The organism is Photobacterium lutimaris, assembly GCF_003025555.1.
GTDB classification, from domain to species: Bacteria; Pseudomonadota; Gammaproteobacteria; order Enterobacterales; family Vibrionaceae; genus Photobacterium; species Photobacterium lutimaris.
Window position 1 is genome coordinate 576,471 of record NZ_PYMH01000001.1, and the last position, 57,671, is coordinate 634,141.

Sequence of the window (57,671 nt, forward strand, 5' to 3'; positions counted from 1 at the left end):
GCCAAGCTTTCATTCTGATCACCTTTCCATATTGATAACTCAGTGTCCCTGTGGTTTTTCCTGTGAATTTTCCGTCGATCTGTTCAAGGTTGATGGCAATGGCATCGTCGGCACCGAGTAGTCGGGCGATTGGTTTTACAAGGTGTTCACCCGTGGCGGAAATGACCAAAATAGTATCGCCTCGACGCTTATGCCACTGAATTCTATCAATCGCATCTTGATATAGAGCCGGTTTGACATGCAGCTCAATGAACTCATTCACGAATGCAGTAATGGTTGAACTATCCATCCCGATCATGGGTTTTAGCGTTGCCTGCATGTAGGCGTTCATATCCATCTGGCCTTTGGCATAGGCTTCCATCATTGCTTTTTCTTCTTGAAGAAGAGTGGAAGGAGCGACACCTTTTTCGACAAGATAAGCGCTCCAAAGGCTGGCGGAATCAGCTGCAATCAAGGTTTCGTCAAGATCGAAAATAGCAAGATAAGGCGTGACGTTAGTTGCAAGGATACTTTTTACAGGGTTAGTGGTTGTCAAACTTCTTTCCTATTTGTCGTTATTTATTCAAATCATTATCGACTGGCATTCGCTCAGTTTCAGTAGAGATTATGCAAGGGTGATGACAGAGTGTTTGCAGCTCTGTGTACTTTTGAAGTCAGGTTCAGCATGTATCCCGTATGATACCGCTGCGCAAAGTCAGCGGAACCATATGGGAGAGTCGTTATCGGTTATTGCTTTGATCTCGGTGTACATTTATCAATGGATTGCCACGGGGAATAGGCTGTATGCTCCGGTATTTCAAGCTGCGTCCACCATTTAGCCTGCCACATTAGCCCTTGGTAAAAGGTTGTCTCACCTTGAGTGTAGACTTGGTGTGGTTGCCATTGGCCTTCAGGGCAAAGTGTTAACGGCTCAGGTTTTTCCATCCAGTCTAATAGCTGGTTATGGGTAACGAAACGTACCTCAGGCTTGGACAAAGCGTAACGAATGAATCGCTTGAGTACATTTTGTCGACTGGTGACGGTAGTCTCAGGCGTGCCAAAGTGCTCTTCTCCCTCTAACATCCCATAGAAGGCTGAATGAAGACCGAGGGTTAATGGTGCCCTATTGCCTTCAAGTCTCAAGTCTAAGTTGTATTTGTAGATCGCTACGACATCGTTTTCATTTAAGCCAGCAGCTCCCCAGTTAGGCGTAAAATATAAGTTCCAATCGAAATTGTCGCCTTTTCCTGACGATGGATCAAAGTATCCGACTCGGCTGGCAACCTTATCCCGTAATGAATAGCTGATACCGTATTGTTCCAACGCGGAATCAGGTGGCACAATCAGGCTATGAAGAGGGACTTCCCACAAGCCTGGGTATTGATTGATCGCCGGTTTCCATCCACCGAGAGCTGCGAGGGAGTGAGATGGACTGTTATGATCTAGCGTATGGGGCCAAGTGTTATTAGTGCCAGTTTGGTCAGGTGTAATACCTGCGGGAAAACTGACATCGTAACGGATCCCGTTTTTTAACAGTGCATTGAGGGTATTGTCGTTGTAAGTCATATACGGAGAGCGGAAACCCGCTATATGTTCAACCCCGATGCCGCCATCTTCTATAGAGCTCGTGAGTAAGTCATTACACTTGCTAACTTCTTCCTGCCACTGTTCTGCCGTCATCCAAGATTGCAATGGGTCGTAGTTAACTTTGTCATCAGGATGAGTCAATGTGTGGTTACCGATTTCATGACCATTCTTGACCAATTCACGCCAGAGGACTTTGATCTCGGTATTTTCTACGGCGGGGCCACAATGCATGAAGAAGCTTGCTGTCATCCGTTGTTCGGCATAGCGATCCAATCCGGTCGGGTTCTGGTAACTCTCAAGCAATTGTATTACCCAGGATAAGCCGTCTATCTCCGTATTGTCATCAAAGCCCAAGCTGATAAACATCGGTGTTAGCTGTGTCGCAATAGGCGATTGTGAAGAAGGAGGCACAGAAACAGAGGGTTGCTCGGCATGCACGGTCGGTATGGCAAGGGATGTACACAGCCCGACAAGTGTCGGTATGGCTAATGATTGTAGGTTTGGTCGAAACACAAGAAAGTCCTTTTAGTTATGAAAGTAAATCGGGGTCAGAGTGCTTTAAAACGTTAGTTGCTAATAGGAAAATAACTAATCCCGACTCTCACTGTTTCGAGCGATTTTCAATGTTTATGTAATTGATAAGACTGATATTTCGTTCGGTTATTAATGTCTGTCGCAAAATTCAATTCGATGAGGATGTTTCAAAGCCATAGGATGTATTGATGATAACGGCGAGGCCGCAATGATGGATGAAAACGATAAGATTCAGATAATGCCAGAACAAGACTGAGATTGGCTATTGCATTGATGGAAAATTGAACGATCTTAAGGGGGGGATCCTAGTTTCAATCTTGGTTGGTCATTTTGCCAATAGTTAAATGTAAATAGATCTTTCATTGTTTATCAACAGATCAATTACTTAATTAAAGCCATTAATATTTTCAGGGTTTTTGACTATCCGCTTGACGTAATTTTACAGAAATCGAACATTGTTTTTCAGTCGGGAAGGTAACCTAGCGCCATAAAAGAATGGAGTATAACCATGAAATTACAATTTAGAGCGGAATCAAAGCAATCTGAACTGGCTGTAAAGCCTTGGAAAAAAACAATAGTTACCAGTATGGTCGCTGTTGCAATCATGACGTTTGGCTTAGCAACGCCTAGTGTGGCAGAAGCGAAGGGGCACAAGCATGGACATCATCACCATAAGCACCACAAACATAAGCATAAGCACCACAAACACCATGTCGTGGTTGTGAAGAAAAAGCCCAAAAGACATAAGAAAGTTGTGGTCGTACATAAGTACCCTAAGCATCGCCATTACCACCGTAGCCGCCTACCTGAGATTGCTACATTTGCCGTTATTGCGGGTGCGACCTACGCAATAATTGATAATCATTACTATAAACGTCGTGGTGATGGTTATGAGTATGTGGCTAAGCCAAGATAAATAAGGCATGAGCCCTGTGAAGCAGGGCACCTTCATTTCTGTGTAAATTTCAAACACTGTTCATAATTTATTAGAGTGGCTTAACAACATTCTGCCTTTAATCTGTTATAGTCCATTTATAAACTGAATTTATACCTAAAGTGATGAGTTAGGATCGTTATTAAGTGAATCTTTTTGCTCAAAAATCGAACGGTGTTTTATTTGTATCCTGAAAAATATTGCTTTTAATTTATTGGTGAAGGGATGAAAAAACTAGCAGTAATGGTTGTTGCCTCTATGTTCCTTTATGGGTGTGCTAGCCCAAGTATTGATGAGCCATCTTCGGTGATCCCCGTTGACTTGAAGAAGAGTGATCTGATTCAGGTGCTGAGTGAGAAGGCAACGACAGACGTACTGGATATTCAGTACCTGCTTTCAGACGCGGATATGACCAATAAAGACATGGTTGAATTTAGGGAGCAGCTCATTTTAGCGTTAGGGCAGGAGCAAATAAATAATAGCTTTATCCCGCAATCTGAAATTGAAAACCTGTCTGCTCTCGCGAAAGTAAAACCTGACGGTTGCTACGTCAAAGAAGAGTATGAGTACTATAGCCCTCAATTACAGGAAGATGTCATCTTTGTTGTAGAAAATATGAGAGTGTGTGCGAAAGATAATGATTACGTAGCACTGGATAGTAGTATTGGGGATTTTCAAATAGATGTGAAGTATGACGATACGGTGATGACTACAACCCGCTATGCGTCTAATTTTCATAATGATGTGAAAATTGATGAAAAATCCTACTCATCTCTTTCTGTGGGTAAGCTAACGCTGACGGAAAAGATGCTGTCGTTTGAAACCGAGTCAGGCCTTGTTTATGACGTTGATAAAAAAGGTATTGTGACGCGAAGTGATATCGGCTTGATTGGGGTTATACATCAACCGGTCAATGGTAAAATGTATTAAGTAGAAAGCCCACTCAACCGTGGGCTTTATTTATTGGGTTGACTTGAATTACATGGTGCTATGAAGTTGCCACTTTACTAGGCGCATCTAGTTTGCGTGTTTTCATCCAAGCGACGATAGCACCAAGTACAGCAAGCGGGATGATTGGGTCGATCAGTGTGCCGCCTTTACCGAAGAACAGGTTCAGCGTCATAATGATGCTCGCACCGATTGCCCAAGCGATAGTTGAGGTCAAGCTCCAGATTTTCAGTTGGTCGGATAGCTCAGTAATACCCAGCGTACGACTAATGATGTGGAAGTATGAATCGTTGAGGTGTGAGAAGCCGACAGGGCCAACGGCACACGCGAGTGCTACAAAGACAGGGTCAAGGCCAAGAGCTTCAACCAGAGGTAGTGTCATTGTTGCTGCAACCATCATTGATGCCGTCGCCGAACCTTGGATGAGACGTAGCATAGAAGCGATGGCCAGTGGAACAAGTAGCGGTGGAATACCACTGCTTGCAATCACTTCAGCGACCTGTGGGCCAGCGCCCGATGCTTTTAGAACCGCACCCATTGCGCCACCACAACCTGTTACGACAAGGATTAGACCCGTTGTTGATAGGGCATCATCCATGGATCCAATCATCTCTTTACGGTCGATTTGCGTTGTTAGGCCGTAAAGTGCCATCAGCACACCGATACCCACTGCAACAACAGGGTTACCTACGAGCTCAAGGAATGTGTGGAAGAAGCTGCTGCCTTCGCCAATCAAGGTGTTAGTAAGAATTAGTGCGATTGGCACTAGGATTGGGCCAAATGACAAGAAGTTGCTAGGTAGATCTTCGTCTTTGGTCTCTTTAACGTTTTCTAGGTTTGCCCAGTCAGCTTCGCTGGTGATCCAGTTCTCGCCGTTTGGTACACGGTAGTATTCTTTACCCACTTTACGGATGTAGATCAGTGACAACATCATCATAGGGATTGATACGGCTAAGCCCCAAAGCATGTATACGCCTAGATCGACACCAAGGATACCCGATACCGCCACTGGTCCTGGTGTTGGTGGCACGAGTGCGTGGGTGATAAGTAGCCCCAATGCCAGTGTTACACCCAAGCCAACTGAAGATTTACCGGTGTTGCGCGAGATAGCACGAACCAGCGAATGTAGCAGTACATAAGCAGAGTCACAGAAAACCGGTATCGCCACGAGTACGCCGGTAAAGCCAAGCGCGAGATCTTCACGTCCTTTACCACAGATCTTGACGAAAGTTTTTGCCATTCGTACAGCTGCGCCCGATTTCTCGAAGCATGCACCCATGATCACACCGAAAGCGATAATGAGGCCGATCCCGCCCAAAACGCCACCGAAACCTGATTTAATCGCGTTAACCAGTTCTGTGGGTGCCATGCCGGCAAATAGGCCCATAATTAAACATGCAAGTACCATCGCCAGTGCGACAGGGATACGGGTCTTGATTATCATGACCATCATTGCGGTAATACCAACAATAATGCCTAGAATTGCTCCATCCATTTCTTCATTCCTTTTAATTGCCTGCTGGGCAGGTTCTATTTCACGTCGTTTTTAAGATTTTTAAATAGGGCACCTTGGATTACAGGTGCCGCAAGTTGTGTTAGTAAAATTTATATGAATTCATTAGGTTTATAGGTAAGGCTTCACCCAATCCAGTCCGTCGACTGTGTTTGTTCTCGGGTTGTATTCACATCCGATCCAATCGCTATAGCCAGACTCATCCAGTACATTGAACAGGTGCGGGTAGTTCAATTCACCTTCGCTTGGCTCATGGCGTTCAGGGACAGATGCTATTTGGATATGACCGGTGTAGTCAGCCAAGTCGCGGATAAGTACCGTAAGATCACCGTCCATAATCTGGGCGTGGTAGAGGTCGAGCTGCAGTTTTACATTAGGACGATCAACTTGCTTGATTAGCTCAACTGCATCACGTTGACCCGAAATAAAGTAGCCTGGCACATCGCGGTTGTTCAGAGGCTCAATCATCAGCTCAATACCGTGCTCGGCAAACACATCAGCCGCAAAGCGGATATTACTAATAAAAGTATCTACGTGTTGTTGGTAGCTGAAGTTGCTATCAACTATTCCTGACATTGCGTGCACTTTTTTGCAACTCAAGGTGAGGGCGTAGTTTAGGGCTGTATCGACACTGGCACGGAACTCATCTTCTCGGCCTGGGATAGCGGCAAAGCCACGCTCGCCCGCATCCCAATTACCCGGAGGCATATTGAAGAGTGCTTGTTCGAAGTTATATTTCTTCAACTCACGAGCTAACTTTTCTGCGTCATAAGCGTAAGGAAATAGGTATTCCACGGCTTTGAAGCCAGCATGGTGAGCTTGTTCGAAACGCTCTAAAAAAGGTACCTCGGTAAAAAGCATGGTGAGATTTGCTGCGAACTTAGCCATTATTTGCCTCTCCCTTGTAAATCTGTGATTTCTTCTTTGCTAAGGTATCGAATGGGTTTGCCATCGAGCATTAGTGCCAGTTTTGCGGTTTCTTCTAGCTCCTCGGCATTGTCGACGGCATCAATCAGGTCGCTACCTGTAACAACCGGGCCATGATTAGCCAACAAGAAGGCACGGTAGTCTGCTGCTCGTTTTGCCAATTCTTCGGCAATGCGAGGATCGCCCGGACGTAGGTAGGGGATCACTGGCAGCTTGCCGATACGCATGACGAAGTAAGGCGTAAACGGCTTTATCGCGTTGTCGGTATCGAGCCCTTCCATACAAGACAATGCCGTCAGGTAAGTCGAGTGCAAATGGACGATTGCATTGCACTCATGGTTGTTGCGGTAAATCGCCAAGTGGAACGCCACTTCTTTTGAAGGGCGGTCACCTGAAATGTGGATGCCATCAATATCAACTACCGATAAGCGTTCCGCATTCAGTCGCCCAAATGAAGAGCCTGTTGGTGTGGCTAGGAAGTGCCCGTTAGGCAGCTTAAGAGAGAGGTTACCAGCACCGCCGGTGGCGTAACCTCGTTCGAACATCGAACGGGCAAGCGTTACCATCTGCTCTCTGAGTTGTTGTTCAGTCATGGTAGAACCCTTGTGCCGTTTCGAAGAAGTTAACGTCACCAAAGTTGCCTGACTTCAACGCCAGCGACAAGCTGCTGTCGATGGCTTTCACCCAAGGTACGCCCGGTGCAATCTGAGGGCCAATATAGAAGCCTTTAACTCCAAGGCTTTGAGTGACCACTCCCGAAGTTTCGCCGCCAGCCACAATAAAGTTCTGTACGCCACTTTCTTTGAGCTGGTGTGCTAACTGGCTGAAGAATTGCTCGACCGCATGGCTTGATGCCTGCGCACCGTATTGTGTCTGAATGGCTTTCAGTACTCCAGGCTCGGCAGTGGCGTATACCATAGGGGCAAAATCTGCGTCTAAATTTTCTAGTACCCACTGGAAAACGGATTCACAGTAATCGTCTTGCTCTAGGCAGGCTTTAACATCCAGCGCTAGGTGCGGCGCTTTTGTGGTGTAGTTAGCAACTTGCTGGTTGGTCATCACTGAGCATGAACCAGATAGAACGACCGTTTTGGCTTGTTGCGGTTTACCCGATTGTTTTGCTGAAGATTGATCACTTAAGTGTTCTGCCCAGTTTTTAGCAATGCCAGAAGCAAGGCCTGAACCACCAGTGATCAACGTGAGTGATTTTGCAGCTTCTCCCAACGTCTCAAGATGTAACTGGTTGAATGCATCGACAACCGCATAGCGTTTACCTTCTTGCGCAATGGCTGTGAATTGCTCTGTTACAGCTTGGGCTCCTTGCTCAATAGTTTGGTAGTTCACCAACCCGGTAGCGCCTTGTGATTGTGCATCCATCAGGCGCACAAGGCTTGAATCTGTCATTGGCGTAACAGGGTGGTTTCGCATGCCTGAATCGGATAGCAGCTCACCCATCACAAACAAATGGCCGTTGAATACTGTACGTCCATTAACCGGTAGGGCAGGGCAGACGATGGTGAAATTTTCGTTCAGCGCATCAAGCAACGCATCAGTGACCGGGCCAATATTGCCTTCGCTGGTACTGTCGAAGGTTGAGCAATATTTAAAGTAGAACTGCTGGCAACCTTGTTGCTGTAGCCAATTCAGGGCTGCAACAGACGTATCGATTGCTTCGTCTACCGGGCAAGAGCGTGATTTCAGGCTAATAACGACCGCATCGGCTTCTATATCGAGTTCGGTTTCCGGTACACCATTGAGTTGGATGGTACGCATGCCGTTTTCAACCAGAAAACCTGCAATGTCCGTTGCGCCGGTAAAATCATCGGCAATAACACCTAGTAGCATGATTATTGCTCCTTGTTAGGCAGGTTAATGCCATCGAAAATCTTAATTACGGCGCTGTCGTCTTCTTGACCGAAGCCGGCATTGCTGGCACTCGTGAACATATTCAGTGCGGTAGAGGCCAAAGGAAGAGGGAATTTTAGATCTTTGGCGGTATCAGAGACCAAATTCAGATCTTTAACGAAAATATCGACCATCGACGTTGGTGTGTAGTCACCATCAACGACATGCTTCATGCGGTTTTCGAACATCCAGGAGTTTCCTGCGGCGTTAGTCACCACGTCATACATTAAATCCAGTGGGATATTGGCACGGGCGGCCAGTGCCATGGCTTCAGCGCCAGCAGCTATGTGAACACCGGCAAGTAGCTGGTGGATGATCTTCACTGTGGCACCCAAGCCGATCTCAGTGCCAATGTTGTAAACCTTACCTGCTGTTGCATCAAGTACCGGCTTGAGCTTGGTAAACGCAGCTTCCGAGCCCGAAGCCATGATGGTCATTTCACCGATGTCGGCTTTTGCTGCACCACCTGAAACTGGCGCATCAAGCATGATGAGCTGACACTGTTGCAGACCTGCTTCAATGATTTTTGCATCTTCTGCTGAAATAGTGGCAGATACCATTACTGCAGTGCCGGGCCGGAGTTGTTCTGCAAGTTGGTTATCAAAGAGTACCGCTTTAGCCTGACGGGCATTCACAACTAATAGCAAGACTGCATCGAGTACTTGGGCGAAGTCAGCACAGTTGTGTGAAACACCTTTTGCACCGGCTTGTTCGAGTTCTTTTAGTGCGTCGGTGCTTAAGTCGATACCATAAGTATCAAGGCCAGCACGAATACAAGACTTCGCCGCGCCCATGCCCATTGAACCTAGACCAATTACGGCAACTGATTGTAATTGTTGACTTTCCATTTGCCTCTCCATGTTAACTTTTGTGAATTTCTGTTCTTGTTTGTGATTCTATGATGCTTTTTTGCAAAGGTGAAGGCGCGACTTCACACTTTTTAACAGTAAGGGTGATAAAAAGTGTGAATTGTTGATGTGAATATTTGGCTGAATTTTGAATTTATTAAAGGGTAATTAGTTAAGAACCTGAAAGGTTGGAGAATAATCAAAGAATGCCTTATCAAATGCTCACATTTATTCACAGGGATGGTCGAGTGGTGTTAAGATGCGTGCAAGCTAACTATATAGAAGAAGCATTATGATTCCGGCAGAACGACAGCGAACTATCCTCTCTTTGTTGGGGAATCAGGAAGTCATCAGCATCAGTGAATTGACTCACCAACTTGATGTGTCACACATGACGATCCGTCGTGATATTGCCAAGTTAGAGTCCGACGGGCGAGTAATGTCCGTGTCTGGTGGAGTCCAGTTGACGGAGAGTATTCACACTGAACTTTCACATGATGTGAAGATAAACCAGCACCGAAATGAAAAGGCCGATATTGGCTTTTATGCGTCACAGTTGATTAAGCCGAACATGACGATTTATCTCGATGCGGGTACCACGACGTTAGAAATAGCCCATCAGTTAAATTATCGAGATGATCTATTAGTGATCACCAATGATTTTGCGATTGCCTATTACCTGATGAACCATGCCGAGTGCAGTATCTACCATACTGGCGGCAAGGTGGATAAGGGGAATCAGTCTTGTGTTGGACAACAAGCGACGCATCTATTGCGAGAAATGAACATTGATTTGGCCTTCGTTTCTACGTCTTCTTGGAACCAGCGCGGGATCTCAACGCCAAGCGAAGAAAAGGTATTGGTGAAAAAGGCCATTATTGCGTCATCGCAGCAAAGTTATCTCGTTAGTGATTCTTCTAAGTATGGCAAGGTAGCCACTTTCCACGCTATTGATATTGAATGCTTTGATAAAGTGATTACCGATAGTGATTTTCCCACATGCTGTATTGATGATTTCAATGAGCGTGGTATTACTGTTGATGTAGTTTAACGGGTGTTTTATTTTGCATCCCTTTGGTTTTCTAGGTGATTAGCCGCGAATAGGCAGGTTGCCATCAGGCTATAACTGATGGCTTTTTATATAAACAAGACGTATGTCACTAACATATTTAAGTCATTGTCTATACTGATAGTCTTCTCTCTTCTTTTCCACCCTAGCTATTTATTGTCGATTGTTTTCATTAACTTTTAATCATCCTAACTGTATAGATGCGTCAGCATCAATGTATCGATTTTGAGGGGATTATTATGCTTGATTTTGCGAATAGCAGAGCCTTGAAAAGTAAACAGACTAAAGTGACCACGGCTTCTAACACCATTAAAGATGTCGTTTTAGTGGATCTCGTAGAACTGTATTCTTCGTCTGAAATTGAGTTGCTACAACAAGCGCTGCAACTTATTGATAGTGGAAAAAAGCGTATTCAATGCTTGAAAGAAAAGAGGAAGCAGGAAGAAAAGCAAAGGGAAGGTTTTGAAAAAACGCTTCATGATGCTGCCTATAATCAGGCTTTATTAGCTCTTGACACTATGTCGTTGTCAGAACTGTATATGTTGAGTGTTTGCTTCTCTTATTCCTCGACTACGGTGGTAGAGTTGATACAGGATTACGATCATCAACATTACCTGGCGTCCGTTCAGAGGTGGCTAGATACTGGTAGTCGCGATGACATTCACTTCGAGCAATCACCAGAAGAAGTGCATGAAGAGTGGCAGTGTGGTATTGCAAGTGCAGCCGTTGAAACGATAAGCTGGCCATGTTTGAAATACCACCGTAATCACCAAGGCTCAGTGGTGACGTACGTTGAGCCTCAAGGGACTTCCGATGATTTTCCTCAATCAATTTATAACACTGTCATAGAGAAGAATCAGTCAAACTTAACTGCAGAATGCTTAGCTGTGATTCATGCAATTGCGATGTATGAAAATAATGCAGAGAGAGTGCGTAAAATTTTAGAGAGTCTAGGACAATAGCACGCTAAAGCCAGCTTAGAGGTTGCATATGTAAGCTGGCTTAATATTGCTATTCGCTTTATCGAGCCGTGGTCGGTGTTTTGACGACGAGATTATTTTTGTTGTCTCGGCTCTGACGGATAAGCTCATCACCCATAATCACATCCTCAGCTTTTGCCAGGCGATCATAAAGTAACACGTTCACCGTTGCAGCTAGGTTCATACAGCCGACAGTGGGTACATATACAACTGCGTGTGCTTTATCGACAACCTCTTGGGCAATCGTGCCATCTTCAGGGCCAAATACATATAGAGCATTGTCGGGATGTTTGAATGCCGGCAGAGCAATCGCCCCTTCTGCTAGCTCAACACAGACTATTTTTGTTTCCGAAGGCAGATCATCAAGCAGTGATTGCACATTTGTCAGCGGGATTTTATTCGACATGCTCTTGGTGTCAGTTTGAAACTTTGCTGCCTTGTCGTAACGCTGGCCGGTATATATGACCGAGTCAACACGATAGCAGCCTGCCGCGCGCATTACCGCACCAACATTGGTTGGGCTCTTGGGGTTACTTAATCCAATACTGATTCGGGTGTTTTTCATTGGTGATTTCCGCTGATCTTATATTGAGCGCGGCATCTTAGCAGAGAGTGCCAATGGGGGATAGATAATCGTATTTTCAGTACTTACTAAAAGGTAATAAAAACACTCCATATCTTGTGGTTTTTGTACATAAATACAGCAAACGATACCTTTTTAGATAGTCTGTCAGCAGTAAACGTAGTCTAAGTCACTAAATCATAATAATTTACTGTCTACACTGGATGTAACTGATTGTTTATGGAGGGAGCCATATGACTATTCAACCGCTTGGCAGTGATAAACTGTATCGCGCCTCAGAACTGAATGGCTTGCCTGAAGATTGTAAGTCGACCAAGAACCTTACTCCACTTGATGAGATTGTAGGGCAGGAACGTGCTCAAAAGGCCGTTGAGTTTGCCATGTCAATTAAGGAGAAAGGGTACAATATTTATGCCATCGGCCGAAATGGCCTTGGTAAGCGCACCATGGTACTTCGTTACCTAAATCGCCATGACCCTAATGGCAATGGTAACCCACTATACGATTGGTGTTATGTTGCCAACTTTGATGAACCCCGGAATCCGAAGGTGCTTAAACTGCCGGCGGGTCGTGGTCATACATTCAAGAAAGATATTGAAAAGTTGATGACCCGCTTGGTCAAGGCATTGCCCTTGGCTTTCGATAACGAAATGTATTATAGCCGCTCGGAAAAACTCAAGAACCAGCTCACTGAAAAACAAGAAAGCGCGCTATTAACGTTAACGAAAGAAGCAAAAGAACACAGCGTCAGTTTGTCGGTAACCACCACCGGTGAATATCAGTTGATTGCTCTGAATGGCGAAGAGCCACATACAGAAGAAACATTTGCTCAATTAACAGATGAAGAGCAACAGGCGTTCGAAGATACCATTAATGAGCTGGAACGCCAGCTGAGAGGCATTGTTCGTCAGCTCACGGAGCTGGAGGAAGAGTTCTCCGATAAAATCCAAAAGCTCAATGAAGAAGTGGCGCTAGATGTGGTGTCACACTTTATCAAAACACTGAAAGAAGAATATAAACCGTTGTCAGAAGTGACGGCATATTTGAAGGCGATGCAGGCGGATATCCTCGAAAATCTCGATATTTTCTTGGAGGAAAGTGAGGAGCAGGTTGCCTTGGCTTATGCGGCGCTTGATAAAAAAATGCCACGGCGTTACCAAGTTAACGTGCTGGTAAATCAAGATGAGTCTAAGTTTCCTATTGTGGTTGAGGAAAGCCCAAACTATCACTCGATATTTGGTTATGTTGAGAATGCCACATATAAAGGGACCGTTTTTACCGATTTCTCGTTGATTCGCCCTGGTAGCTTACACCGTGCCAACGGTGGGGTATTGCTGATGGATGCGGTTAAAGTGCTTGAGCGGCCTTATGTGTGGGATGGACTCAAACGCGCTCTGCGCTCACGTAAACTGAGTGTGAGTTCGTTGGAGAAAGAAGTCACATTATCAGGCACGATTTCGCTCGACCCCGAACCGATCCCACTTCACGTTAAGCTTATCTTGTTCGGTGATTACCAGACTTACCAACTGCTCCAGCATTATGATCCTGAGTTTAGCGAGCTGTTCCGTGTTACCGCTGATTTTGAAGATGAAATGAACCGTACCGATGAGTCGGAGGCGCAATATGCCAAATTCATCTCTAGCATTGTCAACGATAACAAGATGCTGCACTGTGACCGTAAAGCGATTGGTCGGATTATAGAATACAGCTCTCGTCAAGCGGATGATCAGAACAAACTGTCGTTGCATTCGGCGGACATTGCTAATTTATTGCGTGAGTCCAACTACGTCGCGAAGTCATCCAATGCCACTATGATCAGAGCAAATCATGTTGAGTTGGCTTTGAGCAATCAAGAGATGCGGGTCAGCCGGCTTAAAGATCATGTGATGCAGACATTCACTAACGGCACAACGCTTATCGATACCGACGGTAAAGCGGTTGGGCAGGTCAATGCCTTGTCGGTGATTTCAACCTCGGATTACCAGTTTGGTTCGCCGAACCGGATCACCGCGACAACATCTTATGGGGATGGCGGTGTGTTTGATATTGAGCGCAGTGTTGATCTTGGTGGCCGAATTCACTCAAAAGGGGTGATGATCTTATCGGCGTATCTGGCATCGGTGTTTGGTCGTAATAAGCGGATCCCACTAACCACCCACCTGACGTTCGAACAGTCTTACGGTGGCGTTGATGGCGATAGCGCATCAATGGCAGAACTGTGTGCCATTGTTTCGGCCTTCTCACAGACTCCACTTCGTCAGGATGTGGCCATTACCGGTTCGATGAATCAGTTTGGTGCAGCTCAGCCAATCGGCGGTGTGAATGAGAAAATTGAGGGTTTCTTCGATGTTTGTGGCATCAAAGGAAGAGCGCCAAACCAAGGTGTGATTATTCCTCAGTCCAATGTTCATAACTTGATGTTGCGAAAAGATATTGTCGATGCTGTTGAAAAAGGTGATTTCAAAATCTGGGCAATTCGCCATGTGACAGAAGCGATTGAAATCTTGATGGGCCAGGCTGCCGGTCAAGCAGGTTTGGATGGTAACTATCCTGTCGACAGCATATTGGGCCAAGCTCAGCTTAAACTTAATGCATTGAGGTAGTGACGAAATCACGGTTACTAAAAAAGACCGCCAACGGCGGTCTTTTTTATGGTTGTAGCTTGGCAATAGGTGTAAGCAGTCTTACTTATTTAACTACTTGATACGGCGCGCTGGCTACCAAAGATGTTTATCAGCGTACCGATAATGATCAGGCTTCCGCCGAGTAGTGTCCACACTGATGGCAGTTCACTAAATAGGAACGCCCCTAGCAGGATTGAAAATACCACTTGTATGTAGGAGTAGGCAGTCGCTTTGCTGGCAGCCTCAGTTTGCATTGCTTTGGTTAAACATACTTGGCCAATCTGGGTAAAGATACCTACTAATAGCAGTAACGCCGCCTCAAATAGTGTGGGCATCTGTATTTCGCCCCCCAGAAGGATGAGTGATAGCGGAAGCGCAATAAACGGGAAATAAAATACGATGACCGAACTGTCTTCACTTTTGCTCAAGCTTTTTACTATGGTATAAGCCACGGCACTGAAAAATGCCCCCATCATTGCAATACCCACGGCAAAGGTTGGAAGTTCGATGGCATTGCTGGCGAGCATGTTGGGTTTGACGGTGATAACTAGGCCCAAAATGCTCAGCGCGATACAGATGATAGTTGAAAGTTGGATCCGCTCTTTAAGAAAGAGTAGAGCTAATATCGCTGTAAATACTGGATGCAGGTATTGCAATATAGTCGCTTCGGCCAAAGGCAGGTGGGCAATAGCGTAGTACACACAGATCAGGCCAAAGGTACCAACGGTTCCCCTCGCGATCAGTAATGGTTTGTTATTCCCCCAGACCGGTATTTTCTTGCGCTTAATATCGAGGTAGCTAAGCACCAGAGAAATAAGGGCCCTTGCGGCAACGATTTGGAATATTGGCATGCCCGAAGCACTGACTAGTTTTACGCAAGCTGCCATAAGCGAGAAACCAAAGGCTGACAGCAGCATAAATCTCAGTCCCACAGGTAGTTGACTAAGGACTGAGTTTTTAAAGAAAGATGGGGTAAGGGCTTTAAGCATTGACGGAATTGCAACCTCAGCGTTAGTAATGCAGTAGCAAAGTGTTATCCCAAATGATAATGGGAATCGATGGCGTAATTTTGCCTGAAAATCATGCGTGACGCATTAGATATGTGTGATGAATCGTAAGGGATAATAAAAACACCCTCTCCTGTGGAGCAAAGAGGGTGTTTTAGTGCGATGGAAAAGACGTTAACGTGCCAACTTGTGATGTGCGCGTGAGAAGTGGCCGGCACAGAATGCCCCCACAATTGAAAGTTCACCTGCCAGACAAAGGGCTGCACAAACCTCAGATAAAGCTTGAGAGTTACCAGAACCGTGTAAACCCAGTAAATCCAAGCACGCTTTTTGGCTCGGCAAGGAGGTGCCACCGCCGACGGTACCGACCATCAGATTTGGCAGGGTGACAGAGGCATATAAGCCACCCTGTTGATTAACTTCGATGCGAGTAATACCGACCGCAGATTCCGCCACGCAGGCGGCATCTTGGCCACAGGCAATATAGAAAGCGGCGAGGGCGTTGGCATAGTGGGCGTTGATGCCGATACTGCCGCTTAGTGTGCCACCGATGGTATTCATACGGGCAAACTCGGCCATTTTTTTCGGCGTGGTATGTAACATTTTCTCGACTAGCGCCTTGTCGATGTTGATTTCTGCCGTCACTTTTTTACCACGTACGCCCCGTAAAGTTTGCGCCGTCGCTTTTTTATCACCAGACAGATTGCCGTCGAGGAATGCTTCAAGTGGCTCTATGGGTGAATGCTGTAAGATATGTTCGAACACCGCATTGGTCGATATGGTCACCATATTCTGGCCTGACGCATCACCAGTGAGATATTCAAACACTAGGTAAACGTGGTTGCCTTCAATATTGACGCTGATATCCGTTAATTTACCGTGGCGTGTGGTTGATTCGGCAATTCGTCGGAACTCGTCATATTGGGTGACAACCCAAGCGACAAATTGTCCGGCTTGCGCCAAGTCATAAAAAGCAAAACAAGGGGTACGAGTGACGCCTTCATTCAGCAGCATGGCACTCGCCCCGCCAGCTTGGGTAATAAGCTGTGAACCACGGTTATAGGAAGCGACAAGGGCTGCCTCGGTTGTGGCGAGCGGTACGTGAAAATCATCCTGGGCAAACAGGCCATTGACACGAAGTGGCCCGGCAATACCAATGGGCATTTTCACTGTACCAATGAAGTTTTCGATGTTTTTGCTATAGCAGAGCATTTGCTCTTGTGTATATCCATCGAGCAATTGTGCTTTGGCTTCCTCGTTATCGAGCATCTGCCAGCGTCGTTCAACTGCCTTGGGGGTTAGGTAAGGCGTGCGCGGCTGCTTTTTATCCGGCTTGGCAAAGTTTGAGCCAAGGCGTTGCTGGAGCTCATCAGCAGTGAAGTCATTGACCACCGTTTTCATGTGGTCGCGTCGATGGAGATTTAGTTTTGGCATAGCAGTGCTTCTTAGCTAATGACTGCGGCGGATTGTAACCTCCTAATATCAAAACACTACTCCTGCCAGTTTGGAATCTCAGGTGCAGACAGAAATCATTCAGGTTTTTTCTTGCTTGGCGATATTGAGGAATGTGGTCATCCCGCTGATATCTAAGCAACCATCAGATTATATATGGGGCGGAGGTGTTGATTGTCAGTCATAATTATTAACAGTTTCTCTGCTTTAGTATTGCTGATTTTTTTACCGTTCACAGGCTCAAAAGCAGTATTGAGTGCTGATTTGTCGACAGCTTCCGTTTGGCGGTAGAGATAGCCATAGCTGGTGGTTGGCTATTCCAGCGGCATAGTCACTGATGCTTTCTTCGCCGTTAAGGGCGCCAGGCGAGAATATAAAGACATAGTTTGTACTCTAGCTCGAAGCTTTCGAGTTATAGCATTGCGTACCGGGCAGAACACGCCTAGGATGGATACCGATTTTTGAGTAAACGGAGTTAATTCCAGATGGTGGAAAAAGTTGGACTCACCCCGAAAGGGCCGCAGTTTTCTGAGTTAGTTCAAGGGTATTGGCGTCTTGCCGATTGGCACATGAGCCCGCAGGAACGATTGAGCTTCTTGAAGCAGCACATTGAGTTGGGGATCACGACAGTCGATCATGCTGATATTTATGGCGGCTATACCTGTGAGCAGCTGTTTGGTGAAGCCCTAGCGATTGATCCGAGTGTACGTGAACACATAGAGATCGTGACCAAGTGCGACATCAATTTGTGCACTGACCTTGTGCCTGAGCGCAAGATCAACCATTACGATACGGGCAAGCAGCATATCGTTAATTCAGTGAATAATTCATTGTCTCGTCTTCATATCGAGAACATTGATGTTCTGCTAATCCACCGTCCGGATGTATTGATGGATGCTGATGAGGTAGCTGAAGCCTTTGTGGAACTGAAACAGCAGGGTAAAGTGAACCACTTTGGAGTTTCAAACTTCACACCTTCGCAGTTTGACTTACTGCAATCTCGTCTAGAAGCGCCTTTGGTAACCAATCAGGTTGAGATCAATCCACTTAACTTTGAAGTGGCGCATGATGGTACACTTGATCAACTGCAAATGAATCGAGTGAAACCGATGGCGTGGTCATGCTTGGCTGGCGGCGCGATATTCTCCGGTCAGTCTGAGCAGCAAATCCGAGTACGTAATGAGTTGGAAGCGATCCGTGAAGAGATTGGTGCTGACAGTATTGATCAGGTGATTTACGCGTGGGTACGCCGTCTGCCATCTAACCCGCTACCAATCATTGGTTCGGGTAAAATCGAACGGGTACAAACCGCGGTGGATGCTCTAGATATCACACTGACTCGTGAACAATGGTACCGGGTGTGGGTTGCTTCTAAAGGCCACGGGGTGCCATAGAGTCCACATGCTCTCATTAGGCTTATGAACTTAAAGTTCTTTTCGCTTGAAGAAATTTAGCCTCTGTCTAAGTGTAGACAGAGGCTTTTTTTATTTGGGCCGGCGAAAGTCTAAAACGTTGCTAGCCCTTAATTACCATTTGCCGGTGTTTTCCATTGAGAGCCATGGTTCGGCAGGCGTAAGCGCTTCGCCTTTTTGCAGCAGTTCAATTGAAATACCATCTGGTGAGCGCACGAATGCCATGTGACCATCGCGAGGTGGGCGATTAATTGTCACACCGTTAGCTTGAAGGTGAGCACAAAGGTCGTAGATATTATCGACACGGAAGGCTAAGTGTCCAAAATTACGTCCGCCAATATACTCTTCAGGATCCCAGTTGTAGGTCAGTTCAACCAGCGGTGCGCTCGTCGTTTTTGCATTTTCAGCATCACCAGGCGCGGCAAGAAAAATTAAAGTAAAACGGCCTTTCTCACTCTCTTTACGATTGGTTTCCACTAAACCCAGTTTGTTGCAGTAAAAATCAAGCGACGCATCAAGGTCGCTGACTCGAACCATTGTATGTAAAAATTCCATTATACATTCCCGCTGTTATTCGCTATTGCTTAGCGCCAAGTTACTATTCTAACAGTAATTCTGCAACGGCTTCACCTACGCCGCTGGCCGATTGGGGGTTTTGTCCGGTGATAAGACGGCCATCAATAACAACGTTATTTGCCCATGCATCAGCAGCAATAAATACGGTATTGGCCTGCCTAAGCTTGTCTTCGAGCAAAAATGGTACGACACCGGTGAGCCCAATGGCTTCCTCTTCTTCATTGGTGAACCCTGTGACTTTCATATTGGCAATAAGGTGGTCACCGTTGGCGTAAGTCATATTGACCAGTGCTGCTGGACCATGGCAAATCGCAGCGAGAATCCCGTTTTGTTGGTAAATAGCGAGGGCGACGCGTTTAACATGTTCATCGTCGGGAAAATCCCACATGGTGCCATGACCACCGGCAAAGACGATGGCCTGATAGTCAGAAGGCATGATGTTATTGAGCGAGTGGCTATTTTTTAAATGATCAACCAGTTCCGGCACCGCAAGAAAGCGGGCATTGAACGCATCTTCTTCATCCCAGCTTTTTGGATCAACCGGAGTCTCTCCACCGGCAATTGACACAATATCTACGTCAATCCCTTTGTCGGCCAAGGCAAAGTAGGGATGTGTTAACTCAGAAAGCCAGAACCCAGTTTTTGTACCTGTATTTCCCAATGCTGCATGGCTGGTAAGGACAATTAATGCTTTTGCCATAATGTGATTCCCTCAAGCTTAAGTTAAAAACTTACAGCGAAAGCATAGTATACCCAGCTACCACTAGGTGCTGTTCTGGTTACACTTTAATGAGAGAGGGAAGGAGGCTTTAGAAATGACTGGAGAAAAGTTAACCATCTTTTACGATGGAGCGTGCCCGAGCTGTGTCGATGATCGGAATTGGTTTACGCGGCGACTGAGTCACCCAGACAATGTCAATTGGTGTGATATTACGGGAAAGGAGGATTACCTGAAGTCATTGGGGATAGATCCATATCTGGCAGTTAAAGAGCTGCATGTAATGAATGACAACGGCGCAATATATAAAGAATTGGATGCTTATATTTTGTTGTTCAAGCAGGTGTGGTACCTACGTCCTCTGGCATGGATAATGGCTATTCCATTGGTAAAAGGGCAGTTGTCGCGTTGGTATAGAAAAACGGTTGATCGAAGATTGGCTGGGCAGGGCCGGATAGGGCAGGATAAATAACGGTCGGCGCTCTACTTTGCGCCAGCCCGTTATTATGTCTGAGGGTTATATAGCTTTTACCATTTTCTGCAATAACGTAATCAGCTGTTGTTGTTCATCGCCGTCGAGGCAGCTGAGTGCCTGCTTATTGATTGCTAGCGGTATAGGTAGCAAGGTCGATTGCAATTCCCTGCCTTTGTTGGTTAGGAAAATACGGAAAGAGCGCCGGCTATTTGGATCATTTTGTCTTTCCACCAGTCCCAGCTTCTCAAGTTTATCGATGGTTCGAGTAGTGGTTGAGTTTTCGACTTTGGATTTTTGAGAGATTTCAGTTTGGGTTACCCCTTCTTCTTCCCACAAACACATTAGTGTTGGCCAAAGCGCAATGGTTAGTCCGTGTTTCTTTAGTTCGGTATCGAAAGTCTTGGCGGCATTGTTGGCAACAACATTAATGAGCCACCCAAAACTGGACTGTCGGTCAAATTCTTGTTTCATAAGGCGGGATCAACCCTCATGTTTTATAAACTAGCAACTATTGCCATTGTAACTGATAGTGCAGCAACAAACAGTACCAGCGCTTTTATATTACTGGCAAAGTGAAGAGCGACAGAAGGCATTTCTATATTGTTCTGCTGTTTTCCTGTGACCATGGCTAATACCAATGGCTTGTTACGCAACTTGTAAAAGAAAATAGCCGCGAGATGGGTGAATACAAGCCCCATCAATGCTTTGGCGGTAAAGAGATGTACGTTTTCGGCAGTACTATAAAACGGCTCATCCAAGATACTGCCAAGCATGCTGAAATTATCAAACCACCCTGTAAGCGCCAAGCCGCTTAAGCATTGCAACGTGAGTATTGTAAGCAATGAAAACACCATTAAAGCCCCAGCCGGGTTATGCCCAGGCTTAGATCTATATTTTCCTTTGAGATAGCTGATCACTATTCGTGGAGAATGGATAAATTGTGCGAAGCGGCTTGTATCACTACCTACTATTCCCCAGCTTATCCGCCATAGCAACAGTGCAAATAAGGCGAGCCCGAAAGCGATATGTGGCCCTCCGCCATTGAATCCACTTAGTGCCAGAAGTGTAAAAAGAATAGCTTGTAGCCAATGATATAGACGCGTCGGTAAATCCCAAACCTTCATAGTTGTTCACCTTCATTTTATGTTGTTTGTAACAAGTGCCTCTGAATTTACACAGCAATAGTTGCAATTGCAACTATTGCTGTGTAAATTAATGTAATCAACAGTCGTCAATAGACTGGCAAGAAGGAAATGTGGGAGTATAGAAATGAAAAAGATGCACAAAAATAGTTTGATGTTGGGTATAGCCCTAACTTTTTCAGCCGGCTCTATCGCGGTTGAAACCACTGAGCGAGTAAACACTCAGGACGCCACAGTACTGATGTTCGAAGAGGCGATTTCACAGCGACAGTCAACTTTTGGGTTAATTGAACATGATGCTAAAGATATGGGGAAAGCGTTAAAAGCAAAAGAAGTGAACTGGGATCGCCTTGAACTGGCAGCCAAGAAACTGCATGAAGCCTCAACGCGTTTAGATTCATTATTTCCTGAAGGTAGCCTTGAGGGAAGCAAAGCCAAGGATAAGGTTTGGGATGATAATGTGAAGTTTGAACGCTTATTAAATGAAATGGATGACGGCTTTGAACTGCTTTACCAAGCAACGCTTGAAAAGGATAAAAGCTTAGCTCAACAGGGCCTTAAGCAGGCGCAGTCGACGTGCAAAGCTTGCCACCGTCAATACCGGTCTCGCTGGTAGCATGATTGAATTACATAGCCTTTTTATACTGGACTGTTAAGCTAGTTGAATATTTGTTTATCAGTATATACCCGAGAACCTTGACGTTACTTGGGGATTAAGTAGGGAAGATATGTTAGCAACTCGTCAAGATCATGGGTGGAAAACACCACAGAACTTTTTGATCTTAATTTCAATCATCGTTCCGGTCGCTTTTTCTAGTTGGCAGGCGTTACTTAATAACTTTGTGATCGAAGAAGCGGCTTTCACTGGAGCGGACATTGGCTTGTTGCAGAGTGTGCGAGAGATCCCTGGCTTTTTAGCATTTACCGCAGTTTTTGTTCTTATGTTCATCCGAGAGCAACGGTTCATGATTCTTTCGCTCGCAATGCTGACGTTAGGGGTCGCTATTACCGGTTTTTTCCCATCGGTATCAGGCTTGTTAATGACAACTCTATTGATGTCTACCGGCTTCCATTACTTCGAAACACTCAAGCAGTCACTCTCTCTGCAGTGGTTGAGTAAAGATGAAGCACCGGAAGTACTCGGGAAATTGATTTCGGTTGGTGCCCTCGCTTCTTTATGTACCTATGGTTCGCTGTGGCTCATGCTGGAGCAGTTTGAACTGCCATTTAAGTGGGTGTATTTAATTACCGGAGTAGCGGCTTTTGGTATATTAATTTTTGTTGCTACGGCATTTCCGCAATTTAAAAGCGAAACAGCACAGACCAAGAAACTGGTATTTCGTAAACGTTATTGGCTCTATTACGCGCTGACGTTTATGAGCGGTGCCCGTCGTCAGATCTTTATTGTTTTCGCCGGGTTTTTGATGGTCGAAAAGTTCGGGTATTCTGCCGCAGATATCACCCTGCTATTTTTGATCAATTATTTGTTTAACTGGTTATTTGCGAAGAAAATCGGTCGATTCATCGGGCAAGTGGGAGAGCGCAAAGCGCTGGTGTTTGAATATGTGGGTTTGATAGCGGTGTTTACCGGTTACGCCATTGTCGAACAAGCAGAAGTCGCTGCGGTATTATATGTCGTTGACCATTTGTTTTTCGCCTTGGCACTAGCAATGAAAACCTACTTCCAAAAAATAGCAGACCCAGCTGATATGGCCTCTACTGCTGGTGTTGCATTTACTATTAACCATATTGCTGCTGTCGTTATTCCTGTGAGTTTTGGCTTGCTTTGGCTAACATCACCGTCCTCGGTGTTTTTTGCTGGTGCGGCAATGGCGGGGATATCGCTATTGTTATCATTGAATATTCCCGCAAAACCGGAAGAGGGGAATGAAGTTAGAGTGTTAGCTTGGCGTTAATTTACCCAAGTGATTGGGAAAATTCACATTCCATGACAAGGTCGGACTTGAGCAACACGCATAAGTTTTGCATCATGTACCAAGTGACTTCGTAATACCACAAGGTAAAGAACATGATTTCTAAATGGGCAGTGCGCTTTTTTCAGATGGCGGAGCTAGTTGGCTCATGGAGTAAAGACCCTTCAACACAAGTCGGTGCTGTTATTACCAAGGGCAACCGAATTGTTTCTGTAGGCTTCAATGGTTATCCTCATGGTGTCTCTGATAGTGCTGATACCGATGATCGTGAAATGAAACTACTAAAAACGCTCCATGCCGAAGAGAATGCGATTTTGTTTGCCAAGCGTGACTTGGCAGATTGTGATATTTGGGTGACCCACTTCCCATGCCCAAATTGTGCAGCTAAAATTATTCAAACAGGTATTTCAACCGTTCATTGTCCTGAGCAGACCGAAGACTTCCTCTCGCGTTGGGGGGATAAAATTCAAGTTAGTCAGGAAATGTTCGAGCAGTCCGGCGTATCGGTCAATTGGTTACCGCTCGATGAGCTTGATAAGAAGGCAAATTAATACGTAGAGGCTGCGAGTGCAGCCTCTTTTTTTCTTGCTCCCGAAAGGCTTCAAAGCGTGAGCATCATTAGATACAGAAATGACAGTTCTCTTCGTTTAATCCATGCCAGCCCTGAAGATTAACCATATGTTCTTCGCCAGCGGCTACCCCCATCTGATAGCCCTCATCCAAAATTTCCCGCTTCATTGATAAGCGTTTTACGCTAAAAGACTCAGGCGGTGCAATGACCCTAATGATCGTACCTGCTGGTGGGTTTCTGATGAAATCTAATGAAGCATTGTAATTTTCAGAACGGTGCAGCATTGCATCTGCCACACCAGGGTAGCGTGACAAGAGTTTTTTCATTAGCCAAGGGTGTTTTGTTGGGTTCATATGGTAGCTCAATGGGTGCGACAGAATGACCGTAATATCGCGTGCGCCCCGACGATAGGCCTCTTTAACCGGTATTGAATCGGCAACTCCGCCATCGGTATAGCACCCACCAGAAAAACAGGGTGGGGTCTTAACCGCAATGGGTAAGGCAGCCGTTGCAACCAACGTTTCTTTTATGTTTGATTCATCAATACGGTAATAGTCTGCATGCCCATTGGTGACATTCGTCACCGTTGCCCAAAAGGGAATGGAGTTGAACAGACGCATTTTATCTATTGGGTAACGATGATTAGCTTCTTGCCATAGCCAGTTAACATCAACCAGATCGCCACCTTTTAAAAAACGTTTGGGGTTAAAGAACGCGCTAGTTGTTGCCAGCTCTGTAATCACCTTGTAGCTACGTTTAGGTTGCTGTGACAGGTACCCTACGAGGTTAGATGCCCCAGCGGAGACTCCCATAGCAAAATCATACGGGTGAAAGTCGGAAGCCATGAATGCATCAAGTACACCACTGGCAAAAATACCACGCATCGCACCCCCTTCTACAATTAGAGCGCGGCTATTTTCTAAAATCATACAAACCTCAATATCTCTGTGACACGCTAAGGCTACGCTTAGTGTCGCTAAAACGATATTTGGTTTTGGTTATTGCTGTAATCAGTATTTCCTAACATTCAGACTTTTTTCCTATTAAATCAATCAATAGTGAGGTAACGGGGGCAGGTATTAAGTCAACTGTATGAAATTGTTGAAGATAAATGGCTATAAACAGGATTAGCAACAAACTATCCCCAGAAATTGTGGATAACTACTTATAGGTACGGTTTATGGTTATGAGTAAATGGCTTGCCTAGTGAAATGCTATGACAATGAACATTATTATGTTTTGTTTCTGTGTTTTAGTCCTTTGTTAATGGCTGCGAGAGTGTTTTGGCTTGGGATTTAATTCTGTTTGGGTAGGTGAAAATGCTTGTTTAGTCAGGTGTTCCCCATTAGTATTTACGCCGAATTTACCTTTGTGGAGAAACTTGAATGGACTTTATCGTCGAAGTGCTGGGCTGGACCAGTGTCGCCTTATACATATCGCTGACTATTTTCAATAGTATGAAGGCAACGCGTTTTGCTGCATTTGGCTCTGCGGCGAACGATACTGTTTGGGCTCTGTTGATGGGGTGGTATCCCAAGGTAATTCTTAATCTCGCAGTAGCCAGTATCAATACATACCGCTACGCGAAAGATTTCATGAGTGTATCCAAGGCGTTGCTGATTGCGCTGGGTAGCGTAATGGCTGTGGGTATTGGCTATATTCTTTATGTTGCAGTGTCTTCATTTATTGCTGAGCCAACCTTGTCTGTGGGCTTCCAGTTCCTTGATCTGGGTATTATTCTAACCGCTATTTATATGACGAGTTTGCGCAAGTACCGCGTACTGATGCTGATGTCTGGCTTTGTCGGTATGGTGGGTTACTACGGTAACCCTCAGATGATGATTATTAAAGTCTTGGTTATCTGCATTATGTCTTACAAACTATATAAAAATCAGGATGACAGTGTACAAGCTGTTGCGACTCAGTCTTAATCTCTCAGTCTTAATCTGATGGATTGAAAAAGCCCCGGAGCTGTTTAGGTTCCGGGGCTTTTTTATAGGATTATACCCAAGCACATTGTTGATACTTGGGTATATCACTTTGTGTTTTAAAATTCAGCGTCGACGTGGAAAGTCATTGCTTCATGGGTGATCGGGTGGCTTAACTCTAACCGTTCTGCATGCAGGTGGAGACGATTGCTTTTAATACCATACAAGTCGTCACCAAGGATCGGCATATTAAGGCCTAAAGAGTGGGCACAATGCACTCGTAGCTGATGAGTACGACCGGTTTTAGGATACAGATGCACCTTTGTGTGTTTGTCGCTGCGGCTGATCACTTCCCACTTGGTTTCTGCTGGCTTACCGTGCTCATGACAAACAAGCTGGCGTGGCCTGTCATCAAGGTCACCGCGCAATGGCAGGTTAATCATGCCCTGATCGGCTTCTAATATACCGTCAATCATTGCGGTGTAACGCTTCTTGACTGTTCGTTGGATAAACTGTTTCTGCAGGCTTTTGTTGGCCCGCTTAGAAATAGCGATAACCATCAAGCCCGAAGTGGACATATCTAAGCGATGAACAATCAATGGTCCTGTTGCGTTAGGAAATTGTTGTTTCATCCGCAAATACACCGAGTCTTCAATGGTCTTGCCCGGCACAGATAAAAATTCCGCGGGCTTGTTGACCACGGCCATATCTTCATCTTGGTAAATTATCTCAACACTTTTGCCTTCTGCAGGATTCGTCAGAAGTGGATTATCATCAAGCTCTATACCTTCAAGCATATGAGTCAGAATAGGCAGACATTTACCTTGGCATGCAGGGTAGTAGTGCTTGTGGCGTCTGATTTCAGATTTTGGTGAACAACCCCACCAAAACTCAGCCATCGCAATCGGTGTCATGCTGTTCTTGAAAGCAAATTGCAATAGTTTGGGAGCCGCACACTCACCGGCACCCGCTGGTGGAACACCTTGGGCGGTGCCGGAGAAGAGTTCGCCTAGACATTTCTCCTCCCCTTTACTGTTGAGAAAGCAATATTGTTCAAAGAGCTTTTGCTGTAATGATGAAGAGAAATTACGGCGTTCTGCAACTAATGGTGTAATGACATTTTGCAATCGATCTAGCTGCTGTTGTTTTTCAGTAATTTCGGCTTCCCAGAAAAGCTTGAGATCGCGTAGCTGGAGCTTTTCAATAACGCTTTCTTTGCTTAATTGCATTTTCAGTGCGTTGCGAACTTCAGGATCAAGATCTGCACTATCGGCACGCTTTGCTTTGCGTAACTTTCTGGCTTCGACCATGTGACTGCGATGCGTGGCCAGTGCTTCATTAGCCGCGGCTTGGGCTTCTTTCAATGCCTGTTTAGCAGTGGCAAGCTCAGGGTTGGCTTCTAATTTTTTAATCTGCTGACTAAACTCATTGAGTTTATCTTGGCCGCTTAGAAAGAAGCTGCCTTCTGCGAGCATATCGAATACCGGTGGGACAAAATGGGGCAGTAAGTTCTGGTCAGCAACTTTGCCAGAGAAAGCCGATAGAAAGCCGATTTCTCCTTGTTGGTTTTTTACCAACAAAACGCCAAACATTTTACCGATTGCGCCGTCTGTATCACCCTCTAAGCCAAAGTTATGCTGCCAGTCTGTCTGTGTCTCCAGATGCTGCTGTAGCTGTTCTGCGGCGACAAGGCACAATGGATGTGGCTCGTAGTAGAACGGGTATGTAAAACGTTCGGGCAATTGATAATGCTCGATGGAGGAAGTAAAGGGCGTGAAACAATGTTCCGTGGCGTGCATAAGCTGATCTATGGTGAAGTAATCTTTGTCCTATTTGTCCCGTCATGGGGCGATAGGGGTTAAGGGCGGCAATTCTACCTCTTCGATGAAAAGAGATCATCTCTCGGCTAACTTTTGAAAGAAATTGACTGTAAACTCGCATAAATATATGGATTGTGTTGCATTTAAAGTCAGTGCGGACCAGTATATTGCCATTGATATAATCCCGTGAAATTATTGTGGTCTTTTACGGCAATTCATCGCTAATCGTTACACATTTTCTGTTAGGTTGAATTGTTAAGATATTGTCAAGACTCTCATTAGCGGTGGAATGTGTACTAATCTTTTGAAGTTGTTGTTGAGAAATAATAGCTTGATTGATTTATAAATATAGGAATTACAACTGAGTGGATACAGTTTTAAGAACAAAAGATGAGATTGAACGGCACCTTTCGTTTCAAGAAGGAGCGCAGCATACTGCGATTTATCAAGATTTTGTTCTTAAAAGTGCTTTTCAGCCAATAGTAAAAGCAAATGGACATATCTTCGCCCATGAAGCGTTAATGCGGGTATATAACTCTGAAGGGCGGTTAGTCAATAATGGTGAATTATTCAATTACTACAGGGAGAACCCGATCCACTTAATTAATATTGATCGTCTAGCCCGTGTTATCCACTTAAGAAACTTCTCTCGCTGCCGATTGTCGACCAACTTATTTATTAATATGATGCCTATCACTATTTTATTCTGTGATAATGAAGGGTTGGTTGATTCAGTCTTGTTACCTCGGATCTATGAGCTTGGTTTAAAGCCAGAGCAAATATATATCGAGATCTTAGAGCATTACACAGACGATGATATTGCTCTGACGAATGCAATTCGCCATTTGAATCAAGCTGGGCTAAAGGTTGTTATTGATGATTTTGGGGTGGATGGTTCATCTGAACAGCGAGCGCGTGCGGTTTCCCCTGACATAATCAAAGCCGATACGTCGTTACTAGAACAATACCTTCAAGGGGAAACCCAGCCTCTTCTTGATGTTTTTTCCCTTTGCCAAGAGCTAGAAGCGAAACTCATTATCGAAGGGGTAGAAAATGTAAGCGGGTATCATGCCGCGACATCGCTAGGGGCTGATTACCTACAGGGTTATTATGTAGGAGTACCTCAGCATACGAAAACGCGCAATGTGAAAGATCAACCGTTTCTATATATTGCTGAACGTAGGACTGACTAGCCTAGTTAGGTGATATGTAGGCTAGCCAAAGTAATAAATGCTGTTAATTTACACCCTCGACGGGATTGTTTTGGTGTTAACTTTTATTGGTTTTGTTAACGACCCCTCCCTGAGTCAAGTGTGTTGGCTCCAACAACGTCTCTAATTCATCCCTGCTAATGTTTGTTTCCTGTTCTGCAACATCAATAATATTGCTTTGCTCCTTATAGGCTTTTTTGGCAATTTCAGCGGCTTTTAGGTATCCGATGATCGGGTTGAGAGCGGTAACAAGAATTGGATTTCGGGCAAGAGCGCTATTTAACGTCTCTTGCTTGACGGTAAACGAGCAAATTGCTTTATCGGCAAGGAGTACGAGAGAGTTAGCAAGAAGTTCGATACTTTGTAGTACGTTATAGGCTATGACGGGCAGCATAACATTGAGTTGGAAGTTACCTGATTGCCCAGCAATCGAGATCGTTGTGTCGTTGCCCATTACCTGAGCCGCAACCATAGTCGACGACTCAGGAATGACTGGATTTACTTTCCCCGGCATGATTGATGAGCCAGGTTGCAATGACTCCAGTTCAATTTCCCCTAGGCCAGCCAGTGGGCCTGAGTTCATCCACCTTAAATCATTACTGATTTTCATCAGGGCGACGGCAGCGGTTTTGAGTTGGCCGGATAAACTGACAATGGCATCTTGGCTGCTGAGGTTATAGAAAAAATTATCACTTACCGTGAAATTGACTTCTGTCGATACGGATATATTGTTGGCAAAGATAGCTGGAAATTCCGGTGCAGCGTTGATACCGGTACCGACAGCGGTTCCGCCTTGCCCTAGTGCGATCACGTTGTCCAAAGCGATCAGGATCCCTTGACGGGCTTTGCTTAATTGTGTTTGCCAGCCTGCCATTTCCTGGCCCAATGTCACGGGCATTGCATCCATTAAATGGGTCCTCCCGGTTTTGGCTATGTGCCCGATGGCGGCCACTTTCTTGTCGAGTGTGTCAATGATGTGATCAAAGGCTGGGAGTAACTGTCGATGGCAGGCAAGTGCTGAACTGACTTGAATCGCCGTAGGAATGACATCATTGCTGCTTTGACCCATATTGACGTCGTCATTGGCACTGACTGGTTTTCCCAATTTTTGCGAAGCCAAGCTTGCGATGACTTCATTGGCATTCATGTTAGAGCTTGTCCCCGAACCCGTTTGAAAAATGTCCACAGGAAACTGCTTGACGTGTTGACCATCAATGATCTCCTGGCAGCTGTCGATGATTGCATGGGCTTTATCGAAATCCAGTAACTCAAGTTCTAGGTTACTTCTAGCGGCTGCTTGTTTTATGAAAGCCAATGCGTGGATAAAGAGATTGGGCATAGGGATGCCACTAACAGGGAAGTTATCAATTGCGCGCTGAGTCTGTGCTCCATAAAGCGCGTTGGTCGGGACTTTCACTTCCCCCATGCTGTCAACTTCTATGCGATATCGTGGTGTCATGTCGCCTCCTACGGAAACAGAAACGAAGGTGATATCGTCAAGCTTAGATGTATTTTATGAAACTGAGAGAATTTGCTTAGAATTGACTTATCTAGCACCAAGAACCGTTAGAATCCTAAAATTGAAGCGGTGTGGACGCCTTCAAGGATCCATACTCAGGATAAATAGTTAAAATTGCGTGATGATATTCACATCTTGCACGTCATAAAAGCAAGCTATTGCGAGTACATTTGATATTATGCGCTGAGTAGTCATTGTTACAGGTGGATGTATGAAAGTGTTGTTAAAATCTCTGTTCGTGCTGCTTACAGTGTGTAGTTTGTCTCTGCCTGTCTATGCCGATCCGGTCGAGCGTGCTGCGTCACCGGAGTTGACAGTACCCAAGGCAATGCGCTTGTTGCAAAGTCATGGTTATCATGATTTTCGTAAGATCAAAGTAGAGCGTGATGATCATGAAATTGAAGTCGAGGCCAGAAATGCTGATGGCCACAGGGTTGAAATTGAAATGGATCTCTTTAGTGGTCAAATCCTTGCGGTCGAGCGTGATTGAGCTTGAACGATAAAAAAGCCGCATATGACGGACTGCGTTATAAACGGCTTTACCTCTATTATATCGATTCTTATTTAATCAGTGCTTAATTTAGCAGGCTTGTAAGTACCAACATTACACAGCTGTGCGCATCAACGTCGAACTGAGCTGTTATATTCTCTCTGATTGGCGCTTCATTTGTACCGGTGTTCAGTATGACCGAGAAGTCGCCAGGTGGAAGCGCAATACTTAATGGTTTACTTCCCCGGTTAATCGCAACAATCCCTTTATCGTCTCGACTAAATGTCAGGTGTTCTTCCCCCTTTGACACTATTGACATCGGGAGGGACTGCATCAAATTATGAAAAGCGATCATTTGGGTAAGTTCAGGGGCGTTCCACTTATCTTTCCATCTTGGTAACCCTTCATTGTTGGAAATATGACTTGTATCCAAGTCGCTATAGACCAGCGGGGCACCACCATCACGACCCAATATATAGCAATAGGCGAACATCTCATTCCGCTCAGTCATCACTTGATCCAGAAAAATGTCATTGTTTGGAATATCATGAGTGATGGCAAAGGTAATCGCTCTGTCATATGCCAACGCTTGCCCTACTGAGTAAGGGTTACTTAATTCGGTCATTGGGTGACCTTTTTCAAATACATTGTGCATGGCATGAAATAGTGGAAAATCATACGCCCCTAAGCTAGTCCCTTTCAAATAGGGAGCTAAGAAGAGTTCATACTCTTCCTTCGTTGCACCGCCATCGGTGATGATTTCGCCAAAAATATGAACATTGGCGCTAACTTCCTTATCCCAGACTAATTGAATATGCTCCAATGTTAAGTGCTTGGCAGCATCAATACGAAAGCCTTTTATACCTAATTGCTTTAAACTATTAATATATTCTTTTTGTTGTTTTACTACATTTTCGTTGCATTTCAACGTAGGCAAACCGGGATCTTCATTGCCGCCACTAATTCTTCCGTGCTGAACCTCCCATGGATCGGTCCAATTTTTGATCGGAAATGCTTTGATAAAATCCCGCTTATTGAACAGGGGTTTAGTTAGATCTCCAAATAATTTTAGATCTTCATAATTATCTGCTGATTGCTGGTATTCATCTAACACCTGTTTGGATGGGAAAATCAGATCCTGTCTGATGTGTGATTCATTGGCCATATGATTGAATACAACATCAACATAAACATGCACGTCATTTTCTTTTAATGCCGTTGTCATTTTCCGGAAATCTGTGGTGTTCCCCAATTGGTTGTCTATCACTCGATAATCTTGCGGCTGGTAGCGTTGCCACCACTCAGTGCCACCTTCATGTTTGTATGATTTCAGAGGAGGAGAGACAAGAACGGCTTTGTAGCCGGCTTTCGCAATGTCTTTTGCATACTGCGTGACTCGATTATACGGCCAGTCAAAGGCATGAAGAATGACATTGGTCGCTTTGATTTTCGTCTGAGTAGTATTGCGGGTTGTCATGGTTTGTGTCCCTTCAATGAACTGATCGCAGTCTAGCGCTAGTTGATGAAAAAGTATTCAGCTGTTTGCCTAAAAAAAGGGGAGGAGGAGAGGGGGAGTAGTCCGAAAATCATGATGAATAGATGTTAAATTAAAGCGGGATGTAAACAAAATAAAATTTTGTTGGAGTTTTTTTGTTATATGGTTTATTGATAGTCCTGCCACTAGGGATGAGCTGGTAGTAGCCGATAAAAAAAACAGCGCACAAAATGTAATAAAACCATATTTGTGAAACTATCCACCCATTTTCAATGAACACCTATTCTAATCACCCATTGGAATATGGTATATATGAGTACGATTGCTTACTAACAAGGAGGTACACCATGGCTGGTGTTTTAGGAATGATTTTAGCAGGTGGCGAAGGTTCACGTCTGCGTCCATTAACAGATACGCGAACTAAACCTGCGGTGCCATTTGGTGGCAGTTACCGCCTTATCGACTTTGCACTTAACAACTTTTTGAATGCTGATCTGATGAAGATTTATGTTCTTACTCAGTTCAAATCCCAATCTTTGTACGTGCACATGAAAAAAGGCTGGAATGTATCGGGGATCACAGGGCGTTTTATTGATCCTATTCCAGCACAAATGCGTATGGGTAAGCGCTGGTATGATGGCACAGCAGATGCCATCTATCAGAATATGCGTTTTATGCAACTAGAAGAACCTGATCAGGTTTGTATTTTTGGTAGTGACCACATTTATAAGATGGACGTTAAGCAAATGCTTGATTTCCACCTTCAGAAAAAAGCGGATCTAACCGTTGCTGCGCTGCGAATGCCCCTAAGCGAAGCCAGTGCGTTTGGTGTCATTGAAGTTGATGAAAACGGTTGTATGGTTGGCTTTGAAGAAAAGCCTGCAAACCCTAAGTCAATTCCTGGTGATCCTGAAAATGCTCTTGTATCAATGGGTAACTATATTTTCGAAACAGATGTTCTTTGCAAAGAGCTTGAAGAAGATGCTGTTAACGAAGACTCAAGCCATGACTTTGGTAAAGACATTATTCCAAAGCTTTTCCCTCAGGGTAAAGTTTACGTTTATGACTTCATGACCAATATTATCCCGGGTGAGAAAACGGCGGGTTACTGGCGTGATGTAGGTACAATTGAGTCTTACTGGCAGGCCCACATGGATCTTCTTTCTGAAGATTCACCATTCTCTCTTTATAACCGCCAGTGGCAGCTTCACACTTATTACCCACCACTACCACCAGCAACGCTGCTAGATAGTGATGACTGTAAGGTTGATACCAATAACTGCATGATCTCTGCAGGTAGTTATATCCGTGGGGCCAAAGTGTACAAATCTGTATTGGGTTTCCGTACCAATGTTGAGCACCATACAACGATCAGTGAATCAATCATCCTTGGTGACGTGAAGATCGGTGCAAATTGTTCAATCCGCCGTGCGATCATTGATAAGGATGTGATGATTGCACCGGGTACGGTCATCGGTGAGAATCTGGAAGAAGACAAGAAGCACTACCATGTATCTGACGAAGGAATTGTTGTGATACCAAAAGGAGCAAAAATTGGTTATTAGGAAGAAATCTAACTCTAAGCCACTGCAGATATTGTTCGTTGCTTCAGAGGTAGACGGATTGGTCAAAACGGGAGGTTTGGCAGATGTTGCCAAATCACTGCCAAGTGCGCTGAAGGAACTAGGGCATGATGTACGTGTGGTGATGCCTCTTTACCGTAAAGTGCCTAATGGTGCTGAAGCGGTTGAATTGCTTGATACTCAATTACATGTACCGACTCAGCCACAATCGGTGTCGTACAAAGTTAAGCAGTTGCACAATGGTGATGTACCGGTTTATACCGTTGATGCCCCAGAGTATTTTGACCGCCCTGAACTGTATGCTGAAAACAATGAAGGATACCGCGATAACGGTGAACGCTTTGCTTTTTTCAGTGCTGCTGCCTTGGATATGTGTGAAAAATTGGGTTTCAAGCCTGATGTTGTTCACTGTAACGATTGGCACACCGGGCTTGTTCCGTTCTTGCTGAAAACCCGTTATGCCGATGATACGTTTTATGCTAACACTAAAAGCGTGATCACTATTCATAATGCGGTGTTCAAAGGAACATTCAATTATGACCAATACAGTTTGATTCCGGAACTGATCCAAAAGCGTTATCTTCAGTTAGAAGATGGCGCTGCCAATATCAGCATGCTTAAAGCAGGCGTCGCATTTGCAGATAAAGTCAATGCTGTGAGCCCTAACTATGCGAATGAATTGCTGACTGAACTTGGTTCACATGGCATGGCCGCTGATTTCCAGCATCGCTCAGATGTACTCTATGGAATCGTCAACGGCTGCGATTATGGTGATTGGAGCCCAGAAACAGATCCTTATATCAAGCAGCGTTTCAAAGCCAATAAAGTCAGCCTTGCTCGCGGCAAGAAAGCATGCAAGCGCGACTTGCAGCAACAGGTTAATTTACCGCAGGACGACGTGCCAGTTTACGGTATGGTTTGTCGACTGACAGAACAAAAGGGGATTCAGTACCTTTTGCCTGTTCTTCGTGATTTCTTGATCAACGATGTACAGGTTGTGTTGGTTGGTAGCGGCGATCCTAAATTGGCTGATGCACTGCGTGAAATTAGCACTGAATTTCCGGATAAGTTTGCGTTTATCGAAGCCTATGACAATCCATTAGCGCACTGCGTAGAAGCGGGCTCGGATTTCTTCTTGATGCCTTCTCAATTTGAGCCTTGTGGCTTGAATCAGATCTACAGCCTTGCTTACGGTACTCTGCCTATCGTTCGTGGTGTTGGTGGTTTGAAAGATACGGTTATTGATTGCGATGAAACGCCTCAGGTTGCGACTGGCTTCATTTTTGATGCGCCAACACCAGAGGCACTTCTTATTAAGATGCAGCGTAGCTTGTTGCTTTACTGTCAGCGTCCTCAGGAGTTCAAGCGTCTGCAGCAAAATGCAATGGCTTGCCGCTTTGAGTGGAAAGATGCTGCTGAGCAATACTTGCGTATGTATTCCGGTGAAGAAGAGCCTGTACTTGAAAAAAGCCGTTTGAGTGTGTCTGACGTTTAATATTAGCCATGCTTAAAAATAGATAAAGCCCTCAATGTGAGGGCTTTTTTTGTTGAACTGGCAGTTGTAGTGTGAGGGAAATATTATTTAGGCTCTCCACACACTTCGTCAATACAGCATTCGTCCTTTAAAAAACCAATGACACCGTCAAGCTGTTCGTATTCCGCAACGCAATATAAAGTACGGCCTTCACGGCGTTGAGTTAGCAGGCCAGCAGACACTAGGCTTGAGATATGATGAGAAAGCGTAGAACCCGGTATAGCGAGCTTTTCCTGCAAACTACCGACGGGGGTTCCCTGATAACCAGCACGAACAACGGCTTTATAAATGCTTAGGCGCGTAGGGTGACCTAGCTCTTTTAGTGCCTTTGCAACAACTTCGATTTCCATAATTGGTCATTCCAGAAAGAATATTAATTCGATAGTACTGGAACAATTTCGACTTCGCCAGTTGTAAGCTGTCAATTCCTGTCGAAAGGGAGCAGCTTGGCCTGTTAGCAAGGTCTCCTGATGAAGACTCGAGTTAGGGCTACCCATTTGCCAACGTTCTGTTATTATCCGTAAGAATGTCAATGAAACTTACGGGAGATAAAGATGATTGTATTACGTACCCACTTGGCAAAGACTGTGATGGTAACCCAGTAAGCGATACCCTGTAGAAAGTCACGACTTAAAATTTTCAGTGACTTAGATTTATTTGCTTTCCACCTCCTTTCTATTGCCCGGTGTAAACCAACCGGGGTCTACTTATTTTTATTTGACCCTAGATTCTTTTTGATGCGCATTGTCAAAGCCGCTTGTGCTTGGTTTGTGCGTGGGGAAAATAATGAATTCTACTATTACACTTAGCCAACTTGGTTGGCAGCCAGTTTTTCAACAACAATTAACACTAGAAGACTATGAGCAGGCGAGTATTGCCCGTATTCTTGCGCATCACCGTAATGGTTATGCTCTACTGACTGAGAACGGTCAAACCACTCTTGAGATGCATCATTCACTGCCTGCGATGACGGTGGGGGATTGGGTGTTGATTGATAGCGACAACCGGTTTATCCGCCTGTTGGAACGAGTTTCCCTGTTTAGTCGAAAAGCGGCTGGTGCCAAAGTAGCTGAACAGTTTATTGCAGCCAATGTTGATACCCTATTTATTGTCTGTTCGTTGAATCAGGACTTTAATTTAAGCCGTATCGAGCGCTATTTATCCATTGCCCGTGAGGCAAATGTTGAGCCTGTTGTGGTTCTAACTAAAGCAGACTTGTGCCAAGACAGCGAAGAGAAACGCCTGCAGGTACAAGACCTCGACTCAATGCTCATGGTTGAAGTGCTTAATGCATTAGAACCAGCGTCATACACGGTTTTGGAAACCTGGTGCCGAGCAGGAAGAACCATTGCGTTTATGGGTTCATCAGGCGTGGGTAAATCGACCCTGGTGAATACCTTGATGGGAGGCTCGGTACAACAAACGGGTTCTATCCGTGAAGATGATAGTAAAGGGCGTCATACGACTACCTCGCGTTCGTTGCACTTCATGCCATCAGGTGCCGTATTAATTGATACGCCCGGAATGCGCGAGTTGCAACTGACCGACTGTGAGAGCGGGGTGAATGAAACGTTCGCTGATATTGAAGCGCTGAGTAAACAATGCCGCTTTAGTGATTGCCAGCACCAGTCAGAGCCGGGTTGTGCAATTCAACATGCATTGGAAACGGGCGAGGCAGATTTACGGCGCGTACAAAATTACTTTAAACTGCTTCGGGAACAAGCCCGTAATACGGCCACATTGAGCGAACAACGTGATAAAGATAAGCAGCTTGGCAAGATGTACCGAACGGTACAAAGCCATAGTCGGCAGCAGAAGAAAGGCTACTAGTTTTTGACCTAGTGTTGTATCGCAAAGCCTTACTGAAACGAGCAGTAAGGCTTTTTCTTTTTTAGAGGGTAAGCTATTGATGATGGACAAAAATATAGCCACTTTCCTTGATGCTGTTTACCGCTTTATCCAAATGTTTGAATGGAATCGCGAAGCAGCCTTTACTGCGCCCTAGCATGCCATTATTTTTTATAAATTCATCGCTGACATAGTCAGCACCATGAACGACAATAAATCGGCTCCGGGCTCTATCATTGATACCAATATCAAGTCCATCTATACGAAGTGAGTATCCATTGACACCAAAATAGGTTTCTCCGGTTCTAAACATGCCGCCTGAAGATTTATGGGAGCCATAAACATTAGAAAACGTTCTTGGAAAACGGTAGCCAGACTCTTTGGCATGGGCCACCAAGCTCTGATGTGTTATGAGCCTTCTTTCTAAATCAACAATGAATAGTCTTTCTTTCTCCGATGGCAGTGTGTAATCGATAATAGTTAGGCTGGAAGGTGTTATTCCAAGCTTATTCGCACGCGACATAGCGTGATCAACCAAGCAGGGCTTAAAATAAGCATGTTCAGATATAGCTATCCCGTTATAGTCACTCCCTGTGGAGCAGCCGAAAATAGAAGTAATGACGGTGAGCAGGCCTATAATGTTTAGAGTTTTCACGTTTCTCACTGTAATAATCAATAACCGTGGTTGTCATAGGAGAGCTGCAATTAAGGTTCAGCCTTAAATTAAGCTATCGCATACTATGAGCGACAATTTTTTGGCATTGTTAAATGTTGAATGTGTTTGAAAGAAACGTTTTTAATGGCATTGTTATCCATAGATACCAAACAAGGCACACTGCATTTCACATTGTGCCTTGTTTTCAATCGGTTATTACTCAATTAAGCATCTTGGGCTTATTCTGGTATAAGAAATCAGCAGACCGGAGAGGTTTTAGTTAGTTTTTCATTTTTGCTCGCCCAGTAGCCAGCCAATAGAGAACCGGAAATGTTGTGCCAGACTGAGAATATGGTGCCTGCAATTGCAGATGCTGGTGAGAAGAATTTCATCGCGAGTGCTGTTGCCAGGCCTGAGTTTTGAAGTCCTACTTCAAAGGCGATAGTTCGACATGTCGATTCATTGAAGCCGAGTAAACGGCAACTGTAATAGCCAGCAATGAGTCCCACAGAATTATGGATAACAACAGCCAGCGCCACCATCGGACCGACTTGGCTTAAATTGTCGGCATTGAGCGCGACTACAATTGCAATGATTAACACAATGGCGACCATTGAGATCAGTGGTAGAAGTGCATGCACCTTTGCAACGGCTTTTTGCGCAAAGCTATTGATAAGCAGCCCTATACCGACCGGAATCAATACAATTTTCACTAGGCTCATCAGCATGGCAGAAACCGGGACATCAACGGTTTCGCCAACGAGTAGTTCTACAAGCAGTGGCGTGAAAATAACTCCTAGTAAGGTTGAAATTGCTGTCATTGATATCGATAGGGCAACATTCCCTTTGGCTAGAAATGCCATCACATTGGACGATGTTCCGCCTGCGACACTACCCACCAGCACCATACCAACCGTTAATTCGGTACTGAACCCCAATAGAGTGCTGATCAATAAAGCCGTCAGAGGCATGATGAGAAATTGCAGGACAACACCAACTCCGACCGCTTTTTTATGCTGGACGACATTGAGGAAGTCCTTGGGTGATGAGCTAACGCCCATTGCCAGCATAATGATGGTCAGTAGAGGGACGATTTGGGTTTTCAGTTCAACGAATAAACTGGGGGATAGATATGCTAATACCGAAAATACGACGGCCCATAGCGGAAATAATTGGGTGATCCTTCCTATCATTTTGACTTCCTTTTCTAATGTTCCACGATAGCGTGGCTGAGATTTACTTTAGTAAATGTATGACAAGTATCTTTCCATAAAGGCTATTGATAAAACAGTGAGCAAAACAAAAACAGTGTTAGATTCTATTTTACTCTTCACTGAGTCAATGATGTTTCACTACCGTATTCTTTTCTGGTGTAAACAGATTTATAGATAACAACAAGCAGTATTTAATGCTTCACTTTGTAAACATGAGTTCAACTGTTCCACCTTCGCTACTGACCACAGTGTTGCTCGGCTGGTTAATTCTCTCCATTCTCGATAGGTCGCCCTGATGGGGCAGTCACGCTAATACCCGTCGCATCAATAATCTATTTATCGAATTCTTTATAGTGTTGTGTCATTCTAAAGCTATCTATCAATACCTAAGTAGCATTGGACATGTCAAAACGATTTTTTTTAGCGCTCTTCGCTTTATTTATTACTTCTTCCACCATTGCCGCACCAAATAATTTCAGCCATGCCAAAGTGTTAGCCAAAGAACATGTTTATTTTGACCAAACTGAAGAGGGTACATTTTACTGTGGCTGTAGCTATACCTTTATGGGGAAAAGCGGTGGCCGAGTTGACCTGGACAGTTGTGGGTATGACGTTCGTAAGAACCAAAATCGTGCCCAACGTATCGAGTGGGAGCATATTGTTCCAGCCTCTAACTTTGGTCGAGCGAGGCAATGCTGGCAAGAAGGCGGGCGTAAGCACTGTGTAAAAAATGATCCTGTTTTTGCTGTGATGGAAGCGGATATGCATAACCTGACTCCTTCCATTGGTGAAGTGAACGGTGACCGCTCTAACTACAATTTCAGCCAGTTCAATGCGTCGTCAAATCAGTATGGGCAATGTGATTTTAAAGTGGATTTTAAACGTCGTCAGGCTGAACCTCGTGATGAGGTAAAAGGGCAGGTCGCTCGAACCTACTTTTATATGTTTGACCGTTATAATTTATCGATGTCCAGCCAGCAGCAACGCCTGTTGGTTGCATGGGACAGACAGTACCCTGTCTCTAAGTGGGAGCTTGAGAGAAACCGTCGAATCGCTAAGCAAATGGGACATGACAACCCATTTGTAACAGGTAAAGCGGTTTGGCACGTTGGTCATAAAAACAGTGGGGCAGGCTTGAAACCGGCACTGGGAACCAAGGACAGTGTTGATACTGAATCAACACATCATATTCGAGGTAATAAGAACAGCAAGGTGTATCACTTACCAACGGGGTGCCCAAGTTACGGGCGAGTCAGCCTTAAAAATAGCGTTGAATTTGCATCAGAACAAGAGGCAAAAGAGGCCGGTTATCGCAAGGCTGGTAATTGCTCGTAATCTATTTGTAAGGTTGGCGGGGCCTGGTGGCTCTGCCAATCTAAATCCCACCGGCTATAAAGCAGCCCTCTGAAAACAGAATATGAACGAAGGTTATTCTTCAAAATAGAGAATTGAGATTCCAATAATCGTGTCGTTGATTGCATGCTTAGTGATATATACCAATTCACCCCTGTGTTTCTAAATGTAATATCATGTTTTCACTCATTTCCAGCTGTTTGTATTGGTAAATTATGTATTGGTAATCCACTAGATACATCCATGGTGAATCCCTGCTTTTCGATAAGATTTTCTAATGATATCGTTTATTTGGTTCATTTTTATTGATAGTGGTAAGGTGTCATGGAAAGTCTAGTGGTGTTGTTAGCAGCGATCTTGTGGACTGCTGGACGGTATTGCATTCACACGCCCGAACAATGGCAGGCAAAGCCATGGTTTATTAAAGGGATAGCAATTTCTTTGGCCCTCTTTCCTGCCATTTTTTTCAGCCACTGGGATGAGCTCATCAGTTCAGCAAGATTCCTATCAAACAACCAGATCATTGCTTGCGAAATTTCGCTGCGCCTATTTCTTATTGTCATGGCAATACAGAGCTTTATCGGGCTTATCTTTATCGTAAGCTCGTTTAAAAATAAAGGGCAGTAAAAGGGGGCAATAAGCTTACTCTTTAGTTGTAGGAAGGCTAATCAGCCCGTTTCCTGCATCCCGGATCAAGTTAACCGGTGAAAGCAGTACGCCTTTGACGGCTCCTTGCGTTGCTTGCTGAGTGATCAGTTCACTTTTCCCTACTATTTCATCGGTTTTAGCCAGAATAATTGGTACGTCATTGCGTAGTTGTTCTGACTCGCTAATAACTGCTGGTATTGTCACCTCTCTATAGCTTTCGCTTTCAATTATTACCGCAGGTATGATATCTGTTCGGTACCTCTGAAGTTCATTAAGCGCTATGGGTAGTGTGGTGCTGTTGACTGATTCTACCGTCTGAACAACAGACGGGATGGTCTCGGATCGGATGACTTTGATCTCATCTAAAATCTGAGGGATTTTCTGGTCAACGGAGGCAACAGTCTGATTTACCCCTTCGATCGTTGCTTTAATATCGTTTGCTAAAATGAGCGTCTGCGGCGTTAGCTCTTCGAAGGTTTTGGCCAGCAATAACCACTGTTCGATTTCGAGTTTGTCTGCAGTCGTGTTGATTTCAGCCATTATCTTGGGGTAGCTATCAACAACTTTATTTATCGAATTGGTGAATGAATAAATGGTGTATCCCAAATAGAAAATAGCGATGGCCAAAATAAGTTGTATCGCAGTGCCCAGTCGGTTTTGCATGATGGCATCCGTGTATAATTAATGATATCTAAGGGAATTATAAGCGTTTGGGTGCGGTTTTAAAGAAAACAATGCGTTAGGAACATTGAGTAACGCTAACAACAAGTGAATATGAAGAACACATGATTGAGAAAATAGAATTTCTATAGTGGGTTTTAATGTATTTACTTGGGCATTGGTACCACAAGGTACTCCGGTATCGACAGGGAATATCGTCGTCTCGAAATGAAGGTAACACCAGACACAAACGGCGTGATCTTCTCTGTTGGAGGTTTTGCTGGCGGAATATCGGCATTCATTAAATGTATTAGTTACGACTCGATCTGACACTTCTGCTAAAAGAAGCCAGCACGACTATCGTGCTGGCTTCTTTCATCTTTGTCCATGACCGCTCTTATGTGTTGCTACTCTGAGGTAGGGTAGGCGAATCCGTACAATTTTGGTGCTAAGAACTGAACGTTGCAGGTCGTGATTAGCATTCACCCCAATTGAATTTTTTATCGTCTATGCCTTCTTTGGCTTCCTTAATACGCTCTCGTCGCGTTAGCTCTTCGGCTCGGGCAGCGTCTATTTCTTGCATTATTGAGTCGATATCAGCCAAAGTTTCGCCTTGCGTAAATTTGCCGGTCAGCTCACTGTCAGGCTTCAAATCCCCCTTCTCATATAATGACCAAATTTCCTTGGCATACTCAGTGGTATGAAGCTCAGGTGCAAACTGCGCATAATAGTCACGTATATTATTTATATCGCGAGCCAGCATCCACTCAGCATTATTATTGGCGGAGGCATCTACTGCTTGTGGCAAATCGATAATGACGGGACCATACTCATCGACGAGAACATTAAACTCAGACAAATCGCCATGAATTAAACCTACGCAGAGCATTTTAACCACATATGACATCATAACTTGATGGTCTTCAATTGCCTGTTCGGCTGACATCACTACGTCGTTCAGTCTAGGAGCAACATAGCCTTCATCATCAGTGATTAGCTCCATAAGCAAGACACCATCAAAGCAACCAAAAGGTTCAGGCACCCTCACCCCAACAGCCGCAAGTTTATACAAGGCGTCAACTTCAGCACTTTGCCAGACTTTTTCTTGTTGCTCGCGACCAAACCCCGAGCCTTTTTCCATCGCTCTTGCACGGCGGCTATTACGTACCTTCCGGCCTTCTCGATAGGCAGCAGCCTTTTTAAAGCTACGTTGGCTTATTTCCTTGTATACTTTGGCACAGCGGATCGTCTCGCCACAGCGTACAATATACACTGATGCTTCTTTGCCACTCATCAATTGGCTTTTTACCTCGTCGACTAAACCATCGTCAACTAAAGGCTGTATTCTTTTAGGTATTTTCATGCCGTCTTTATACATGACTTCGCTTACAGATGAAATATCAACCAAAGAAATGGCTGGTGATGATCTACACATTTTTTCATAAGATTGCTTAGTTTGTTTTTTTAAGCTTTCCAAACATGGTACGCAAATGGCCGTCTAAGGGCCTCTTACTTATGTCCACAAGCGCTACGGATTAGTCTTTATGCGGCGTCACAGTGACGTAAGGCAACAGTCACTCACCATCAACTATACTTTTCTCTGTTCCTTGGCATGTCATAACTCAATATAAAAAGGAGAAAGGTTTTTGAAAACTGAAGGTAAGATCATTGTTGGATGGCGTGAATGGGTTAGCTTACCTCAACTAGGTATTGAAAGAATAAAAGCCAAAGTTGATACAGGCGCTCGAACTTCATGTTTGCACACCTTTTCCATCGAAGAGTTCCGTAAAGATAATCAACTCTGGCTTCGTTTCTGGGTACACCCTGTTCAATCAAATGATGACATTGTTGTTCAGTGTGAGTCCCCTGTATTGGAGCAACGTTTAGTTAGGGATTCTGGCGGTCACCAAACTCAGCGGTATGTTATCAGCACAGAGTTGGTTGCAGGCGAGTTATCTTTCCCGATAGAGATGACCCTTACCCCAAGGGACAATATGAAATTTCGGATGCTGCTTGGCCGCACCTCATTATATTCGCGCATGGTTGTCGACCCCGCAAAATCATTCTTACTAGATAAGGAGTAACCTATTGTGAAGATTGGCATTTTATCCCGTAATAAAGATCTTTACTCCACGAGAAGGTTGATTGAAGCATGTGAGCTTCGAGGTCATGAGCATAAAGTTATCGACGTTCTACGTTGTTATATGAATATCAACTCTACTCTGCCTTCTATTCACTTATCTGGGGAAGAGCTTTCTGGTTTCGATGCCATTATCCCTCGTATTGGTTCATCTGTTACGTTCTATGGCTGTGCAGTTCTGCGTCAATTTGAAATGATGGGAGTCTTTCCGGTCAATGAGTCAGTCGCTATTACACGGTCACGTGATAAGTTGCGCTCACTTCAACTCCTATCGCGCAAAAATATAGGAATGCCAATCACCGGTTTTGCAAGCAAACCCGGTGACATTAAAGACTTAATTGAAATGGTTGGTGGAGCGCCATTAGTCATAAAGCTACTTGAAGGTACTCAGGGGATTGGGGTTGTTCTGGCTGAAACCCAAAAAGCGGCAGAGAGCGTTATTGAAGCGTTTATGGGGCTGAGAGCGAATATCATGGTGCAGGAGTATATCAAAGAGGCCGGAGGTGCTGATATTCGTTGCTTTGTCATTGGCGATAAAGTCATTGCAGCAATGAAGCGACAGGCTCAAGCCGGTGAGTTTCGTTCTAACTTACACCGAGGTGGTGAGGCCTCACTTGTTAGAATTACGCCTGCTGAAAGGAAGACTGCGGTAGATGCGGCTAAAGTGATGGGCCTACATGTTGCGGGGGTGGACTTATTGCGCTCTGAACGCGGTCCCTTAGTCATGGAGGTCAACTCATCTCCAGGCCTTGAAGGTATCGAGGCCGCGACGGGCAAAGATGTTGCTGGCATGATTATCGATTATATTGAAAAAAACGCCAGGCCCCAGAGGACTAGAACCCGTGGTAAAGGCTAGTAAAAATCAGCCATTCCTGTGTGGTGACACTGTTGTGATGCCGTGGCAAAGAATGGGTGTCGATTTAGACGTTGAGCGTTTATACACTCATTCGAAACGGTCGGTACTTTGGAGATCATCAATGGTCGGCTTTCTGGGCCTATTTTACTTGTTGACGTTGCGATACATGGTGATGAGCTAAATGGTGTCGAAATTGTCAGGCAACTGCTGACTAAAGTTGATCCTCATAAGTTGCGAGGAACCTTGGTGGCAGTCCCTGTGGTCAATGTTTTTGGTTTTTGCCCCCCCCTGTTATTACTAGAGCGACACGTTGGATACGGGCTGGCTTCGACGGTATTTTACGCTCGCATGTTGCTTTGGGGCAGCGAGTCGAGAAGGATCAAACTTTAGCGATAATTAGCGACCCTTTAGGTAGTGATGAAGTGGCAATAAAAGCGGTTCAAGGAGGGGTTATCATCGGCCTGCAAACCCTACCTCTCGTCAATGAAGGGGATGCCGTATAGAATTCTCTATACGTTTTTACTTAACTGTGTGACGGTGTAACTCTGTCGTGTCTCTCAATATTACTATTCACTACGATTACAGCTTAAATTGATGGCTGCAGCAAAAGGTTTTTGGGTGAATGATGAGGCATTAGATTTAATATTTTTAAGTTGCTGATTGTATGTGCATTGTTTCATTTTCAGATGGCTAAGCCATCGAGAAAGTCTTCCGGTCTTCTTTGTTAAAATCCGATTTATTACCTCTTTCCCAAATGCTTTATCACTATCTGGGTATTCAGCTTTAGCGTTATATACTTTACTATATAACGGTGTTTTTGCTCCTAGGAACTAAAGATGAAGTGCTGGAAGGGGACTGTAGCTGCTGTTGCTATGTCTGTATTGTCGTTTTCAACTATCGCTGCTGAGAAAGTAACGGTATTTGCAGCATCGTCGCTGACTAATGCGATGAATGAGGTGGTGTCGGCGTATGAGCGGAAAACCGGGGAGAAGCCGACGGTTTCATATGCATCTTCTTCAGCGCTTGCCCGCCAAATAGCCCAAGGAGCACCGGCTGATATTTATCTATCAGCCAATGAGAAGTGGATGGATTACCTTTTGGACCAAGGGGTTATTCAACCATCTACAAGGAAACCTTTGTTGCGTAACAGCTTGGTGATGGTCGCCCCCAAAAATTTTCCGCACCAGCAAATCACGTTAAGTGCTTCATTGGATCTCGGTGGTGTCTTAGATGGTACCCGGCTCGCTGTTGGCGACCCTAACCATGTGCCGGCTGGGATCTACACCAAAGAAGCATTAGAGCATATCGGGTTGTGGCAACAGGCAGAACGTTTATTGGCGAGAGCGAACAATGTACGTGGCGCTCTGTTGCTTGTGGAAAGGCAAGAAGCGTTGCTTGGTGTGGTATATAAAACCGATGCACTGATTTCCAGCAAAGTGAATATTGTCAGTGAGTTTCCAGCAGAGAGCCACACGGCGATCACTTATCCGATTGCTATGGTTGATGGCCATAAAAATGAAAGCGCCAAAACCTTTTATCACTATCTCAGTTCAAAAGAGGCGGCTGATATTTTTACTAAATATGGTTTCGGGGATGTCAGTACCGGAGAAAATAAGTAGTGTTAACCGACTATGAAGTAGACGCTTTGTTGTTGAGCCTGAAAATAGCCAGTGTAGCGGTTGTCGTCAGCTTACCCTTTGGTGTTTTGTGTGCGTGGTTACTGGCGCGCTGTCAATTTATGGGTAAATCATTACTTGATGGTATTGTGCATTTACCGTTAGTACTTCCGCCTGTTGTCATTGGATATTTGTTGCTGGTGGTGATGGGGCGCCAGGGCGTAATTGGAAAAGCGTTATATGAATGGTTCGGCCTGACATTTAGTTTTAGTTGGCGCGGTGCCGTGTTAGCTGTCGCAGTGGTTTCCTTCCCGCTAATGGTGCGTTCAATCCGTTTGGCGCTTGAAAGTGTTGATTACAAACTTGAGCAGGCTGCGCGAACTTTAGGAGCTAGCCCGATAAAAGTATTTTTCACCATTACCTTGCCGCTGACCTTACCGGGGATTCTGACTGGGGCTATTTTGGCCTTTGCCCGAGCCTTGGGCGAGTTTGGTGCGACTATCACTTTTGTATCGAATATCCCTGGAGAAACGCAAACCATCCCGTTGGCGATGTATTCATTTATCGAAACACCTGGCGCTGAAGATCAAGCAGCAAGATTATGTGTGATTGCGATTGTGATTGCCTTGGCTTCTATACTTGCATCTGAATGGTTTTCGCGAGCCGCTCGACAGCGCTTGGAGGTAAAATGATCGCGATTGATGTGAAGCAAAAGCTGGGTGATCTTGAGATGGATGTTCAGCTTAGATTACCCATGCAGGGGATTACAGCTATTTTTGGCCGCTCAGGGGCGGGTAAGACATCGCTGATTAATGTTCTCAGTGGATTGACGACACCTGATTCAGGGGCGATCTCACTCGGGCAGCATGTGTTGTATAACCAGCAATTGGGCATCAATCTTCCGCCTGAAAAGCGTCGGATTGGTTATGTTTTTCAGGATGCTAGGCTTTTTCCTCACTATACGGTTGCAGGCAATCTTCGGTATGGCATCAAGCATGAAGATTCAGAACAATTTCATTCAGTCACACAACTGCTTGGTATTGAGCGGTTGTTGAAACGTTACCCAGCGTCTTTATCGGGTGGGGAAAAGCAGCGGGTGGCAATCGGTAGAGCATTGCTCTCCAACCCGGCGATGCTGTTAATGGATGAGCCATTGGCATCACTTGATCTTCCGCGTAAGCAGGAGTTAATGCCCTACTTGGAGCGTCTTGCCAAAGAGGTTAAGATCCCGATTGTTTACGTTACCCACAGCTTGGATGAAATTTTACGCTTGGCGGATCATATGGTGATGATTCATCATGGTAAGGTCGTTGTGTCTGGCCATATCAATAGTGTTTGGGGCTCGCCCGAGATGCGACCTTGGTTACCGGTAAAAGAGCAGAGTTCGTTACTCAGCGCTCGTGTCAATCATCACCATCCTCACTATGCATTAACACAGGTTATGCTCAATCATGATGCATATTTGTGGGTAAACCGCCTGCAGAGCGTGCGCGGTGAGTGGGTTAGGGTACGGGTTCACTCTAATGATGTTTCTTTGACGAAAGTGAAGCCAGAGCAGACCAGCATTCGAAATGTAATAGCAGCGAAGATCGATAAAATTCACCCTGTTGATGAACTAGAGAGAATAGAAGTTCGATTGAGGATAGGGGAGGCGCAACTGTGGGCCAATATTACCAAGTGGGCTGCTGATGAGCTTCATTTATGCGTTGGTGATAAAGTCTTTGCCCAGATTAAAGGCGTCAGTGTCACACAAGAAGATTTGGCGCAAATGTAGTTATACTTTGCTAACTGTTTCTGAGAAGTATCAATTAATATTGGTACTTTTTTGTCTTTGAAAATTCTATTTATAAAAACAAGAAAATCACAATATTTAATTAATTGCCATCAACGCTGCTTTATTTTTGTTGTGGGTTCTTGTTTCATGAAATTAAATAACTTTACGCTATAAGAATTGATTGAATTATTAGACAGTTTGGTTTATTAAATCTTACAATATGTGTGTTTTTATGGCTGATAATTTTAATTCATATATATCATAACCTTAAAATTAGTTCCTGTGTAATATTACCGGTTTTTCTCTGTTAATTGTTTGTCAGTTTAATGGGAATGTCTTCGTTGCATATTGAATGATTAAGCGGGAGTTAAGTATAGTGTATTCTGTAAAAAACGTGGAATAAATTAATTATTGTTTTTTATTAGACTAAATTTATAGTATTGAGCCTAATAAAACACACCTAATACAAAACAAGGTATGTTATGAAAGTTTTACCCATAGTAGCGTTGTCAACATTGTTATTAGCCGGTTGCGGCGGCGGTTCTAGCTCCTCCTCTTCATCAGGTACTGATAACTCAGGTAATCCAGTTCAGTTACCTGAAGGTGATACGGGCACAAATCCTGGTGATGATAACAACACTGGTGGTGGAAATGATAACAATACCGGTGGTGATGAAGGCAATACTGACCCAGATCCAGGCCCTGGAGATACCTTTGCCGAGCAGATGCTCTATGCGGTAAACCAAGCACGCTCTCAGTCACAGAACTGTGGTGGTGAAATGATGCCGGCTGTCCAAGCGCTGGAATGGGATTATGACCTAGAAGACGCAGCATTCATTCATTCAAGCGATATGGCCAATAATAACTTCATGAGCCACACAGGTTCTGATGGCAGTTCTCCTGAAGACCGTATTAACGCGACAGGGTATGCATGGTCAACATGGGCTGAAAACGTTGCTGCAGGACAAAAAGATATTGATGCAGTAATGACTTCTTGGATGAATAGCCCTGGTCACTGTAAAAACATAATGAACGGTAGTGTAACCGAAATGGGGGCCTCTTTTGTTGAAAATGCTGATACATCATACGGCATTTACTGGACTCAGGTTTTCGCCAAACCGCGTTAAATTTATATTCAATAAAATGATTTTATTTAGCCGCCAAATTGGCGGCTTTTTTATATAGCTTGAATAATCACAGTACCTTTCATGGCTTATTTGGCATCGTTGTAACGATCAAATTTGTCATCCATTTCCTTCTTACGCATTTCACCCATGAAGAAACGGTGAATATTAGCTTTCATATAAGTCAGGCCCATTTTAATGAAGCCTTCTTGCTCAAGGCGACGAGGGTCAAACCAGAAACGAACAGGGATTATTCGGTAACGCCATGTTTTAGCAGCACGGTTGGCATAATCACAGTCATCGCAAAGCACGATGCTTGGGTCAAAGCCGCCAATCTCGTTGTGAACGCGTTTGGTCGAAAACATGCAAGCACCAACAGCTGTAGGGAAGAAAAACGAAGTGGTAAACAGCCCAGCATTGAACAGTGCGTAGCCTATTTTGTAGCCGAATGATAAATCATTGGCTTCTATGAAGGCACCGGCAATGTCGAGTTTTCGGCTTTCCAATTCATACAGTGCATTGGTTAAGAAAGTCGGGCTCAGCCGAACATCGGCATCAAGAAATAATAGCCTTTCATGTTTGGCGAGTTGAGCACCGGTATTACGGCCAAGGCTGGTACCACGTTGACTCATTTTATGAACGGTTAAGCTGGGCAAAGCCTGTTCGAACCCCCTGGCAACGTCACAGGTGTTATCGTCGCTGTTGGAATCGACCACGATAACCTCGTACTGCTGGTGGCTTTGTTTGCTTAAGTCTTCCAGTAGGCGGCCAATGCGTTTTTCTTCATTCAGTGTGATGATCACAATACTTAAAGGGGTCATAACTATCTCCGGTATTCGTATTAACTGAAGATAGTTTGCAAGCTTTTAGTTGAATTAATCCTGAGGGCGATATTCATAGCGTATTCATATTCAAGTTATGGCTAGGGGGGGCGTTGATAAAACTGTCGTACCTTATCGATTAACCAATCTGGGTCATCGGATGGCAAATCATGACCGGCAGTTGGATGGATTAGCAAAGGGATCTGCCAAGCTTTAGCTAACACCTGACTGCATGATATATCAACAAGGGCATCATTCTGGCTGCCAATAAGCAAGGTTTGCGAGTCGGGATTGCCGTGATATTGATAGCGGCTGGCTGCATAGAGTTGGCGTAGCGCATTGGACGCTGAGACTGGGTTGGTCTGACGCCAGTTTACCCAGTTGTCTATGATATCGGGGGGCGATTGATGGGTGGTCATATCAAAGATCAGAGCTTCGCGCTTCGCTTCGGAAAGTAAAAAGTACTGCAGGATATTGATGTATTGTTGCCATTTTAGTCTTTTGGTGAAAGGGGAGTAGTTACTGAGGCTGGCGTTTATCAGTATGGCGGAATGGACATCTTGCGGGAACTTTTGCATCCATTCCAGCGCAATCATTCCTCCCATTGATATCGCGATAATATCAACGTCACCGTTTTCCTTATTAGCTCGATTTGTTTGTTCGGATTGAGCTTGTTCGTTAGTCAATTGAGTATATAGGTCGTCTACCATGTCAGAGATGCGGGTGGCAGATTGTTCGTTATGCCGGGAGCCGTTTCCCGCAATATCAAAGGCGATGATCTCTCGCTGTGGAAAAGCAGCTTTCAATTGATCGGCAAAGACTCCCCAATGGCGAGTTTCTCGTAAAAGCCCCCTGATTAACAAAATCGGCCGCTCAGTATTTTTGGGTGACGAGCTCATAATATTTTCTTAGCTGTTTGAGTGAGCTCGAGTGGATACCAGAGCGATTTTGCTTGCAGGGCAAATGCATCGTTTTGTTCGCTCAAATACCAGTGCTGGTATGAGTAGGTTGCATTCATTAGAAACTCGGTCAGTGTTAAGTGAGTTCGCAGCACACGCTGGATCCTATGTGGTTTTACTGGGTGAAAAAGTCCAATACGATCGAGGAGTTGCAGTGGGTTTTTCTGAACCCATCGCCAAGATCCCATCTCAAGTGTAATCGGAAGTAGGTGCTGCTGACGACTCTCTGTGATGTCATACAAGTAATCCCATAAGTCGCCGTGGCAAGTGTAATGCTTCGTTTGGGGTTCAAATACATAATTCTGGTGGGGAAAGGCATTAAAAAATAGTGTCCTTAAGTGGTACAGCGCCCCAATTTGAGCAATGGGCGTCAGTTTACTTTTAGCATAGGGGAACCAAAGGCGATCTTTTGTTCCAAATCCTGAATGGCAATCGAGGGCGAGGGTAAGCGGACTAGTCTGGGCGGCGAGAAGCACTTCATTAATCAGTGCCTGGGATTCCACTTCCATACCGTGAATCGCTTTACCACGATACCAAGGAATGAACTTTGATATCCGGTGACCGCCTACAAGCCATGGCGTCGGCTCTTTACTGTCCACCGGTGCGTTCCTCATTAAATCGATATGGTGGCCGTTAGAGCGGTAACGTTTTGCCATACCGACCGGGTTTAACAGCGGAATAAAAATGAGCTTAATACGGCGTAATTTATGTTGTAAAGCCTCATCCCAGTGAAGGCGCTGGCATAGGCTTTCCAGCAAGGAGATAACGACTTGGCTACCGATACGCTCGAGGCCGTGTACTCCGCCAACGAAAAATAGACACGGTGAGTCGCTTTCAAGAGCACCGAGGCTGATTTTATAGATGGGCAGAGGAATACCATCGAGTTCCGCATGGCTAATCACTTCAGTTGAGGTACCAATGTGTTTTACCGCAGGAATCGAATGATCAATGATGGTTTCGAGCTGCATGAGTTCGGGTAATTGTCGGTATATACCTTCTTTGCTCAATGCTATGCACCCCTTGGCTTTTGGTATTAATTTAAGCCCAGTGTTTTACATCAAGATGTCATTATAGAAATTAAGTCGAGGGAGTCGGCAAACACTCCAAGCGAGCCAGAGCATATTGATCATTATCGCCAGCTTGGAGGTGGGAAAGAAAGCATTAATGCGATTGGCTGAATTTCTTGGCTGACTCTAACTGATACTCTTCAACATCATGAATCCATCTTGGGCGGTTAATGAACCGGGCGATAGCAATAGATGGGAGTATAAAGATAAACAGCGGTAATGCTTCATGTAAATACGTATTAGCGAGTACTTCTTCATGAGTGAAGAAGTTCAACGCAGCAAGCAGACAAAAAATCATTCCAAGTACAACTAAAATAGCGGAGGTAACCAAGCCAATGCCTAATAGGTCCCTTAAGTATAATTTTGAAGCATTCATATCCATTTCCTCATACAAATGATGGATAAAAATATACGCTTATTATTGCTACTGGTTGTGATATTGATCACATATAAAATTGCCTTGAACAAAAATGATCATTTTATTGATTCAAGGCAAATGTGACGCAATTTATGGCGGTAGGGAATATATAACGAACACCTGGCTGGTGAGCGCGAGGTGTTGTTTCAGGTGTCGTAACTAGGGGTAAGGGAGCAATCAGACTAAATGCGGCCCCTTCTTTTTGATCTACAATGCCCATTTAAAAGCACGATGAAAAAGTGCTTTTCCATCCGTTTCTATGTTCTGGCCGTGAGAGAGAATAATCCGATCAAATGGCCAGGTCAGGATTTCCTGTAACGATTGTCTTAACCTTGTTCTATTCTGAAAAGTCCAACGCCAGTATAGCGGCATGGCCGGATGCAGGTAGCAGCCATTAGCCAGTGCTAAAGCCATGGTAAACAAATTTGAGGTAGGTCGAAACCAAGCCAGAGTATCACCAACGATCAATGTGTTAGAGGCAGGATCGCAGAGGATCACTTCTTCCATCCGGTCACTTCCTCTTAACAGGGTTTGATACAGCTGGTGCTGCCATATTTCAGGACTCTTGGCACTGAGGGCATCATCAAAGACGAGGTCAGTACGCTTGTTTTGTAGACCCGGCGGGGCGAAAAAGTATGCCTCGGGGTAGGCGAGCCACCACTCCGAAAGAAATAAGTGGTGGCTCATATTGGGGGGGACTATAGCCTGGATGGCACCAAGCTTGCTCAGCTCAAGCTGGAGCGCGGTTGTCAGTTGGATAGGAGAGTGGATGAGTAACTTGTCATTTTCAAGCCGTATCACCGTCATCCTCGCCCCAACAGGTATGCCATTCAATTTGAATGGCATATCCTGATACCAGAGTCGATCCTTACTCCATTCTTTCATTGGTTATCCTTAACCACTTTTACTTGGGCTCTGCGGTACAGCTAGAAGCCCATTAGCTTCAATAAGTTCTCAGCTGTTTCAATTGCCTGTTGACGGTTTGCGATATTGAGTTTTTGGTACAGGTTGCGAATGTGCGTTTTGATTGTGGTAGACGCCACATCAAGTTCAGAGGCAATCTGCTCATTGCTGTAACCGGTGTAGATCAATCCCAGGACCTGCCATTCTCGTTGGGTCAGTGGGCTGGTACGGATAAGCTCGGGCACATCAGGTAAATTGAGTAGCTTCTCGACAAAGTTTTCGTCAAAGTGTACAGAGCGGTTACGCTCCTTGCTTGTCATCTCCCTGAGTAACTGGCGGGCACGGTGCAGTTCTAGTTCATTGAGTACTTTGGTATCGACCAACTCTTGTATCAGATCGCAGATCTCGCTTCCGTCGCAAAGGAAAATGCCGACCATGCCTGTACTGTTTGTTAGTTCAAGTGCTTGCTTGATCTGAGCGAGGGCTAACTCTCTTTGATCTTGACGCTTGCTCAGTACTGCTTGTATCACAAGGTTACGGTTTTTGTCTGTGATCAAGTTATGCTTATTACAGCTATCGTCCAACATGTTGAAGATGGCTTCAGCGCGCTCAAACTCGCCGGTATTGACACACGCACGGCCGATATTGCGCCATTGAAGTTGCTGGAAGTGGTTACATGCGGCATCTGGTTGCTCAGCATGAATAAGCCATTGCTGGATACTGTCCATGTCGCCGGTGATTTGCCAATACAGCAAATTGGCCAAGTCAGTGTTAGCACGCCAGTCAATGTGATAGACAGAGCGGCCCATTAGGCTGTTGCAGAGATCAAGGTAGCGGCTTGCTTTGTCCTGCTCACCACGGGTAATCGCAATACGAGCAAGCATGGAATATGCGTGCAATGACTTGGTTTCGTCATACGGTGCAAGCACTTCAAGGCTTTTCAGCGCAGCTTCTTCTGCTTCATCAAGGCGATTCCAACACCATAGGATTTGCGCGCGCAGGCGCAGTAGGAACTCATGCAATGGAACTTGTTGCAGGTGCTGCTCTTTGACCAGTTTGAAAGCCTGTTCTAGCAATTCATAGGCACTCTGGACATAACCTTGAGCCAGTAGGATTTCTGCCTGTTGAAGTAGAGCCCATAGCGCCTGATGATAGACATGGTATTGGCGAGCCATTTTTTCGGTTTGCTGCATCATCGGCAACGCGCGGCTTAGATTACCCAAACAATGGTGTACTTCACCGACAACCGAGGTCGCAACGATTCGGCTACGATAGGTTGTCGAAGGCAACTGGCCTAGTGCTTGCTCTGAAAGGATGAGGGCATCATCGGGTTTACTTTGGTTGATCGCAACCTGAGCGCGTAGTGCATTAAATTCACCTTGCAGCGCGTCATCAAGCTCAATATCACGTTTAGCGAATTCTTTTTCTGTCTCCACGATCAAATCGCCCACATCATTGTATAGGTGCTGGCTTTGCAGCAGCCACATATGAAGGAGATTTAGGCGAGGTTGGGCGTAGAGTTCTTCGGTGTCGATATTGCCCAAGGCATCTTGGAGGAGCTTCATTTCACCATGGTGGAACATCTCCCAGCCAAAATCACACAGGATATGGATAACGAGGGCTGAATCTTCACATTTTTGGGCATGAAGTAGCGCTTGTTGGGGTGAATTTTGCTTTAGCCAAGCCTTGGCTGCTAACGCATGTAACTCAGCTCTCTGCTGAGGGATTTGGGAGTAGCGCTGATGGCGGAGGAATTCAGCAAATAGATTATGGAAGCGGTACCAGTTGTTATCACCCTCAAGGGTATTGAGGAACAAGCCGAATCGGTTTAATGACTCGAGAACAGCTAACGCATCACTACGTCCAGTCAGGTCGGTTACAAGTTGTGCGTTGAACATAGCAAGCACTGAACATTGCAGTAGGAATCGCTGGGTTTCGCCATCAAGTAGATCGAAAACTTCTTCGGCAAGGTAATCCCATAGGTGACCACGGTTAAAGCTCGCCATCGATTCGGCAGACTCGACCAGATTGTGCGGTTTTTGCTGGGCGTGCAGGGCGATTAGCTGTAGAGCTGAGGGCCAGCCTTCCACTTGCTGGTGGAGTGATTTCAATACATTGGCTTCGATATTCTCGCCGATACGCTTATCGAAAAAGCGAGTTGTTTCTTCTTCATCGAAGGCCAGCAGATCGTTATCTACCTCGATCAGCAGATCACGAATACGCAAGTTTGCTGTGCCGAGAGGTGGCAATGTGCGGCTGGTGACCACCAAGGTCAGATTGTCTGGCATATGTTTGAGGAAGAATCGCAAACCGTCGTGAATATCATCGTTATTGATAAGGTGATAGTCATCAAGCACGACGTAGGTTTGTTCATGGTAATCAGCCAGTTCACCGAACAGTTCGCTAAACAGGGTCGAGAGGCATGCAAACTGACGACGTTCAGCCATTGCTTGAGTTTTCAAGCAGGCGTTGTTGGTCGCTTTGTTGATATTTTGGAGTAAATAATTCGCAAAACGGAAAGTATCGTTGTCATTTTCGTCGATATTAAACCAACCGGTATGCGGGTGCTCGTTCAACCATTGGGCTGCCATGGTGGTTTTTCCATAGCCAGCAGGAGATCGAAATAGCACAAGACGATAGAACGGTGCCTGGTCTAGTGTTTCCAGCAAACGGGGACGCAGTATTGCATTATGAAGGCGTGCCGGACGAGTTAGTTTAGATGGTATCCACATAGTCTTGCTATCTTATTGTAAGGTTTCAGTTCCATTGTCGCTCAGGAGCGTTGCTCTTAATGAATGATGTTATCTGAGCATTTATGCCATGTAATCCTGGTTATCATTTCAAAAAATTGCAGTATGGCATTTGATCTAGTCGATAACTTTGACAGCGCATCAGGCTGAATTCAGCAAAAGTTATCAACTCATCCCTATATTTATGACACAGTTCACATATCTCCGATTTTTCATCAACTTGTATCTATTCAATTGCACATGGAAAGGTAGTCTGTATTTGTGACTTTAAATGCATATGGATGGGCGTTTAAGTCTTTCTACACCCCAGAATTTTGCATCTTGTCACAGAAAGTGGGGGAGATTCATAACTACGCCCCTCCCACTCATCCCTACTCCTCCCCATTTTGGGAGGATGTTAGCGCTGATAAATACAGGCAACATTGTCAGCAGTTGGAAATAATCCTAGAGCGAGATTGAACCATGCCTAAGAATGGTCAGACACAACAATTTAATAAAGCAGCTTTCCAAGCGGCAGTAGAAAAACACCTCACAACAACATACGCAACTACGGATGAAACTGCGTCAACTCGCAGTTGGTATTTGGCAATGGGTAAAGCGCTGGCTGAAATCAGCACGGGTAACCTATTGGCCACTGAAAAGAATCTTGCTGAGCAGAAAGCTCGCAGTGTTAACTACCTTTCACTCGAGTTTCTGATCGGCCGCCTTACTGGCAACAACCTAATCAGCATGGGCCTATACGAAAACGTTGCTGAAGCAATGGAAGAGATGGGCCAGAACCTAACCGACCTGTTGGAAGAAGAGCGTGACCCTGCATTGGGTAACGGTGGTCTAGGTCGTCTAGCTGCATGTTTCATGGATTCACTAGCAGCACAAGAGTATCCTGCAGTCGGCTACGGCCTGCATTACGAATATGGCCTATTCCGCCAGTCATTCGTTGATGGCCGTCAGGTCGAAGCACCGGATGCATGGCGTGGTATCGAAGGCTACCCATGGGAAGTTCTTCGCCCAGAGCTTAGTCAACAAGTAAGCCTGTACGGCCACGTTGAGGGCTACACCGATGAAAATGGTGTTGAGTGCCGTCGTTGGGTTCCGGCTATGTCTGTTGAAGGTGTGGCTTGGGATCTACCAATTGTTGGCTACGACAACAAGAGTGTTTACCCATTACGCCTATGGGAATGTCGCTCGAACGCACCATTTAACCTAGCGCGCTTCAACGATGGTGACTACGTGGGTGCCCAGTACTCTGCACTAGAAGCAGGTAACGTAACTAAAGTACTATACCCGAACGACAACCACGATCAGGGTAAAGCACTGCGCCTGATGCAGCAGTACTTCCACTGTGCATGTTCGGTTGCTGATATCCTTCGCCGTCACGAAGCGGCTGGTAATACTATTGAGTCGCTGTCTAAGCTTGAAACTATTCAGCTCAATGACACCCACCCAACTATCGCGATTCCAGAGCTAATGCGCATCCTTCTGGATGAGTACAAGCTAGGCTGGGAAAAAGCATGGGAAATTTCGTCGAAGACATTTGCTTACACTAACCACACATTGCTTCCAGAAG

General features: G+C 45.0%; 55 protein-coding genes and 1 pseudogene (2 of these 56 cut by a window edge). 27 read left to right on the forward strand and 29 right to left on the reverse strand.

Annotation, left to right across the window (positions count from 1 at the left end; all coding sequences use genetic code 11):
- Both C9I99_RS02335 and C9I99_RS02340 read right to left on the reverse strand, forming a co-directional pair.
- On the reverse strand, nucleotides 1-535 hold the 5' portion of the coding sequence (locus tag C9I99_RS02335; protein ID WP_243734285.1) for an HAD family hydrolase. Its footprint begins 185 nt before the window's first position; 535 of the gene's 720 nt are visible here — the first part of the coding sequence; the start codon lies at nucleotides 533-535; its stop codon lies beyond the left edge, outside the window.
- Between the two features lie 191 nt (nucleotides 536-726).
- Nucleotides 727-2,031, reverse strand: coding sequence for a polysaccharide deacetylase family protein (locus C9I99_RS02340; RefSeq protein WP_243734321.1), 1,305 nt, complete (start codon nucleotides 2,029-2,031; stop codon nucleotides 727-729).
- Nucleotides 2,032-2,608: 577 nt separating this feature from the next.
- Here C9I99_RS02340 and C9I99_RS02345 point away from each other — a divergent pair.
- Complete coding sequence (locus C9I99_RS02345; protein WP_243734286.1) at nucleotides 2,609-3,016, forward strand: hypothetical protein; 408 nt, start codon at nucleotides 2,609-2,611, stop codon at nucleotides 3,014-3,016.
- A gap of 243 nt (nucleotides 3,017-3,259) precedes the next feature.
- Nucleotides 3,260-3,964 (forward strand): hypothetical protein, encoded by a 705-nt coding sequence (locus C9I99_RS02350; RefSeq protein ID WP_107347235.1) that lies wholly within the window; start codon nucleotides 3,260-3,262, stop codon nucleotides 3,962-3,964.
- Between the two features lie 58 nt (nucleotides 3,965-4,022).
- Here C9I99_RS02350 and C9I99_RS02355 read toward each other — a convergent pair whose 3' ends face one another.
- From C9I99_RS02355 to ltnD, 5 genes are all read right to left on the reverse strand, one after another.
- Entirely contained in the window at nucleotides 4,023-5,477 is a 1,455-nt protein-coding gene (locus tag C9I99_RS02355) for a GntP family permease (protein WP_107347236.1), read from the reverse strand.
- A 129-nt stretch (nucleotides 5,478-5,606) separates the two neighbouring features.
- A complete protein-coding gene (gene otnI / locus C9I99_RS02360) occupies nucleotides 5,607-6,383 on the reverse strand; it encodes a 2-oxo-tetronate isomerase (protein ID WP_107347237.1) in 777 nt (258 codons plus the stop codon).
- The gene (otnC, locus tag C9I99_RS02365) at nucleotides 6,383-7,015 is read right to left on the reverse strand and encodes a 3-oxo-tetronate 4-phosphate decarboxylase (RefSeq protein ID WP_107347238.1); all 633 of its coding nucleotides are present in this window, start codon (nucleotides 7,013-7,015) and stop codon (nucleotides 6,383-6,385) included. Before otnC ends, otnI begins: the two co-directional genes overlap by 1 nt.
- On the reverse strand, nucleotides 7,008-8,267 hold the full coding sequence (gene otnK, locus C9I99_RS02370) for a 3-oxo-tetronate kinase (protein WP_107347239.1): 1,260 nt from the start codon (nucleotides 8,265-8,267) through the stop codon (nucleotides 7,008-7,010). Before otnK ends, otnC begins: the two co-directional genes overlap by 8 nt.
- Before the next feature lie 2 nt (nucleotides 8,268-8,269).
- The gene (ltnD, locus tag C9I99_RS02375; RefSeq protein WP_107347240.1) at nucleotides 8,270-9,175 is read right to left on the reverse strand and encodes an L-threonate dehydrogenase; all 906 of its coding nucleotides are present in this window, start codon (nucleotides 9,173-9,175) and stop codon (nucleotides 8,270-8,272) included.
- A 292-nt stretch (nucleotides 9,176-9,467) separates the two neighbouring features.
- Between ltnD and C9I99_RS02380 the strand changes: the two genes are divergently transcribed.
- Both C9I99_RS02380 and C9I99_RS02385 read left to right on the forward strand, forming a co-directional pair.
- The gene (locus C9I99_RS02380; RefSeq protein WP_107347241.1) at nucleotides 9,468-10,226 is read left to right on the forward strand and encodes a DeoR/GlpR family DNA-binding transcription regulator; all 759 of its coding nucleotides are present in this window, start codon (nucleotides 9,468-9,470) and stop codon (nucleotides 10,224-10,226) included.
- Nucleotides 10,227-10,483: 257 nt separating this feature from the next.
- Nucleotides 10,484-11,206: a hypothetical protein gene (locus C9I99_RS02385; protein ID WP_107347242.1), complete on the forward strand. Its 723-nt coding sequence runs from the start codon at nucleotides 10,484-10,486 to the stop codon at nucleotides 11,204-11,206.
- A gap of 58 nt (nucleotides 11,207-11,264) precedes the next feature.
- Here the strand turns inward: C9I99_RS02385 and C9I99_RS02390 are convergent, their stop codons facing one another.
- The gene (locus tag C9I99_RS02390; RefSeq protein WP_107347243.1) at nucleotides 11,265-11,789 is read right to left on the reverse strand and encodes an RNA methyltransferase; all 525 of its coding nucleotides are present in this window, start codon (nucleotides 11,787-11,789) and stop codon (nucleotides 11,265-11,267) included.
- Between the two features lie 251 nt (nucleotides 11,790-12,040).
- On the opposite strand from C9I99_RS02390, the gene C9I99_RS02395 reads away from it, so the two are divergent.
- On the forward strand, nucleotides 12,041-14,410 hold the full coding sequence (locus C9I99_RS02395) for a Lon protease family protein (protein WP_107347244.1): 2,370 nt from the start codon (nucleotides 12,041-12,043) through the stop codon (nucleotides 14,408-14,410).
- 89 nt (nucleotides 14,411-14,499) lie between these two features.
- Here C9I99_RS02395 and C9I99_RS02400 read toward each other — a convergent pair whose 3' ends face one another.
- On the reverse strand, nucleotides 14,500-15,420 hold the full coding sequence (locus tag C9I99_RS02400; RefSeq protein ID WP_107347245.1) for a DMT family transporter: 921 nt from the start codon (nucleotides 15,418-15,420) through the stop codon (nucleotides 14,500-14,502).
- A 192-nt stretch (nucleotides 15,421-15,612) separates the two neighbouring features.
- On the reverse strand, nucleotides 15,613-16,872 hold the full coding sequence (locus C9I99_RS02405) for a hydroxymethylglutaryl-CoA reductase (RefSeq protein ID WP_107347246.1): 1,260 nt from the start codon (nucleotides 16,870-16,872) through the stop codon (nucleotides 15,613-15,615).
- 503 nt (nucleotides 16,873-17,375) lie between these two features.
- Here C9I99_RS02405 and C9I99_RS02410 point away from each other — a divergent pair.
- Nucleotides 17,376-18,284, forward strand: coding sequence for an aldo/keto reductase (locus C9I99_RS02410; RefSeq protein ID WP_107347247.1), 909 nt, complete (start codon nucleotides 17,376-17,378; stop codon nucleotides 18,282-18,284).
- Between the two features lie 132 nt (nucleotides 18,285-18,416).
- On the opposite strand, the gene C9I99_RS02415 is transcribed toward C9I99_RS02410, so the two are convergent.
- Nucleotides 18,417-18,857: a VOC family protein gene (locus tag C9I99_RS02415; protein WP_107347248.1), complete on the reverse strand. Its 441-nt coding sequence runs from the start codon at nucleotides 18,855-18,857 to the stop codon at nucleotides 18,417-18,419.
- Between the two features lie 43 nt (nucleotides 18,858-18,900).
- The gene (locus C9I99_RS02420) at nucleotides 18,901-19,578 is read right to left on the reverse strand and encodes a type 1 glutamine amidotransferase domain-containing protein (RefSeq protein WP_107347249.1); all 678 of its coding nucleotides are present in this window, start codon (nucleotides 19,576-19,578) and stop codon (nucleotides 18,901-18,903) included.
- Between the two features lie 115 nt (nucleotides 19,579-19,693).
- Here C9I99_RS02420 and C9I99_RS02425 point away from each other — a divergent pair, with 115 nt between their 5' ends.
- Complete coding sequence (locus C9I99_RS02425; protein ID WP_107347250.1) at nucleotides 19,694-20,068, forward strand: thiol-disulfide oxidoreductase DCC family protein; 375 nt, start codon at nucleotides 19,694-19,696, stop codon at nucleotides 20,066-20,068.
- Between the two features lie 45 nt (nucleotides 20,069-20,113).
- Here the strand turns inward: C9I99_RS02425 and C9I99_RS02430 are convergent, their stop codons facing one another.
- Together C9I99_RS02430 and C9I99_RS02435 are read right to left on the reverse strand one after the other, a co-directional pair.
- Nucleotides 20,114-20,542 (reverse strand): MarR family winged helix-turn-helix transcriptional regulator, encoded by a 429-nt coding sequence (locus tag C9I99_RS02430; protein WP_107347251.1) that lies wholly within the window; start codon nucleotides 20,540-20,542, stop codon nucleotides 20,114-20,116.
- Nucleotides 20,543-20,565: 23 nt separating this feature from the next.
- Complete coding sequence (locus tag C9I99_RS02435) at nucleotides 20,566-21,195, reverse strand: cytochrome b/b6 domain-containing protein (protein ID WP_107347252.1); 630 nt, start codon at nucleotides 21,193-21,195, stop codon at nucleotides 20,566-20,568.
- Between the two features lie 145 nt (nucleotides 21,196-21,340).
- Between C9I99_RS02435 and C9I99_RS02440 the strand changes: the two genes are divergently transcribed.
- The 3 genes from C9I99_RS02440 to C9I99_RS02450 all read left to right on the forward strand — a co-directional run bounded on the left by C9I99_RS02440 (nucleotide 21,341) and on the right by C9I99_RS02450 (nucleotide 23,698).
- Nucleotides 21,341-21,829: a c-type cytochrome gene (locus C9I99_RS02440; protein ID WP_243734287.1), complete on the forward strand. Its 489-nt coding sequence runs from the start codon at nucleotides 21,341-21,343 to the stop codon at nucleotides 21,827-21,829.
- Between the two features lie 112 nt (nucleotides 21,830-21,941).
- Nucleotides 21,942-23,129, forward strand: coding sequence for an MFS transporter (locus C9I99_RS02445; RefSeq protein WP_107347253.1), 1,188 nt, complete (start codon nucleotides 21,942-21,944; stop codon nucleotides 23,127-23,129).
- Between the two features lie 113 nt (nucleotides 23,130-23,242).
- Nucleotides 23,243-23,698, forward strand: a complete 456-nt coding sequence (locus tag C9I99_RS02450) for a dCMP deaminase family protein (RefSeq protein ID WP_107347254.1) — start codon at nucleotides 23,243-23,245, stop codon at nucleotides 23,696-23,698.
- Between the two features lie 67 nt (nucleotides 23,699-23,765).
- Here the strand turns inward: C9I99_RS02450 and C9I99_RS02455 are convergent, their stop codons facing one another.
- Nucleotides 23,766-24,647 carry a patatin-like phospholipase family protein gene (locus C9I99_RS02455; RefSeq protein WP_107347255.1) on the reverse strand — a complete coding sequence of 294 codons (882 nt, stop codon included), beginning with the start codon at nucleotides 24,645-24,647 and terminating at the stop codon, nucleotides 23,766-23,768.
- Between the two features lie 456 nt (nucleotides 24,648-25,103).
- On the opposite strand from C9I99_RS02455, the gene C9I99_RS02460 reads away from it, so the two are divergent.
- A complete protein-coding gene (locus tag C9I99_RS02460; RefSeq protein ID WP_107347256.1) occupies nucleotides 25,104-25,649 on the forward strand; it encodes a hypothetical protein in 546 nt (181 codons plus the stop codon).
- A 116-nt stretch (nucleotides 25,650-25,765) separates the two neighbouring features.
- Here C9I99_RS02460 and C9I99_RS02465 read toward each other — a convergent pair whose 3' ends face one another.
- A complete protein-coding gene (locus tag C9I99_RS02465) occupies nucleotides 25,766-27,445 on the reverse strand; it encodes an RluA family pseudouridine synthase (protein WP_107347257.1) in 1,680 nt (559 codons plus the stop codon).
- 386 nt (nucleotides 27,446-27,831) lie between these two features.
- Here C9I99_RS02465 and C9I99_RS02470 point away from each other — a divergent pair, with 386 nt between their 5' ends.
- On the forward strand, nucleotides 27,832-28,659 hold the full coding sequence (locus C9I99_RS02470) for an EAL domain-containing protein (RefSeq protein WP_107347258.1): 828 nt from the start codon (nucleotides 27,832-27,834) through the stop codon (nucleotides 28,657-28,659).
- A 76-nt stretch (nucleotides 28,660-28,735) separates the two neighbouring features.
- On the opposite strand, the gene C9I99_RS02475 is transcribed toward C9I99_RS02470, so the two are convergent.
- Nucleotides 28,736-30,136: a class II fumarate hydratase gene (locus tag C9I99_RS02475; RefSeq protein WP_107347259.1), complete on the reverse strand. Its 1,401-nt coding sequence runs from the start codon at nucleotides 30,134-30,136 to the stop codon at nucleotides 28,736-28,738.
- 271 nt (nucleotides 30,137-30,407) lie between these two features.
- On the opposite strand from C9I99_RS02475, the gene C9I99_RS02480 reads away from it, so the two are divergent.
- Nucleotides 30,408-30,686: a PepSY domain-containing protein gene (locus C9I99_RS02480; RefSeq protein WP_107347260.1), complete on the forward strand. Its 279-nt coding sequence runs from the start codon at nucleotides 30,408-30,410 to the stop codon at nucleotides 30,684-30,686.
- Between the two features lie 85 nt (nucleotides 30,687-30,771).
- Here C9I99_RS02480 and C9I99_RS02485 read toward each other — a convergent pair whose 3' ends face one another.
- Nucleotides 30,772-32,163 carry an alpha-amylase family glycosyl hydrolase gene (locus C9I99_RS02485; protein WP_107347261.1) on the reverse strand — a complete coding sequence of 464 codons (1,392 nt, stop codon included), beginning with the start codon at nucleotides 32,161-32,163 and terminating at the stop codon, nucleotides 30,772-30,774.
- Nucleotides 32,164-32,528: 365 nt separating this feature from the next.
- Between C9I99_RS02485 and glgC the strand changes: the two genes are divergently transcribed.
- On the forward strand, nucleotides 32,529-33,746 hold the full coding sequence (gene glgC, locus C9I99_RS02490; RefSeq protein ID WP_107347262.1) for a glucose-1-phosphate adenylyltransferase: 1,218 nt from the start codon (nucleotides 32,529-32,531) through the stop codon (nucleotides 33,744-33,746).
- Complete coding sequence (gene glgA / locus C9I99_RS02495) at nucleotides 33,736-35,259, forward strand: glycogen synthase GlgA (RefSeq protein ID WP_107347263.1); 1,524 nt, start codon at nucleotides 33,736-33,738, stop codon at nucleotides 35,257-35,259. Before glgC ends, glgA begins: the two co-directional genes overlap by 11 nt.
- Before the next feature lie 83 nt (nucleotides 35,260-35,342).
- Here glgA and C9I99_RS02500 read toward each other — a convergent pair whose 3' ends face one another.
- Complete coding sequence (locus C9I99_RS02500; RefSeq protein WP_107347264.1) at nucleotides 35,343-35,648, reverse strand: ArsR/SmtB family transcription factor; 306 nt, start codon at nucleotides 35,646-35,648, stop codon at nucleotides 35,343-35,345.
- Nucleotides 35,649-36,084: 436 nt separating this feature from the next.
- Here C9I99_RS02500 and rsgA point away from each other — a divergent pair, with 436 nt between their 5' ends.
- The gene (gene rsgA / locus C9I99_RS02505; protein WP_107347265.1) at nucleotides 36,085-37,128 is read left to right on the forward strand and encodes a ribosome small subunit-dependent GTPase A; all 1,044 of its coding nucleotides are present in this window, start codon (nucleotides 36,085-36,087) and stop codon (nucleotides 37,126-37,128) included.
- Nucleotides 37,129-37,201: 73 nt separating this feature from the next.
- Here rsgA and C9I99_RS02510 read toward each other — a convergent pair whose 3' ends face one another.
- A complete protein-coding gene (locus C9I99_RS02510; RefSeq protein WP_133638206.1) occupies nucleotides 37,202-37,801 on the reverse strand; it encodes a murein L,D-transpeptidase catalytic domain family protein in 600 nt (199 codons plus the stop codon).
- Between the two features lie 257 nt (nucleotides 37,802-38,058).
- The gene (locus C9I99_RS02515; RefSeq protein WP_107347267.1) at nucleotides 38,059-38,994 is read right to left on the reverse strand and encodes a bile acid:sodium symporter family protein; all 936 of its coding nucleotides are present in this window, start codon (nucleotides 38,992-38,994) and stop codon (nucleotides 38,059-38,061) included.
- A gap of 423 nt (nucleotides 38,995-39,417) precedes the next feature.
- Between C9I99_RS02515 and C9I99_RS02520 the strand changes: the two are divergent.
- The 3 genes and pseudogenes from C9I99_RS02520 to C9I99_RS02525 all read left to right on the forward strand — a co-directional run.
- A pseudogene (locus C9I99_RS02520) lies at nucleotides 39,418-40,101 on the forward strand (endonuclease); the annotation flags it as partial.
- Complete coding sequence (locus C9I99_RS27755) at nucleotides 40,078-40,350, forward strand: sunset domain-containing protein (RefSeq protein ID WP_476742303.1); 273 nt, start codon at nucleotides 40,078-40,080, stop codon at nucleotides 40,348-40,350. The pseudogene C9I99_RS02520 and the gene C9I99_RS27755, both read left to right, overlap by 24 nt.
- Before the next feature lie 342 nt (nucleotides 40,351-40,692).
- Nucleotides 40,693-40,995, forward strand: coding sequence for a hypothetical protein (locus tag C9I99_RS02525; protein ID WP_107347269.1), 303 nt, complete (start codon nucleotides 40,693-40,695; stop codon nucleotides 40,993-40,995).
- Between the two features lie 15 nt (nucleotides 40,996-41,010).
- Here C9I99_RS02525 and C9I99_RS02530 read toward each other — a convergent pair whose 3' ends face one another.
- On the reverse strand, nucleotides 41,011-41,679 hold the full coding sequence (locus C9I99_RS02530) for a hypothetical protein (RefSeq protein WP_107347270.1): 669 nt from the start codon (nucleotides 41,677-41,679) through the stop codon (nucleotides 41,011-41,013).
- Nucleotides 41,680-42,151: 472 nt separating this feature from the next.
- Complete coding sequence (locus C9I99_RS02535) at nucleotides 42,152-43,039, reverse strand: PA4780 family RIO1-like protein kinase (RefSeq protein ID WP_107347826.1); 888 nt, start codon at nucleotides 43,037-43,039, stop codon at nucleotides 42,152-42,154.
- 283 nt (nucleotides 43,040-43,322) lie between these two features.
- Between C9I99_RS02535 and C9I99_RS02540 the strand changes: the two genes are divergently transcribed.
- From C9I99_RS02540 to C9I99_RS02570, 7 genes are all read left to right on the forward strand, one after another.
- Nucleotides 43,323-43,760 (forward strand): ATP-dependent zinc protease family protein, encoded by a 438-nt coding sequence (locus C9I99_RS02540; RefSeq protein WP_243734288.1) that lies wholly within the window; start codon nucleotides 43,323-43,325, stop codon nucleotides 43,758-43,760.
- 6 nt (nucleotides 43,761-43,766) lie between these two features.
- On the forward strand, nucleotides 43,767-44,672 hold the full coding sequence (gene rimK, locus C9I99_RS02545; protein ID WP_107347271.1) for a 30S ribosomal protein S6--L-glutamate ligase: 906 nt from the start codon (nucleotides 43,767-43,769) through the stop codon (nucleotides 44,670-44,672).
- Nucleotides 44,673-44,780: 108 nt separating this feature from the next.
- Entirely contained in the window at nucleotides 44,781-45,062 is a 282-nt protein-coding gene (locus C9I99_RS27645; protein ID WP_420849215.1) for a M14 family metallopeptidase, read from the forward strand.
- Nucleotides 45,063-45,508: 446 nt separating this feature from the next.
- Nucleotides 45,509-46,291 (forward strand): molybdate ABC transporter substrate-binding protein, encoded by a 783-nt coding sequence (modA, locus tag C9I99_RS02555; RefSeq protein ID WP_107347272.1) that lies wholly within the window; start codon nucleotides 45,509-45,511, stop codon nucleotides 46,289-46,291.
- The gene (modB, locus tag C9I99_RS02560; RefSeq protein ID WP_107347273.1) at nucleotides 46,291-46,980 is read left to right on the forward strand and encodes a molybdate ABC transporter permease subunit; all 690 of its coding nucleotides are present in this window, start codon (nucleotides 46,291-46,293) and stop codon (nucleotides 46,978-46,980) included. Before modA ends, modB begins: the two co-directional genes overlap by 1 nt.
- Nucleotides 46,977-48,062, forward strand: coding sequence for a molybdenum ABC transporter ATP-binding protein ModC (modC, locus tag C9I99_RS02565; RefSeq protein WP_107347274.1), 1,086 nt, complete (start codon nucleotides 46,977-46,979; stop codon nucleotides 48,060-48,062). Before modB ends, modC begins: the two co-directional genes overlap by 4 nt.
- Nucleotides 48,063-48,544: 482 nt before the next feature.
- A complete protein-coding gene (locus C9I99_RS02570) occupies nucleotides 48,545-49,189 on the forward strand; it encodes a CAP domain-containing protein (protein WP_107347275.1) in 645 nt (214 codons plus the stop codon).
- An 86-nt stretch (nucleotides 49,190-49,275) separates the two neighbouring features.
- Here C9I99_RS02570 and C9I99_RS02575 read toward each other — a convergent pair whose 3' ends face one another.
- The 6 genes from C9I99_RS02575 to malT form a co-directional block, all read right to left on the reverse strand.
- On the reverse strand, nucleotides 49,276-50,007 hold the full coding sequence (locus C9I99_RS02575) for a glycosyltransferase (RefSeq protein WP_107347276.1): 732 nt from the start codon (nucleotides 50,005-50,007) through the stop codon (nucleotides 49,276-49,278).
- A 101-nt stretch (nucleotides 50,008-50,108) separates the two neighbouring features.
- Nucleotides 50,109-50,906, reverse strand: a complete 798-nt coding sequence (locus C9I99_RS02580; protein ID WP_107347277.1) for an alpha/beta fold hydrolase — start codon at nucleotides 50,904-50,906, stop codon at nucleotides 50,109-50,111.
- Nucleotides 50,903-51,973, reverse strand: a complete 1,071-nt coding sequence (locus C9I99_RS02585) for a M14 family zinc carboxypeptidase (RefSeq protein WP_243734289.1) — start codon at nucleotides 51,971-51,973, stop codon at nucleotides 50,903-50,905. Before C9I99_RS02585 ends, C9I99_RS02580 begins: the two co-directional genes overlap by 4 nt.
- A gap of 154 nt (nucleotides 51,974-52,127) precedes the next feature.
- Nucleotides 52,128-52,409 (reverse strand): D-fructose-6-phosphate amidotransferase, encoded by a 282-nt coding sequence (locus C9I99_RS02590; RefSeq protein ID WP_107347279.1) that lies wholly within the window; start codon nucleotides 52,407-52,409, stop codon nucleotides 52,128-52,130.
- Between the two features lie 249 nt (nucleotides 52,410-52,658).
- Nucleotides 52,659-53,336, reverse strand: coding sequence for a DUF4336 domain-containing protein (locus tag C9I99_RS02595; protein WP_107347280.1), 678 nt, complete (start codon nucleotides 53,334-53,336; stop codon nucleotides 52,659-52,661).
- A 41-nt stretch (nucleotides 53,337-53,377) separates the two neighbouring features.
- Nucleotides 53,378-56,086, reverse strand: coding sequence for an HTH-type transcriptional regulator MalT (gene malT, locus C9I99_RS02600; protein WP_107347281.1), 2,709 nt, complete (start codon nucleotides 56,084-56,086; stop codon nucleotides 53,378-53,380).
- A gap of 480 nt (nucleotides 56,087-56,566) precedes the next feature.
- Between malT and C9I99_RS02605 the strand changes: the two genes are divergently transcribed.
- On the forward strand, nucleotides 56,567-57,671 hold the 5' end (the start) of the coding sequence (locus tag C9I99_RS02605) for a glycogen/starch/alpha-glucan phosphorylase (protein WP_107347282.1). 1,355 nt of this gene lie beyond the right edge of the window; 1,105 of the gene's 2,460 nt are visible here — the first part of the coding sequence; it begins with the start codon at nucleotides 56,567-56,569; its stop codon lies beyond the right edge, outside the window.

Bases quoted from the DNA above. Each gene is read 5' to 3' on its own strand.
- C9I99_RS02345 (WP_243734286.1), top strand. From the start codon at position 2,609: ATGAAATTACAATTTAGAGCGGAATCAAAGCAATCTGAACTGGCTGTA.
- C9I99_RS02350 (WP_107347235.1), top strand. From the start codon at position 3,260: ATGAAAAAACTAGCAGTAATGGTTGTTGCCTCTATGTTCCTTTATGGG.
- C9I99_RS02355 (WP_107347236.1), bottom strand. From the start codon at position 5,477: ATGGATGGAGCAATTCTAGGCATTATTGTTGGTATTACCGCAATGATG.
- otnI (WP_107347237.1), bottom strand. From the start codon at position 6,383: ATGGCTAAGTTCGCAGCAAATCTCACCATGCTTTTTACCGAGGTACCT.
- otnC (WP_107347238.1), bottom strand. From the start codon at position 7,015: ATGACTGAACAACAACTCAGAGAGCAGATGGTAACGCTTGCCCGTTCG.
- otnK (WP_107347239.1), bottom strand. From the start codon at position 8,267: ATGCTACTAGGTGTTATTGCCGATGATTTTACCGGCGCAACGGACATT.
- ltnD (WP_107347240.1), bottom strand. From the start codon at position 9,175: ATGGAAAGTCAACAATTACAATCAGTTGCCGTAATTGGTCTAGGTTCA.
- C9I99_RS02380 (WP_107347241.1), top strand. From the start codon at position 9,468: ATGATTCCGGCAGAACGACAGCGAACTATCCTCTCTTTGTTGGGGAAT.
- C9I99_RS02385 (WP_107347242.1), top strand. From the start codon at position 10,484: ATGCTTGATTTTGCGAATAGCAGAGCCTTGAAAAGTAAACAGACTAAA.
- C9I99_RS02390 (WP_107347243.1), bottom strand. From the start codon at position 11,789: ATGAAAAACACCCGAATCAGTATTGGATTAAGTAACCCCAAGAGCCCA.
- C9I99_RS02395 (WP_107347244.1), top strand. From the start codon at position 12,041: ATGACTATTCAACCGCTTGGCAGTGATAAACTGTATCGCGCCTCAGAA.
- C9I99_RS02400 (WP_107347245.1), bottom strand. From the start codon at position 15,420: ATGCTTAAAGCCCTTACCCCATCTTTCTTTAAAAACTCAGTCCTTAGT.
- C9I99_RS02405 (WP_107347246.1), bottom strand. From the start codon at position 16,872: ATGCCAAAACTAAATCTCCATCGACGCGACCACATGAAAACGGTGGTC.
- C9I99_RS02410 (WP_107347247.1), top strand. From the start codon at position 17,376: ATGGTGGAAAAAGTTGGACTCACCCCGAAAGGGCCGCAGTTTTCTGAG.
- C9I99_RS02415 (WP_107347248.1), bottom strand. From the start codon at position 18,857: ATGGAATTTTTACATACAATGGTTCGAGTCAGCGACCTTGATGCGTCG.
- C9I99_RS02420 (WP_107347249.1), bottom strand. From the start codon at position 19,578: ATGGCAAAAGCATTAATTGTCCTTACCAGCCATGCAGCATTGGGAAAT.
- C9I99_RS02425 (WP_107347250.1), top strand. From the start codon at position 19,694: ATGACTGGAGAAAAGTTAACCATCTTTTACGATGGAGCGTGCCCGAGC.
- C9I99_RS02430 (WP_107347251.1), bottom strand. From the start codon at position 20,542: ATGAAACAAGAATTTGACCGACAGTCCAGTTTTGGGTGGCTCATTAAT.
- C9I99_RS02435 (WP_107347252.1), bottom strand. From the start codon at position 21,195: ATGAAGGTTTGGGATTTACCGACGCGTCTATATCATTGGCTACAAGCT.
- C9I99_RS02440 (WP_243734287.1), top strand. From the start codon at position 21,341: ATGAAAAAGATGCACAAAAATAGTTTGATGTTGGGTATAGCCCTAACT.
- C9I99_RS02445 (WP_107347253.1), top strand. From the start codon at position 21,942: ATGTTAGCAACTCGTCAAGATCATGGGTGGAAAACACCACAGAACTTT.
- C9I99_RS02450 (WP_107347254.1), top strand. From the start codon at position 23,243: ATGATTTCTAAATGGGCAGTGCGCTTTTTTCAGATGGCGGAGCTAGTT.
- C9I99_RS02455 (WP_107347255.1), bottom strand. From the start codon at position 24,647: ATGATTTTAGAAAATAGCCGCGCTCTAATTGTAGAAGGGGGTGCGATG.
- C9I99_RS02460 (WP_107347256.1), top strand. From the start codon at position 25,104: ATGGACTTTATCGTCGAAGTGCTGGGCTGGACCAGTGTCGCCTTATAC.
- C9I99_RS02465 (WP_107347257.1), bottom strand. From the start codon at position 27,445: ATGCACGCCACGGAACATTGTTTCACGCCCTTTACTTCCTCCATCGAG.
- C9I99_RS02475 (WP_107347259.1), bottom strand. From the start codon at position 30,136: ATGACACCACGATATCGCATAGAAGTTGACAGCATGGGGGAAGTGAAA.
- C9I99_RS02480 (WP_107347260.1), top strand. From the start codon at position 30,408: ATGAAAGTGTTGTTAAAATCTCTGTTCGTGCTGCTTACAGTGTGTAGT.
- C9I99_RS02485 (WP_107347261.1), bottom strand. From the start codon at position 32,163: ATGACAACCCGCAATACTACTCAGACGAAAATCAAAGCGACCAATGTC.
- glgC (WP_107347262.1), top strand. From the start codon at position 32,529: ATGGCTGGTGTTTTAGGAATGATTTTAGCAGGTGGCGAAGGTTCACGT.
- C9I99_RS02500 (WP_107347264.1), bottom strand. From the start codon at position 35,648: ATGGAAATCGAAGTTGTTGCAAAGGCACTAAAAGAGCTAGGTCACCCT.
- rsgA (WP_107347265.1), top strand. From the start codon at position 36,085: ATGAATTCTACTATTACACTTAGCCAACTTGGTTGGCAGCCAGTTTTT.
- C9I99_RS02515 (WP_107347267.1), bottom strand. From the start codon at position 38,994: ATGATAGGAAGGATCACCCAATTATTTCCGCTATGGGCCGTCGTATTT.
- C9I99_RS27755 (WP_476742303.1), top strand. From the start codon at position 40,078: ATGGGACATGACAACCCATTTGTAACAGGTAAAGCGGTTTGGCACGTT.
- C9I99_RS02525 (WP_107347269.1), top strand. From the start codon at position 40,693: ATGGAAAGTCTAGTGGTGTTGTTAGCAGCGATCTTGTGGACTGCTGGA.
- C9I99_RS02530 (WP_107347270.1), bottom strand. From the start codon at position 41,679: ATGCAAAACCGACTGGGCACTGCGATACAACTTATTTTGGCCATCGCT.
- C9I99_RS02535 (WP_107347826.1), bottom strand. From the start codon at position 43,039: ATGAAAATACCTAAAAGAATACAGCCTTTAGTTGACGATGGTTTAGTC.
- modA (WP_107347272.1), top strand. From the start codon at position 45,509: ATGAAGTGCTGGAAGGGGACTGTAGCTGCTGTTGCTATGTCTGTATTG.
- modC (WP_107347274.1), top strand. From the start codon at position 46,977: ATGATCGCGATTGATGTGAAGCAAAAGCTGGGTGATCTTGAGATGGAT.
- C9I99_RS02570 (WP_107347275.1), top strand. From the start codon at position 48,545: ATGAAAGTTTTACCCATAGTAGCGTTGTCAACATTGTTATTAGCCGGT.
- C9I99_RS02575 (WP_107347276.1), bottom strand. From the start codon at position 50,007: ATGACCCCTTTAAGTATTGTGATCATCACACTGAATGAAGAAAAACGC.
- C9I99_RS02580 (WP_107347277.1), bottom strand. From the start codon at position 50,906: ATGAGCTCGTCACCCAAAAATACTGAGCGGCCGATTTTGTTAATCAGG.
- C9I99_RS02590 (WP_107347279.1), bottom strand. From the start codon at position 52,409: ATGAATGCTTCAAAATTATACTTAAGGGACCTATTAGGCATTGGCTTG.
- C9I99_RS02595 (WP_107347280.1), bottom strand. From the start codon at position 53,336: ATGAAAGAATGGAGTAAGGATCGACTCTGGTATCAGGATATGCCATTC.
- malT (WP_107347281.1), bottom strand. From the start codon at position 56,086: ATGTGGATACCATCTAAACTAACTCGTCCGGCACGCCTTCATAATGCA.